The following is a 56,783-nucleotide window of genomic DNA, read 5'->3' on the forward strand; positions in this document are numbered from 1 at the left end:
GCTCGGGGCTGACGTTGGGGAGGTCACGGGTGATCTCCTCCTTGCCGAGCTTCGTGTCGCGGGCGTCGACCTCGTACTCCTCGATGTGGATCGAGGAGAGGGTGTCGTCCTTCACCAGGTCCTGGCTGAGGATGATGGCGTCCTCGAAGTTGTAGCCCTCCCACGTCATGAACGCGACGAGGAGGTTCTTGCCGAGGGCCAGCTCGCCGTTCTCGGTGGCGGGGCCATCGGCGATGACCTCTCCGACCTCGACGCGCTCACCGGCGCTGACGACGACCTTCTGGTTGTACGACGTGCCCTGGTTCGAGCGGTCGAACTTGCGCAGGTGGTACTCCTGCGTGCCGCCCTCGTCGAGCATGACGACGACGCGGTCTGCGGAGACCTCGGAGACGACACCGGCCTTCTCGGCGGTGATCACGTCACCGGCGTCGATGGCGGTGTAGCCCTCCATACCGGTTCCGACGAGCGGCGAGTCGCTGCGCAGCAGCGGCACGGCCTGACGCTGCATGTTGGCGCCCATGAGCGCGCGCTGCGCGTCGTCGTGCTCGAGGAACGGCACGAGCGAGGTCGCGACCGACACCATCTGGCGCGGCGAGACGTCGATGTAGCCGATCTCCTCCGGCAGGAAGAGGTCGACCTCGCCGCTGCCGCCCTTGGGGCGTGCGAGCACGTGGCTCTCACGGAAGCGACCCTTCGCATCGAGCGGCGCGTTGGCCTGCGCGATGTTGAAGTCGACCTCCTCGGATGCCGTGAGGTAGTCGATCTGCTCGGTCACGACACCATCGACGACCTTGCGGTACGGGGTCTCGATGAAACCGAACGAGTTGATGCGCGCGAACGTCGCGAGAGCACCGATCAGACCGATGTTCGGGCCTTCAGGGGTCTCGATCGGGCACATGCGGCCGTAGTGCGACGGGTGGACGTCACGGACCTCGACGCCGGCGCGGTCGCGGCTCAGACCACCGGGGCCGAGAGCCGAGAGACGGCGCTTGTTGGTCAGACCCGCGAGCGGGTTGTTCTGGTCCATGAACTGCGAGAGCTGAGACGTTCCGAAGAACTCCTTGATCGCGGCGACGACGGGGCGCACGTTGATCAGGGTCTGCGGCGTGATCGCCTCGATGTCCTGCGTGGTCATGCGCTCGCGGACGACGCGCTCCATGCGGGACAGACCGGTGCGGACCTGGTTCTGGATCAGCTCGCCGACCGCGCGGATGCGACGGTTGCCGAAGTTGTCGATGTCGTCGGTCGCGATGCGGATCTCGGCCTGCTTGCCCGAGCGGATGCCGTCGAACGACTCGACACCGGCGTGGATGCGGACCAGGTACTTGATCGTCGCGACGATGTCTTCGACCGTGAGCACCGAGTCGGTGAGCGGGGCGTCGAGACCGAGCTTGTGGTTGATCTTGTACCGGCCGACCTTCGCCAGGTCGTAGCGCTTCGGGTTGAAGTAGAAGTTGTCCAGGAGCGCGCGAGCGGCCTCAGCGGCCACCTGCTCGCCCGGACGCAGCTTGCGGTAGATGTCGCGCAGCGCGTCTTCCTTGGTGACGATGGTGTCCTTCGCCAGGGTCTCCTCGATCGAGGGGAAGCCGGCGAACTCGGCGAGGATCTCCTCGCTCGACATGCCCAGGGCCTTGAGGAAGACGGTGACCGACTGCTTGCGCTTGCGGTCGATGCGGACGCCGACCTGGTCGCGCTTGTCGATCTCGAACTCGAGCCATGCACCGCGGCTCGGGATCACGCGCGCCGACACGATGTCCTTGTCGGACGTCTTGTCGGGGGTCTTGTCGAAGTAGACACCGGGCGAGCGGACGAGCTGCGACACGACGACGCGCTCGGAGCCGTTGATGATGAACGTGCCCTTGTCGGTCTGCAGCGGGAAGTCGCCCATGAAGACCGTCTGGGTCTTGATCTCACCGGTGAGGTGGTTCATGAACTCGGCCTCGACGTACAGCGGGGCGGCGTAGGTCTTGCCGCGCTCCTTGCACTCCTCGATCGAGTACTTCTCGGGCTCGAGGTACGGGTTCGTGAACGAGAGCTGCATCGTCTCGCCGAGGTCCTCGATCGGGGAGATCTCCTCGAAGATCTCGCCGAGTCCGGAGACCTCGTTGACGTCGGTGCGACCGGCCTGCTTGGCCTCTTCGACACGCGCCTTCCAGGCGTCGTTGCCGACGAGCCAACCGAAGGACTCGGTCTGCAGGGCGAGAAGGTCGGGGACCGTCAGCGTGTCGGAGATCTTGGCGAACGAGAGGCGGGATGCTCCGCGTCCGTTCTTGGTGGTGGTGGATGTGGATGCGTTGCGAGCAGCAGCCAAGGGAATAACCTCCGTGAGCCCCGCAGGGCTTCTCGATTCCTTTGTCGTCAGGTGGAGTTGCGCGCTCAGAAGCTCAACGGATGCCGACCACCATATGAGGGCACGGAGAAGCGAGCGCAACTACCAACTATAGACGCGATTGTGCGACATGGCAAGCTCAATCCTTGACCAATTCCGGATGCTGCGGTAAAAGCATCCGGAACCGGTCGAGGACGGCCGCCGTCAGGACGCGATGTTCAGCTCGTTACCCGGGATCGAGGCGAGCAGGCGCCGCGTGTACGGGTCCCGAGGGTTCGTGAAGATCTCCTCCGAGGAGGCGGCCTCCACAAGCACCCCGTCCTTCATCACGCACACGTAATCGCTGATCAGGCGCACCACCGCGAGGTCGTGCGAGATGAACAGGTAGCTCAGGCCGTACTCGCGCTGCAGGTCGCCGAGCAGCGTGAGGATCTGGTCCTGCACCAGCACGTCGAGAGCCGACACGGGCTCGTCGCACACGATCAGGTCGGGCGACAGGGCGAGCGCCCTGGCGATCGCAACGCGCTGGCGCTGGCCGCCGGACAGCTCCGACGGGTAGCGCGTGAGCATCGACTGCGGCAGCGCCACGTCGTCGAGCAGCTGCCGCACGCGCTTGCGGCGATCCGCTCCGCTCCCCCGCCGGTAGAAGTCCAGCGGCTCGGAGATGAGTCGCTCGATCGTGAACATCGGATTCAGGCTCGAGTACGGATCCTGGAAGATCGGCTGCACGCGTTGACGGAAGTCCTTCGTCTCGGCCTTGCTGAGCGACGACACGTCCTTGCCCTCGAAGCGGATGAGACCGCTCGTCGGCTCGATGATCTTCAGCAGCATCCGCGCGGTCGTGGTCTTGCCCGACCCGGACTCCCCCACGATCGCCACCGTCTCGCCGCGCGGGATGGCGAGCGACACGTCGTTCACCGCGACGAAGTCGTCCTTCTGCCCGCGCACCGGGTACACCTTGGTGAGGTTCTCGATCTCGACGATGTTGTCGGACGCGCCGCGTGTCGTCTCGTCACGGCGCTCCTCGCTCGACGACGGATCGAGCTCCGACGGCTCCTCGACCTGGAACGCCTCCGGGCGCAGCCGTGCGGCGGCGACGGACGGCGCCGCCTTCACGAGCGACTGCGTGTACGGATGCTGCGGAGCCTCGAGGATCTGCCTGGCCGGCCCCTGCTCCACCACGCGACCGCGGTGCATCACGACGACGCGCTCCGCGCGCTCCGCCGCCAGGCCGAGGTCGTGCGTGATGAGCAGCACGGCGGTGCCGAGCTCGCGGGTCATCGCACCGATCTGGTCGAGGATCGTCTGCTGCACCGTGACGTCGAGCGCACTGGTGGGCTCGTCGGCGATGAGCAGACGCGGCTTGCAGGCCAGGCCGATCGCGATGAGCGCCCGCTGGCGCATGCCGCCCGAGAACTCGTGCGGGTACTGCTTGGCCCGGCGCTCGGGGTCGGGCAGGCCGGCGGCGCTCAGCGCCTCGACCACCTTCTCCTGCACGTTCTGCCGGGTGGCGAGGCCGTGTGCGAGCAGAGTCTCGGCGACCTGCGTACCGATCTTCGCCACCGGGTTGAGGTTCGACATCGGGTCTTGCGGGACCATGCCGATGTCGCGACCCCTGATCGTGCGCAGCTCGTTCTCGGAGGCATGCGCGATCTCACGCCCGTCGAGGCGGATGCTGCCGGCGGACACGCGACCTCCGCCCGCGAGCAGGCCGATGATCGCCATGGCGGTCGTCGACTTACCCGACCCTGACTCGCCGACGATCGCGACGGTCTCGCCCGGTGCGATCTCCAGGTCCACCCCCTCGACGGCGTGCACGACGCCGTCCATGGTGGCGAAGTCGACGGCGAGGCCCTCGACCGACAGCAGCGGAGCGCTCGGCATCCGATTCTCCTTGTTCTGTTCCATGACGCCCTCGTCGTTCATCGCGCCCTCGTCCTCGGGTCCATCGCCTCACGCAGCGCTTCACCGAACAGGGTGAAGCCGAGCGCGGTGACCGCGATGCAGATGCCGGGGAGGAACGCCAGCCACGGGGCGATCGCCAGCTCGTCCTGCGCGTAGGTGAGCATCCGGCCCCATTCGGCCGTCTCCGGGCGTCCGCCGCCGAGTCCGAGGAACGACAGCGCTGCGGCGTCGATCACGGCGGTGGCAAGCGTCAGGGTCCCCTGCACGATCACCGGGCCGATCGCGTTGGGCAGCACGTGCGACATCGTGATGCGACCCCGGCCGAGGCCGAGGGTCTGCGCCGACAGCACGTAGTCGCTCGAGCGCTGCTGCAGCATCGAGGCACGCAGCAGGCGGGCGAAGATCGGCACCTGAGAGGCTCCGATCGCGATCATCACCGCGAACGGCGTCTGTCCGAGGATCGCCGCGATCGACACCGCGAGCAGCAGGTTGGGCACCGACAGGATGATGTCGACGACGCGCATGATGACCGTGTCGACCCAACCGCCGAACGTGCCGGCGATGAGGCCGAGCAGCATGCCGCCGACGAGACCGAGTGCTGTCGAGACCACGCCGACGAGCAGCGAGGCCTGAGCACCCCAGATGAGCTTCGACAGCACGTCGCCGCCGAACCGGTCGAGCCCGAGCGGGAACTCCGGCAGCTCGCCCGGTCCGGGGATGTACGTCGGAGTGATGTTCTTCGCGCCGGGCAGCGCCGTCTCGGGGTACGGTGCCAGCAGCGGGGCGAGAGCCGCGACGAGGACGAACGCGAGCACGATGGCCGCGCCGATCCACGCCGTCGGGTTGCGACGGAGCCGACGGAAGACGTCGCGCCAGAAGCCGCCGGGGCCTTCCTTGAGCCCGGCCTGCGCGACCGCGACGGTGTCGACGACCTCGCCGCCGGCGGCCGACGGGCCCTGGGCGGGCGGGAGCGAGATGCTCATGACGCCGCCTCCTCTCCGTGGGTGTTCGGGTGGGACACGTCGATCATCACTGCACCCGCACTCTCGGATCGATCAGGCTGTACGACACGTCGACCGCGAGGTTGATCAGCGCGTACGCGATGGCGATGAAGATGATGAACCCCTGCAGCACCGGGAAGTCTCTCGTGAAGATCGCCCTCGCCAGGAACGAGCCGATGCCCGGGAAGGCGAAGACGGTCTCTGTGAGCACGGCCCCCGAGATGAGCAGGCCCGTCTGCAGGCCGATGGTCGTGACCACCGGCAGCATCGCGTTGCGGAGGATGAACCGGTTGCGCAGGGTCGTCGACCCCACGCCCTTCGCCCGTCCGGTGCGCACGAAGTCGGCGTTCTGCACCTCGAGCACGCTGGCCCTCGTGATGCGGACGATGATCGCGAGCGGGATGGTACCCAGCGCGAGCGCGGGGAGGATCAGATGCAGGATGGCGTCCCACGATGCGTCGAACTCGCCGGTGATGATGCCGTCCCACACGTAGAACCCGGTGACGTGAGTCGCGTCGATGCGGGGATCCTGCCGGCCGTCGGACGGCAGCCAGCCCAGCTGCACCGCGAACACGTACTTGAGGATGAACGCGAGGAAGAACACCGGGATGGTGATGCCGACGAGGCTCAGCACGACCGAGGCGTGGTCGGTGAACTTACCGTGCCGGCGGGCGGCCCAGTACCCGAGCGGGATGCCGACGCCCACCGCGAAGATGAGAGCCGTGACACTCAGCTCGATCGTCGCGGGGAACCGCCGGAAGAACTCCTCCATCACGGGCCGGTTCGTCTGGATCGACGTCCCGAAGTCCCCCTGCAAGAGGCGGGAGACCCAGACGAAGTACTGCTCGAGGATCGGTCTGTCGAATCCGTAGAGCTTGTTGACCCGCTCGATGGCCTCGGGGGTCGCCTTCTCGCCGAGAAGCGCGACGGCCGGGCCGCCGGGCAAGGCCCTCACCCAGGCGAACAGCAAGATGCTGAGGCCGATCAGGGTGGGGATGAGGAACAGCAGTCGCCTGCCGATGGTGCGCAGCAAAGAGGTCTCCTAACCGATGGTCGTCGAGCGAGCGGAGCGAGACGAAACGCAGGTTCCGCGAGGGTCCCTGCGTTTCGTCTCGTCGCGTAGACCCGCACTGAGCGAGCGGAGCGAGACGCAGCGTCCTCGCTCGACGACCTGTTGGCGGCGTCAGCCTGTTACTTCGTGAGGACGATGTCCGTGAAGACCTCGTCGTTCACCGGGCTGGCCGGGTAGCTCTTGACACGCGGGTCGAACGCGAGCGTCGGAGCCGGGTGCGCGAGCGGCACACCGGGGATGAACTGCGCCACCATCTCGTTGATGTCCTCGTACAGCGCGGTCTGCTCGTCGAGGTTGGCGACGCCACGCGCCTCGGTGAGCTTCTGGAACAGCTCGGGGTTGTCGAAGCCCCACTCCGAGCTCTGCTGACCGAAGAACACGCCGACGAAGTTGTCGGTGTCGTTGTAGTCGCCGGTCCAGCCGAGCAGGTGGATGCCGTGGTCCGACGTGCCGGTGGTGCGGTCGAGGTACTCGACCCACTCCTCCGAGACGGGCGTGGTCTGCACGCCGACCTCGGAGAGCTGCGACGACAGCACCGTGAAGATCTGCTCGGGGTCCGGCATGTACGGACGCGAGACGTTGACCGGGTAGTTGAAGTCGAGCGACAGCGGGTTCGCCTCGGTGTAGCCTGCCTCCGCGAGCAGCTGCTTCGCCTTCTCGGGGTCGTAGTCGTAGGTCGTGACGTCGGGGTTGTAGCCGTTGACCGTGTCGGGCACGAACTCGATCGCCTTCTCGGTGCCCTCGGGCAGCACCTGGCTGATCAGGGCGTCCTTGTCGATCGCGTACGACAGTGCCTCGCGGACCTTCGGGTCCTGCAGCGCGGGAATCGCCTGGTTGAACGCCAGGTAGAGGATGGTGAACGGCGGGCGCGAGACCATCGTGAAGCCGTCGTCCTCGAGCGCCTTGGTGTCGGCGGGGCCGACCAGGTCGTAGCCGTCGATCGAGCCGGACTCGAGCGCCTGACGGCGAGCCGTCGGGTCGTCGATGGTGCGGAAGATGATCTCGTCGACCTGACCCGCCTCGCCCCAGTAGTCGCCGTAGGCCTTGAGCGTGACCTGCTCGCCCGGAGCCCACTCCTCGAACTGGAAGGGGCCGGTGCCGACCGGGTGGCCCATGGCGTACTCGGACAGCACGGGCGCCTCAGCGGTGCCGCTCACGTCGTCGGCGCCGAACTCCGACATCGCGGAGGGGCTCTGCATGCCGAACGCGGGGAGCGAGAGCGAGGCGACGAAGCCGGCGAACGGCTTGTTGAGGTCGATCGTGACCGAGTAGTCGCCGTCGGGCGTGCACGACTTGTACACGGCGTTGGCCGGGTCGGACGCGTAGCCCTTGAAGAGCTTGTTGTAGTAGTAGCCCAGCGCCTCGGAGGCGGCGAGACCGGTCCAGTTGTACCAGCGGTCGAAGTTCGCGCACACGGCCTCGGCGTTGAACGGCGTGCCGTCGTGGAAGGTCACACCCTCCTTGAGGGTGAACGTGTGGCTCATGCCGTCTTCCGACGACTCCCACTTCTCGGCCAGGAGCGGAGCCGGGTCGGCTGTGCCGGGCTCGGTGCCGACGAGTCCCTCGAAGATCTGGCGCGAGACGCGGAAGGTCTCACCGTCCTGCGCGAACGCGGGGTCGAGGCTGGCCGGGTCGGACGACGCCGCGAAGACGAACGTGCCGTCGACGTCGCCGGATGCTCCGCCGTCGCCGTCGCCGCGCTGGCTGGCGACGCATCCTGAGAGGACCAGCGCCGCGAGAACGGCTCCGGAGACGGCGATGAGACCTCGCCGGCGTGTGATCGAGTGGTGCATGTGAAGAATGACCTTCCCTGTGGGGCGCTGCATTGCGCGATCGGGGAGTGTTCGCCCCGGCTCACGGTGATTCCTTCGAAGCTACCCAGCGGATCCACGGATGCCAATCACCGATTTATCTCAATCGGGTATCGACTGACCGCGAATGAGGACTCAGCGACCGGATGCGCGGCGTCGAGGCGCGGCGGCCTCGTGCGTGAGCTGCAGGGGGATGACGACCGGCTCGCCTCGATGCTGCACGACCCGCACGAACAGGATGTCGACGAGCGCGAGCTGTGCGATGCGGCTCGACATCGCCGCCATGCGGAACGGCGACTCCTGCGCGTAGGTCAGCAGCACGACGTCGGCGGCGATGGCGAGAGACGAATCCGAGACGCTCGTGATCGCGACGGTGAGAGCCCCCGCATCCCTGGCGACCTCGACGCCCCGCACGACCTCCTGCGTCTCGCCCCCGTGCGAGATCGCGACGACGACGTCGTCCGCAGTGCGGATCGAGGCCGCGGTGAGCGACAGGTGGGGGTCGGACGAGTGCGCGGCCGAGCACCCGATGCGGGAGAGCTTCTGCTGCAGGTCCTGGGCGGTGAGCGACGACGACGCCTGGCCGAGGATCTCGATGTGCCGGGCGCCCACGATGGCCAGGGCCGCACGGTCGAGGGCCGTCGCGTCGAGGCCGCGCGCGGTCTTCTCGATCGCGTCGATCTCCTGGGCGGCGAGCTTGGCGGCGATCGCGGCCGGTTCGTCGTCTCGGTCGATCGCGGTCGTGTCGAGGCCGAATCGCGCCTGCTGGGCCTGAGCGAGCGTCACGGTGCGGGCGACCGCCACGCGCAGCTCGCGGTAGCCGCTGAACCCGAGCGACTGCGCGAACCGCGCGACGGTCGACAGCGAGGTGCTGCACAGCCGGGCGAGGTCGTTGATGGTGAGGTCGACGACGAGCGTGGGGTCGCCGAGTATCGTCTCCGCGACGCGCGCCTCTGCAGCACTCAGTCGGGGAACGGATCGGCGCACCAGCGCGAGAACGTCAGCGTCCACGGTGCCATCCTGCCTCAGACGGGGCGTTCTGCACCCTCCGATGACGAAATGAGGGGAACGGATGATGCGCTCAGACGCGCCCGCGCGACCTCGGCGCCGACCCTGCTGGCCGCTCCGACCTCGACGACGGGCAGCGGCAAGGCCTCCTCGGGCACCAGCCCGACGTTCACGACGACCGCCTCGGGGTCGCGCCGCGCGACGCGCTCCACGAGGTCGCGCTGGGCGGGATCGGCGTCGGGTCGATCGATCAGCAGCACGGTGAGACCGTCGGCGGAGACAGCCGCGTCGAGCGCGGCATCCTGCTCCTCGACAGACGTCCGCGCCACGTCGAGACGCACCCGGTGGCCGTCACCCGCCAGTGCGGCCGCGACGTAGCCTGCGGCGCTGTCGACCGCGAGCGAGGAGCGGCGCCGGGCGTCGACGACGGACAGGGCCTGCGCCGCGCCCTCGGCGCCGGTGACAGCCCTGCCGACGATCTCGGCGGCGTCGAAGGCCGCCGAGGGCCGCGTCGCGGCATCCCTCTCCTGCAGGGTCTGTGCGAGACGAGCCACTCGACGGGCGGCCTCCTCGACGCGCTCACGAGACAGCGACCCGTCACGCAGTGCGGCGACGATGCCGTCGCGAGCCGCGTGGAAGTCGCGCTCGTCCTGGTCGGAGGCCGCAGCGTCTCCGGGGTTGGTGGGGTTGCCGATGCAGAGCAGGTCGGCGCCGGCCGCGAGGGCACGCGCCGCTCCCCCGCCGAGACCCACGGTCTCGCGGATGGCGGCCATGTCGAGGGCATCGGTGATGATGACCCCGTCGAAGCCCCAGTCGCGCAGCATCCCGAGCACGCGCGGATTGAGCGTGGCCGGTTCGTCGCCCCATGCGGGCACGACGATGTGCGCGGTCATGATGCTGTCGACACCGGCCTCGATCGCGGCGCGGAACGGTGCGAGGTGCACGCGCTCGAACTCCTCGATGTCGAGGGAGATCTCGGGCAGCGAATGGTGCGAGTCGAGGTGCGTGTCGCCGTGCCCGGGGAAGTGCTTGACGCACGCGGCCGCACCGCCGGACTGGATGCCGTCGACCTCGGCCACGACGTGGCGGGAGACGAGCGCCTCGTCGCTGCCGAACGACCGCACGCCGATCACGGGGTTGCGCGGGTCGGTGTTGACGTCGGCAACGGGTCCGAGCACGACGTTGCCGCCGATCGCGGCGACCCGCCTGGCGAGCTCCGCACCGGTCGCCCTCGTCGCCTCGATGTCGTCGACGCGGCCGAGCTGGGCGGCTCCGGGCAGGGTCGATCCCGTCGCCGACTCGAGACGCGTGACGCTGCCGCCCTCCTCGTCGATGCCGATCAGCGCGACAGGGTTCGCCGCGAGGATCGCATCGCTCAGCTCGGAGAGTCCGTCGCCCACGTTCTGACCGAAGTACACCACTCCGGCGAGGCCGTCACGGAGCTCGGCGAGCAGCCACTCCGGCGCCTCGGTTCCGAAGAATCCCGGCCAGAGCACGCCGTTCGCGAGGCGCTCGAGTTCGTCGGTCATCCCTTCACCGCTCCCGCGACCATGCCTGCCGACAGGCGCCGCTGCACGATGACGAAGAAGATCATGACCGGGACCGTGATGATGGTCGAGGCGGCCATGATGCTGCCCCAGTCGTTGGCGTACAGACCGAAGAACGACTTGAGTCCGATCGACACCGTGTACTGATCGGTCTGAGCGCCGAGGATCGTCATCGCGAAGATGAACTCGTTCCACGCCGTGATGAAGCTGAAGATGCTGGTCGCGACGAGACCCGGCATCACGAGCGGCAGCAGGATCGAGCGGAACATGCGCCACCAGCTCGCGCCGTCGATGTACGCGGCCTCCTCGAGCTCGACGGGCACCGCGGCGACGAAGCCGCGCAGCATCCAGATGCCGAACGCGAGCGAGAGCGCCACGTACACGACCATGAGGCCGAGGATGCTGTTGAGCAGGCCGAGGCTCTTGACCTGCAGGAAGAGGGGGATCACGAGCGCCTCGAGCGGCACCATCTGCACCACGAGGATCATCATGAGGATCGTCGTGCGGAACTTGAACTTGAACCGCGCGACCGCGACGGCGGCGAGCAGACACACGAGCGCGCTCACGAGCACGGTCACGAGCGCCACGATCGCCGAGTTGCGGAGGTACGTGCCGAAGCCGCCCTCGGTCAGGACGAAGGCGAAGTTGTCGAAGCTGAACTCCTGCGGCAGGAGCGACTGACCTCCCGACGACGCCTTCTTGTCGAAGGCGCTGGAGACCATCCAGTAGACAGGGAACAGCGTGAAGATCAGGACGGCGGCGACGCCGATCCCGACGCCGATGCGCGAGCGGAGCCTGGGGCGCGGGTTCACAGCTCGTCCTCCTTCATGAGGGATCGGATGTAGACGATCGTGATGCCGATCAGCACGAGCGTGAGCAGCACGGCGAGCGCCGCGCCGAAGCCGTAGCGGTTCTGCCCGAAGGACTCCACGTACGACCAGACGCCGAGGTTGAGGACCTGCCTGTTGCCTCCGCCTCCGCCGGGCATGAGGTAGACCTGCGCGAAGACCTTGAAGTCCCAGATCGTCGACAGGATGATGACGACCGAGAAGACGGGCTTGAGGGTCGGGAAGATGATCTTCCAGAAGCGCGTCCAGGCGTTCGCCCCGTCGAGGGCGGCGGCCTCGAGCATCTCTTTGGAGACGCCGAGGAGGCCTGCGAGAACGGTGATCGCGACGAACGGGAAGCCGTGGTGCACGACGTTGAGGAGCACGATGCCGTAGAAGGACCACTGGTTCGTGAACCAGTTCACCGCTCCGTCGATCAGGCCGAGGTTCTGCAGCACCGTGTTGAAGATGCCGCGGTCGGCATCGAAGATGAAGGTCCACACATACGTGCCCGTGACCGCGGGCATCGCCCACGCGACCATGATGCAGCTGGAGACGATGGTGCGCCACACCGGGCCGAGGCGCGCGAGCAGCAGGGCCACGAGCGTGCCCACGGCGACCGTGACGAACACGGCGACGGCTGCGAAGCCGACGGTGTTCGGCAGCACCACCGTCCACAGGGTCGGATTGGTGAGCGCCTCGACGTAGTTCCCGAGGCCGATCCAGTTGCTCTCCCCCGTGTTGATCTCACGCAGACCGTAGTCCTGCAGCGAGTAGATGACCACCTGGACGAGCGGCCAGAGCATGAGCACCGCGAGGATGATCAGCCCGGGAGCGAGAAGGAGCCAGGGGCGAGCCGTGATCAGCGAGAGGCCTCGCTTCTTCGGCCGGCCGCCGGCCACGGGGGCGGAGCTGGACTCCGCCTCCGTGACCGGCAGTGGCGCGTGCACCATCGACATGGGGTGATATTGCCTAACTGTCTTACTGGTTGAGCAGCTCGGTCATCTCAGCAGCGGCATCCTTCGTCGCCGTTGCGACGTCCTTCTGCCCGCTGAGGATGGCCTGGATCATGGCGTTGGTCGTCTTCTTGGCCTGGACGGCGCCGAAGTTCGGGGTGACCGGCACGGAAGCGCCGCCCTCGACCATCTGCTCCGCGAACGGAGCGACGAGCGGGTCGGTCGAGGCGAGGGCCTCTTCCATCGCCGACTGCACGCCGGGGAAGTAGCCGGTCTCGTCCGCCCACTTCTCGGCGAACTCGCCGGTGGTCATGAGCTTGACGAACTGCCACGCGAGGTCGGCGTTCTTCGTCGTGTTGAACACCGACAGGTGCGAGCCGCCGAGCACGGACGGGGCGATGCCGCCGTCCTCACCGGGGATCACGGCCGCGCCGATCTTGCCGTCGAGGTCGGGGTTGGCCTCGATGAGGGCCTTGGGCGTCCACGAGCCGGAGAGCATCATCGCGACGTTGCCCTGCGTGAAGGCGTCGCGGAGGTCGGTCTCCTTCCAGGTGGTCGCACCGGCGGAGGAGAAGCCGTGCTCGGTCGCGAGTCCGGTGTAGAACTCGATACCCGCCTGCGACTCCTCGCTGTCCAGCTCGCTGGTCCACTCGCCGCCGTCCTGCGTGGCGACCTCGCCGCCGGCGCCCCAGACCCAGGGGTAGACCTGGAACTCGGCGTCACCGGGAACCGGGAACGGCAGCATGTCGGGCTTGGCGGCCTTGATGGCCTCACCGGCGGCGACGATGTCGTCCCACGTCTTCGGAGCCTCGAGACCGAGCTCCTCGAACACGTCGGTGCGGTAGACGAGCGAACGGACGCCGGCGTACCAGGGCATGCCGTACAGCTCGTCGTCGTAGGTGCCGGCGACCGCGAGGCCCTCGACGAGGTCGTCGCGCAGGCCCTTCTCGGCGTCGACGTACTCGTCGAGCGGCTCGAGTGCGCCGGCGTCGGCGAACTCGGCGGTCCAGGTGGTGCCGGTCTCGGCGATGTCGGGGGTGGTGCCGCCGGCGATCGAGGTCACGAACCGGTCGTGGGCGTCCGCCCACTGGATCTCCTCGATCTTGACGGTCGCGCCGGTCTCGTCCTCGAAGGCCTTCGAGACCTCGTCATAGAAGGCGCTGGAGTCGGGGTTGGTGCCCTTCATGATCCAGACGGTGAGCTCCTGGCCTTCGCCGTCGACCGCTCCGCCGTTGTCGTCACCGGCTCCGCCGGCGCAGGCCGCCAGGCCCAGGGTGGCCACGGCGCCGAGCGCCACGACCGGAAGGATGCGCTTGTGCATCAGGGATCTCCTCTTTGAACGTCCTGGCGGCATCGGGTGCTGCCTACCACGTAGGAAAAAGTATTCACGACTAACTAATTCCCTGCAAGTTCCTCCCGGAAACGTCATGCACCCGTAACATCGGGCTTCGTCAGGCTCGCCGGGTAGGCTCTGCCGCATGTCAGGCGCCCTCGACGACACGAGACGATCGACCGTCGCACGCCACGCGACCCTGCCGACGCCCACGGCGCTCTCATCCTTCCTGAAGTTCCTGGGCATCTCGCTCAGCGTGCTTCTGGTATCGGCGATCGCAGTGGGCGGATTCGTCGCGGCCGACCTCCTCAACCGCACCGGCGACGGCGCTGTCGCACTCGAGGACGGCGGCGACGCCGCTCCCCCGGCGCTCGGCGCTTACCCGGACGACCAAGCGTTCAGCATCCTCGTCGTGGGGACCGACGAGTGCGGCGAGATCACCACCCAGCTCCTCGGAGAGCGGTGCGAGGAGGCAGACGACGGCATCCGCAACGACGTCAACCTGCTGGTGCACGTGTCGGCCGCGCCCCGCAACGTCACCGTGGTGTCGTTCCCCCGCGACCTGATGGTGCGCGTCCCCGAGTGCACGCGGGATGACGGGTCGACCGCCTCGTCGATGTCGAAGGCGCCGATGAACTCCCTGTTCGACCACGCAGGCGTCTCGTGCATCGCGAAGACCATCACCGACCTCAGCGGCATCCCGATCGAGTTCGCCGCGAAGATCAGCTTCGACGGCGTGATCGAGATCACCGACGCGATCGGCGGCGTCGAGGTGTGCGTCGCCGGCGAGGGGATCCGCGACCCCCAGGCCGGCATCGACCTCCCCGTAGGCACCCATACGGTCTCGGGTGCCGACGCGCTCGCTTTCATCCGCACCCGCCACGGCGTCGGCGACGAGAGCGACCTCGCCCGCATCTCCAATCAGCAGCAGTACATGTCGCGACTCGCGAAGAAGATCCTCAGCGCCGAGACGCTCACCGATCCCTCGACCGTGCTGCGGCTCGCGAACACGGTCGCCGACAACATCGTCCCGAGCCAGTCGCTGTACAACCCGCTGACGCTCAGCCAGCTCGCTCTCGCGCTCAAGGACGTGCGGTTCTCGGACTTCGTGTTCGTGCAGTACCCCAACCTCGACGACCCCGACAACCCGGGCATCAAGGTGGTGCCCGATGAGCGGGCGGCAGAGCCCCTCTGGGCGGCGCTCGCGGCGGGCGAGCCGGTCTCGCTGTCGGGCGACGTGGCGACGAACTCAGGGGTGGAACTGACCGAGCCCGCTCCCACCGAGGAAGCTCCGGCCACACCCGCGCCGACGGAGGCTCCGCGTGCGACACTGCCTCCCGAGATCTCCGGGCAGAGCGTCGACCAGGAGACGTGCTCGGTGGGCAAGCAGTCCCGCTGATCGACTCGAGTGAACGCGTAGTCTCGGAGCATGGGCAGGACGAGAGCGCGCGACACCGAGCATCCGCAGGTCCGGCTCGACCACGGCGGCATCGCCCGCATCGTCCCCTCCGACTTCACGAGCGGCTTCGAGCTCATCGTCGACGACACCCCGCAGTCGCACGTCGACCTCGACGACCCCACCCACCTGCACTTCGAGTACATCGTGCGGATGGGCGCGGTGATCGATCAACTGCCCGAAGGACCGCTCACCGCGGTGCACCTCGGCGCCGGCGCGCTCACCATCCCCCGCTACGTGGCGGCGACGCGGCCCGGCTCGCGACAGCAGGTCATCGAGCTGGAGGCGCCGCTCGCCGCTCTCGTGAAGGAGCATCTTCCCCTCCCCCGCGATGCGGCGATCCGGGTGCGCATCGGCGATGCCAGGGAAGGTGTCGGCCGCCTGCCCGCCGCGCTGCAGGGATCGTGCGACCTCGTCGTCTCCGACGTGTACTCCGGCGCGCAGACCCCCGCCCACCTCACCAGCGTCGAGTTCTACCGCGAGCTGCGCACCCTGCTCGCCCCGACGGGGGTGCTGCTCGTGAACGTCGCCGACGGCCCGGGTCTCGCGTTCGCGCGCCGTCAGGTCGCCACGATCGCCGAGGTGCTGCCCGAGATCGGCATCCTCGCCGACACCCAGGTGCTGAAGGGCCGCCGTTTCGGCAATCTCGTCATCGCGGCATCCGCCTCTCCCCTGCCGACGGAATGGCTCCCGCGGATGCTGGCCGCCGGCCCCCACCCGGCGAAGATCGCACAGGGTGCGGAGGTGGCGTCGTTCATCCAGGGCGCGCGCGTCGTGACGGACGCGGATGCCGTGGCCTCGCCGCGTCCGGACGCCTCGCTCTTCCTGCGCTGAGCATCGACCGCTCGATCGGATGCGGCGACTCGGGGCGCGCCGCCCCGGCTGCGACGCCGACGGAGGGCACACTGGTCGGGGGATGCTGCGAGAGGAGAGCAATGAGTTTCATCCGTGGATACGACCACGAGAGTCTTCGCGAACTGGTCGATCTCGATGAATGCGCGGCACGCCTGGAGGAGATCTCGGATCAGCGCAGCCTTCCCGCCCTGCTGGAGCGAGTGTGGCTGCTGAAGGTGCTGAATCGCCTCGACGACGCTCTCGCGGTCGCCGACGAGACCGTGCGTCAGGCACGCATGGCCGGCACTCGCAAGGACGTGCTGCGCGCCCGCGTGCTGCACGCGACCGTGCTGCAGCACCGCCGAGCGCACGCCGCCGCCGAGCAGGAGCTGGCGACCTGCGCGACCGAGGCGGAGGGGCAGCGGTGGCTGTCGATCGCGGCGTTCGCGTACCACCACCACGGGCGCAACGCCTACGAGGCCGGCGACTACGAGACGGCGCGCGAGAGCTTCAAGCAGTCGCTCTTCCTGCGTCGCGAGGCCGGAGCCGATGACCGCGAGCTCGAGACCGTGCTGCTCGCGATCGAGGCGGCCGAGCGCCGTCGCTCGTCGGAGCTGCTCGCGGGCTGACCCCGGTCGGCCTTCGGTGGAAGGATGCCGTGCGGCGGCGTCCGCGTGCGGATGCCCCCGAGATGTCGGCGGCATGGCTTAGCCTGAGCGCATGGCGGAACTTGACCGGGTGCGCGTCTGGGGCGAAGCACTCATCTCGATGCATCTCGACGACAGCTGGTCGTTCGGGTTCGACCATGCGAAGCGTCGCGCGGGCCAGTGCGACTACTCGAAGAAGCGCATCACGGTGTCGCGGTACCTGGCTGCCCGGTTCGACGACGACGAGATCCACCAGGTGCTGCTGCACGAGGTCGCCCATGCTCTCGCGGGTCACGCCGCCGCGCACGGCCCGGTGTGGAAGCGCGTGGCGCGCGATCTCGGTTACGTCGGCGGCACCACGCACCACGGCGAGACCGCCGTCGAACTCGCGCCCTGGGTGGGGCGGTGTCCCGCCGGACACGTGACCTACCGCCACCGGCGGCCATCGCGCGCGACGTCGTGCGCCCGCTGCTCGCGCACGTTCGACGCGCGTCACCTCTTCTCATGGACGCGCCGTGAGATCACGGCCGACACACGGCTCGCGGCGCAGATGTCGCGCTGACCGCGCGCGGGTCGCCGTGCTCAGTCGCGACGAGGATCGCGATCGTGCTCCACGGTTCCCTCGTCCGGCGCCGCAGGCTCGGATGCACCGGTGTCGTCGAGCGCCGCGGCACCCGCGTGCCCGCTCACGCCGTCGAGCGCTCCACCGTCACCGGCAGGAGCCGAAGCCGCCCGCGCACTTGAGCGACGGCGGAGGAGTGCTGCGACGGCACGCCACCCGACCAGCAGCACCCCGAGGACCAGTGTCGCGACGATGATGAACGCGACCTGCGCCGTGTCGCCCGAGACGACGCGCAGGAGCATTCCGCCCACGACGGTCACGACCCACACCACAGCGCCCCACGCCAACGACCATGGCCGCCGAGGGCGACCGGGCAGCAGCGCAGCCACGAGGTGCCCGAGCAGCAGCGCCACGAGGAACGGCCAGGCCGTGACGAGGAAGCCCGCGGCGTCCTCCTGATGAGACGCTCGCCCGATCACGGCGAAGACGAGCACGAACACGGCGTCGAGGATGAAGGCGGGGACGAACCTCATGCCCCGACCCTACGACCAGGTCGGCCGATCGGTCGCCAGACTCACGCGAAGGCGACGAACACCCCGTCGCGCAGCACCGGAACCGCGTCGATCGCGTCGAGTTCGGCGGCGTCCGCGGCAGTGGTCGGTGTCAGGCCCGCCGCCGTCATGCGGTCGGTGGCGGGCACGCCGGCGGCGATTTCGCGCGCCGACCCGCTCGCGCTGAGCATGTGACGCAGCGCGCGGCGGAGAGCGCGGAACCCCTCGGCCGCGACCGCGGCATCCGGAGCGGTGTGGTCGATGCCCACATCGGTGAGGGCGGCGATGACCGCACCTGCGCCGAGGTGGTCCTCCACGGCGAAGCGGAGTCCCCCCGTGCTGTCGAGCTCGCCCGCCGCGATCACGGCGACCGACGTGCGGGCCTGGCGCCGCTCCTGCTCGACGGCGATCGCCCGCGCGACGGCACCCGCGTTGCGCACGCTGCCGAGGAGGACCGTCGCCCCCTCCGCCACAGCGGCCACAGCAGCGCCGTTGCGCGACCACTCCCCCGCGTCGGCGAGCGACACGGTCGCGCCGGAGGCGACGGCATCCGCCACCGTCGACGAGAAGCGCAGCACGTCGACCACCACGACGACGTCGGCCGGGGCCAACCGTCCGAGACCCTCGACGCCCCAGTCGAGGCGCACCTGATACGTGGACTGGTCGAAGGGAGTCGGCATCCGTCCAGCCTAGAGCGCGAGGTCACCCCCGCCCTCCGTGAGAGGGCGAGGGTGACGGAAGATGACGCTCAGTCGGCGGCGAGCGCCTCGACCGGGGCGACCCGGGTCGCGAGCCTCGTCGGTGCGGCAGCCGCGACGAGGGTCAGCACCGCCGTGGCGACGACGATGATGACGACCGGGAGCCACGGCACGTGCGGCGCGACCAGCCCTGCGGGGGCGAAGTCGGGGTAGGTCGGCACCGAGCCCAGCAGCGACTGGGCGGCGATCCAGCCGTAGACCACGCCGAGCACCAGGCCGGTGAGGGTCGCCGCGACCGTGATGTGCGTCGCCTCGAGCAGCACCATACGGCGCACCTGGCGGTTCGAGAGTCCGATCGACCGCAGCAGTCCCAGCTCGCGGCGGCGCTGTACGACACCGATCGTCAGCAGGTTCACGAGACCGACCGCAGCGATCACCGCCGACACCGCGACGAGCACCATCATGACGCCGGCGAACGCGTCATAGGGCGCGAAGAACTCGGGCGGCACCTCTCCGCCCGACTGGCCGATCATCATCTGCTTGACCGACTCCAGGGCGACGGCGAACAGCGTGACGAGCGTGACACCCATGACCACGCCGATCGTCATTCGTGACGACCGCTCGGGGTAGCGCAGCGCATTCTCGGCGGCGAGCCGCGCGGTGGCGCTCGAGCCGAACATCCGACCGACCAGTCGCAGCACGGGCGGCATGAACAGCACGGAGCCGGTCGCGAGCCCCGTGAACGACAGGACTCCGCCGAAGAACGCCACGACGACGCCCACCGGGTGCAGCAGACCGAGGCCGACGCCTGCGGCGAGCAGAACGGCCCCCGTGACGAGCAGGATCCAGGCGCCGATGTGGCGGCTGGGGCGCGAGACCTCGTCATGTGTGCGCTCGACGGATCCGCCGATCGCCTGCAGCGGAGTGACGGTCAGCACGCGGCGCGATCCGGCCCAGGCCGCGAGCCAGGTCGTGAGCGCGACGCCGATGACCGGAAGCGCGACGAAGGGCTGCACGAGGGTGAAGGTCTCGGGCGAGGCGCCGATCAGCTGTGATCCGATCTGCACGCCCACGGCAGCGAGCGCGATGCCTGCCACGAGTCCGAGCAGCGCGCCGATCACGCCGACGATGAGCCCCTGTCTTCCCACCTCCGCGCGCTGCGAGCGCGCCGAGGCGCCGATCAGGCGCATGAGGGCGATCTGCCGCGTACGCCCCGCGATGATCGTCGAGAACGTGTTGGCGGTGACGATGGCCGCGACGTACATCGCCACCCCCGTCAGCAGGACGGAGAGGATGCCGACGACGAGGGCGAGACTCTCGCTGTCGCCGATGAACGGGTCCGCCTGCAGTACCGCGCCGAGATACGCGGTCGTCTCGACGAGCACGACGCCGAAACCTGCCGACAGCGCGGCGACGAGGACGCTCGCACCCATGCCGCGATCGCGGAGCCAGGCGAGGCGCGGTGCGGTGGCAGCCGTCTCGGGGACGATGGTGTGCGTGAGCGGCTCGGCCACGGCGGTCATGCCGTCACCTCGGCGGCGAGCATGTAGGCCGAGATCTCCTCGGCGCTCTGCCGGGGGTGGTCGGCGACGATGCGGCCGTCCCCGAGGAACAGCACGCGATCGGCGTAGCTCGCCGCGATCGCGTCGTGGGTGACCATCGCGATGGACTGACCGTGCTCGCGGCTGGCGGCGGCGAGCAGCTGCAGCACCTCGCGCCCCGTCTGCGAGTCGAGGTTCCCGGTGGGTTCGTCGGCGAACACGAGGTCGGGCGCGGTGGCGAGGGCCCGGGCGATGGCCACGCGCTGCTGCTGCCCGCCCGACAGCTGATGCGGTCGGTGGTTCAGCCGGGGTCCGAGTCCGAGCGTCTCGACGAGGCCGTCGATGCGCGCCTTCTCGATCGCGCTCGGGCGGCGGCCGTCGAGCTCGAACGGCAGCAGGACGTTCCCCATCGCCGTGAGAGTCGGGACGAGGTTGAACGCCTGGAAGATGAAGCCGACGCGACGGCGGCGCAGGACGGTGAGGTCGACGTCTCCGAGGCCCGTGATGTCGGTGTCGCCGATCCAGACGCGTCCGTCGGTCGGGGTGTCGAGCCCGGCCATGATGTGCATGAGCGTCGACTTGCCGGATCCGGACGGACCCATGATCGCGGTGAACTGACCGCGGCGGATTCCGACGCTGACGTCGTCGAGGGCGTGGACCGTGCCCTCTCCCGAGCCGTACGTCTTCGTGAGGTGCTGGACGCGGGCGGCGAGGCCCAGGTCGGTGGTCGTGATCTCCATGCCATCGACGCTATTTCCGGCGCCGTTCTCGGCGCGTCGCCCTGACGGCGCATCCTCGTACATCGCGAGGATGATCCGCCCGCTCGCCGACCCACCCCCTTCTGTGCGAGCCACCCCCTTCCGGGCACGCCCGAAGGGGGTGGCTCGCGCGAAAAGGGGTGGCTCGCGCTGAGTGGAGAGTGAGAGGGTCAGGCCAGGCCGTGCTCGAACGCGAACACGACGAGCTGCACCCGGTCGCGAAGCGCGAGCTTGGTGAGGATGCGGCTGATGTGCGTCTTCACCGTCGCCTCACTGAGGTACTCACGTGCCGCGATCTCGGAGTTCGACAGGCCGCGTGCGGCGAGGGCGAAGATCTCCTGCTCCCGGTCGGTCAGCGCGGCGAACTGCGGCGGGACCGGCTTGGGCGCTTCGGCGAAGTGCTGGAACAGCTCGCGAGTCGCGGATGCCGCGATCACGCTCGACCCGGAGTGCACGGTGCGGATCGCGGCGAGCAGGAACTCGGGGTCGGCGTCCTTCAGCAGGAAGCCACTCGCCCCCTGCCGGATGGCGCGCGCCGCGGCTTCGTCGAGGTCGAACGTCGTGAGCATGACGATGCGCGGCGGATCGGGCTGGTTGAGGATCTCTGCGGTCGCGGCGAGGCCGTCCATGACCGGCATCCTGATGTCCATCAACACGACGTCCGGACGCACCGAGCGGACGAGCTCGACGGCCTCCTGCCCGTTGCCCGCCTCCCCGACCACGTCGAGGTCGGGCTGCGAGGCGATGAGCATCCGGATGCCGGCGCGGAACAGCGCCTGGTCATCGACGAGTACGACCCTGATCATGCAACTTCTCCGATCGGGAGCGTCGCGCGCACGACGAACTGCGCGCCCTCCCGCTCCGCCTGAAGGCTACCGCCCACGAGCTGTGCCCGCTCGCGCATGCCGATGACGCCGTGTCCGCCGCTCGACTGCGACGACGCGGACCCGACCGCGTTGCGGACCTGGATCTCGACCCGGTCGGGCAGCCAGGCGAGGTGCACGTCGACGGCGCCGTCGCCGTGGCGGATGCTGTTCGTCAGCGCCTCCTGCAGGATGCGGTAGACAGCGAGCTGGATGGCCCCCGGCGGCTCTCCCGGCGGCGTCGGGTCGACCGTGATGCGGGGCTCGATGCCTGCCTGGCGCACCTGCGCGAACAGGGTCTCGAGGTCGGCGAGCGTGGGCTGCGGACCGTCGCCCTGCCGATGGCGCAGCTGCGTGAGCAGCAGACGCACGTCGCTGAGCGCTCCGCGCGCGGTCTGCGCGATGGTGCCGAGCGCCTCCGTCGCCATCTCCGGCTTCACCGCCGCGGCGTAGCGCGCTCCGTCGGCCTGGGCGATGACGACGGCGAGCGAGTGCGCGACGATGTCGTGCATGTCGCGCGCGATGCGCACGCGCTCCTGCTCCTCGGCGGCGAGGGATTCGGCCTGCAGCTGGGCCGTGCGGGTGCGGCGAGCGCGCAGCACCACGCGCCACAGCAGACCGCAGACCCAGGCGAACCCGAGAGCGAGGATCGAGAGAGCCAGCAGCAGCGTGCCCGCCGTCAGCTGGTCCCATCCGCTGCCTGTGCCGAACGATGCCCCGCTCACGAAGACCAGGAAGACTGCCGCGACGAGACCGCCGAACAGCGCGGAGCCGAAACCCCACCACAGGACGGTGCGGGAACCCCACGCCGAGGTCGCGTACAGCACGAGAAGGATCGCCAGATCGATCGGAAGGGGACCGAAACCCGCGAGCATCTGGAGCACGGCGCCCACCCAGGCCGCGATCAACGCGAGCGCGGGAGAGAGTCGGCCGATCGCCACGCCGCCGAACATGAGCAGACCCGCACCGATCACGGCGGCGGCCGCGGCTCCCTGCACGGCGAGGCTGCCGGTCGACGGTCCGTAGAAGGCCAGCGACAGCGGCGTGAGCAGAAGGAAGAGCACCGCCGCGCCCACGATGTCGAGGGTGAGCGCGGTGCGCGAGAGCGGGCGGATCACTCCCCTACGCTACGCGGCACGGCGCGCTCCCGGCATCCGCCTGCAGATGTATCCGCGGGCGCGCCGCCGCTCCGCCGTCTCAGGCGCGCGCGATGATCTCTCCGTGCGGAACGAGGTACCACCCGTCGCCGTCCGCGGCCCAGCGCCTCCACGCCTCGCTGATGTCGTCGAGGTCTTCCGCGGTGGCCATGCCCGAGTCGACGAGCTGCCGCGCGAGGGCGGACTCGCGGATGCGGTCGGCCCACATCCCACCCCACCACGCTCGCTGCTCCGGAGTCGCGTAGCACCAGGTGGATGCCGTCGCCTCGACCTCCTCGAAGCCCGCCGCGCGCGCCCAGGAGAGCAGCCGGCGACCGGCATCCGGCTCCCCGCCGTTCGCCCGCGCTGCGCGGCGATACAGGTCGAGCCACCGGTCGAGCTCCGGGATGGCCGGAAACCACAGGAAGCCCGCGTAGTCGGCATCGCGTACCGCCACGACGCCACCGGGCGCGGTCACGCGGCGCATCTCGCGCAGCGCCTGCACGGGATCGGCGACGTGCTGCAGCACCTGGTGCGCGTGCACGACGTCGAAGCTGTCATCGGCGAAGCTCAGGCCGTGCACGTCCTCGACGGAGAAGTCGAGGTTCGTCAGGCCCCGTTCGGTGGCCAGGTCCCGCGAGAGCGACAGCGCGGCCTCGTCGATCTCGGTCGCGGTCACGTGCGCGACCACCGACGCGAAGTCGACCGTGATGCTCCCAGGCCCCGCGCCCACGTCGAGCAGCCGGGTGCCGTCGTGCAGATGCGGTCGAAGGTACGCCGCCGAGTTCGCGATGTCACGGACGTTGTGCGAGCGGAGGACGGACTCGTGATGCCCGTGGGTGTAGGTGGCCATGCCTCAGTCTGTCAGGACGCCGGGTCGCCGACCGACGAGATGCCACCCCCGAGAGCGCGCCGCACCGCATCGACGGCAGCCCGCGTCCGTCAGTGCAGCTCGGCGACCACCCGGCGGATCGCTTCGCGATCGGGCTTGCCCGAGGCGAGCAGCTGCAACTCGTCGACGAGGATCAGCCGCGCAGGACGCGCATGCTTGCCGAGCTGCTCCGCGACGGCATCCCTGGCGTGCGCGAGCTGCTCGGCCTCACTGCGGCGCAGGGCCTCGCCTCGTGCCGCGACGATGACCGAGGCCTCTCCCCACCGCTCGTCATCGACTCCGACGACGACCGCACCGCTCAGCCCAGGCACACTGCGGACGATCCGCTCGACGCGATCGAGGGAGACGTTGATCCCGCCCGACACGATCACGTTGTCTGCGCGGCCGTGCACCCGCACCACCCCGTCCTCCACGAGGCCGAGGTCGCCGGTGCGATACCAGCGGATGCCGTGCTCGTCGCGCACGAAGTTCCTGGCCGTCAGCGCGCCGTCGCCGATGTATCCGTCGGCGAGCATGGGACCGGCGATGCGCAGCTCGCCGTCGACCGCGCGCACGAGGGCGCCGTCGAGCGGGACGCCGTCGTAGACGCATCCGCCGCTCGTCTCGGTCGATCCGTATGTGCGCACGAGCCGGACGCCGAGGTCGGCCGCCCGATCGCGTAACGGTTCCGGAAGCGCCTGGCCTCCCACGAGGATCGCGCGATAGGCGCGGAGCGCCGCGAGCACGGGGACGTCGGCCGCCGCATCGAGCAGGGTGGAGAGCTGCGCCGGCACGAGAGACGTGAAGAGCTCGGGGATGCCGTCGCCCGGCGTGGGCCGCAGCAGAGACATCGTCGCCTCGGCGAAGGCCTCGGGCGAGAAACGTCCGTCGAGCGCGACCGGCTCCGTCCCAGCGAGGATGGACCGGACCACGACCTGCAGGCCGGCGACGTAGCCGCCCGGAAGCGCAAGCAGCCAGCGCCCGGACCCGATGCGCTGCGCCGTGGCCTCGGCGCTCGCCCGCAGCGCCTCCCCGCTCAGGGCGACCCGCTTCGGGATGCCGCTCGACCCCGACGTCGCGATGACGACGGCGGTGCCCGCCGGCACCCAGTCCGGTGCGTCGGCGAGCATGCCGAAGCCGAGAGCCGGTCCGCCGTCGAGCGCACGGGCCAGGGCGTCCCGCAGCTGCGCCGGATCGTCGGCATCCATCGGGATCAGCGCGACCATGACCGTGCCCTCAGCGCCTCAGTAGTGCCAGGGGAACGACGACCAGTCGGCATCGCGCTTCTCGAGGAACGAGTCCCGGCCCTCGACGGCCTCATCGGTGCCGTAGGCGAGACGCGTGGCCTCACCGGCGAAGACCTGCTGCCCGACGAGCCCGTCGTCGACCGCGTTGAACGCGAACTTGAGCATCCGGATCGCGGTGGGCGACTTCGTCAGCACGGTGCGGGCCATCGCCAGCGCCTCGCGCTCGAGGTCGTCGTGCGGCACGACGCGGTTCACGGCTCCCGCCTCGTACGCCCGCTGCGCCGAGTACTCCTCGGCGAGGAAGAACACCTCCCGCGCGAACTTCTGCCCGGTCTGCCTGGCCATGTAGGCGGAGCCGTACCCGGCGTCGAAGCTGCCGACGTCGGCATCCGTCTGCTTGAAGCGCGCCTGCTCGGCGGAGGCGATCGTGAGGTCGCAGACGACGTGGAGGGAGTGGCCTCCGCCGGCCGCCCACCCGGGGACGACGGCGATGACGACCTTCGGCATGAAGCGGATCAGCCGCTGCACCTCGAGGATGTGCAGGCGTCCGGCGCGCGCGGGGTCGGCCACCTCGGTCGCGGAATCGGAGTACTTGTAGCCGTCCCGTCCGCGGATGCGCTGGTCGCCGCCGGAGCAGAACGCCCAGCCGCCGTCCTTCGGGCTCGGACCGTTGCCGGTGAGCAGCACGGCGCCGATCCGCGGATCCTGACGGGCGATGTCGAGGGCGCGATACAGCTCGTCGACCGTGTGCGGACGGAACGCGTTGCGCACCTCGGGGCGGTTGAAGGCGATGCGGGCGACGCCGCCGTCGTGCGTGACGTGGGCGGTGATGTCGGTGTAGTCCTCGGCGCCGGGCGCGAGCACCCATTCGTCGGGGTCGAACAGGTCGGAGACGAATGCGCTGGTCACGGCATCCAGCCTATTCCCGCACGTTCCGTCGACGAGGTGTTCCGGTCGCAGTTCGTGCCGCGCCTCCCCTCGAAGGACGACACGAAGTGCGACCGGGACACGGGCCCGCCGCTCACGAGCGGCGAGCGCGCAGCGCCTTGATCCAGCCGTCGACGATGTCCCAGAGGCCGCTGCCGACGATCACCACGCCGAGGATGACCGAGAGGATGCGGAGTACTCCGCCCTGCTCCGCCGCCCCCGCGTCGGCCTGCGCCATCTCCGCCGCGTGCTCCACGGCGAGATACTGCAGGAACCCCGGATTGACCAGGTCTCCCGAGAGCAGCAGATACATCGCCGGGACGACGAAGGCCACCGCGAGGATCGTGTTGACGATCGCGGCGCCGACCGTCCACCGACGCTGCCGCCGGATGACGATGGCCAGGGCCGCCTCGGCGAGCATGAGGACCAGAAGCACCGTCATGCCGACCGGCCACAGAGAGGGGTTGAGGATCGGCACCGGCACTCCGTCGTCGCGGACGAATCCGCGCAGCGCATCCCACAGGATCGCCCCGGCCGCGAGCGCCAGGAAGACGAGCGAGCCGATGACCTCGCTGCGCCCCGCGCCCTCGTCTGTGGGCTCCGGCAGCTGGTCGACGGTCCACGTCGCTCCGGCGTCGGTCGCCGTGCGCTCCAGCACCGCGAAGACGAGCGTGGTCCAGAAGCCGACGTGCACGATCGACATGATGATCGCGACCACCACGGCGCCGATCGTCTCCCCGATGGTCGCGAACTCGAGGATCTTCGCGAGCGCGACGCCGATGGCCGCGAACGTCGGCACGATCCAGAGCTGGATCTTCAGCAGTCGCCACCACGTCAGGTAGTACTTGGGTCCGATGAGGTGGAGCGGACGATCGGCGTACCCGGCCGCGAGGATGCCCGGGTCACCGAGATCGGTGAGCACAGCGCGCTCTGCGGCGCGAAGATCCTCGCCCTGCTCACGTCGGGCTTCGACGGCATCGGCGATGGATGCTTCGAGCTCGGCCCGCACATCGTCCTGCGCCTCGGGGCGCAGGCTGCGGACGGTCGCGCTGATGTAGCGCTCGGTGAGGGTGGCGGTGCTGGTGCTGGGCATGTCAGTTCTCCTCTGCGGTGAGAGAGGCGATGGCCGCGGTGAGTGCGCGCCATTCGTCGGTGAGTGTGTCGGCGAGCCGGGTTCCGGCTTCGGAGGTGCGGTAGAACTTGCGCGGCCGAGCCTCGTCGGTGTTCCACTCGCTCGTGAGGTACCCCTGCTTCTCGAGACGGCGCAGCAGCGGGTAGAGCGTGTTCGCATCGGTGGCGAACCCGCGGGCGTCGAGCTGCTCGAGCAGGCCGTAGCCGTATCCCGCTGTACGAAGCAGCTGCAGGCAGGCCAGCACCACCGTGCCGCGCCGCAGCTCCTGCAGGTGGGTGTCGAGCGTCTCGTTCATGCGGATGACATTAGTGTGTGTTACACATCATTGTCAATGACACATAGATGGGTGGCGCGCGCTCCCGATTCGGCGACTCGATAGCGTGGAGCCATGCCCTTCACCCTGCGCCGCGTGAATCCGCTCGACACCACGGCAGTGGACGCATGGTGGGGTGCTTATGCCGCTGCGGAACGTGCCGACCGCGGTGCCGACGCAGTCGTCTGGACTCTCGAGGAGTCACGCGCCGAGCTCCAGCAGAAGTCCGCCACGGTCGACCGACGCGCGTACCTCGTCTGCGACGGCGAGTCGCTCGTCGGGTCCGCCAGCCTCGCGCTCCCCCTCAAGGACAACACGCACCTGGCACGCCTCCAGGTCAGCGTTCCCCTCGCGCATCGCCGTCGGGGAGTCGGATCCCGCGCACTCGGATTGCTCGAAGACGAAGCCGTCGCAGCCGGACGGACCACCGCCCATGCCGCTGCGGCGTGGCCTCACTCCCTCGGCATCGACGGCGCGGGATCACCGGGCCGCGAGTTCGCTCGCCGCCACGGCTACACGCTCGCGCTCGGCGACGTCATGAGCCGCCTCGATCTGCCCACCGACCGCTCCGCGCTTCGCCCCCTGGAGGATGCCGTCGCGGCAGCCACCCCGGCCTACGGGATTCGGAGTTGGACGGGGCGCGTCCCCGAGGACCTCATCGACCGCTGGGCGATCCTCGACGCATCCCTCGACACCGAGGCGCCCGTCGGCGACAAGCACATCGAGGAACAGGCGCCGGACTCCGCGAGCATCCGTGAGAGCGATGACCTGATCGAGCGTCAACGGCGTCTCTCGTTCGGCACGATCGCGCTCGCGCCCGATGGTTCCGCCGCCGCGTACTCCCAGCTCGTGGTCTCGACCGATGACGGAAACGCCTACCAGTGGGGCACGCTCGTGCGGACTCCGCACCGGGGCCGCCGACTGGGCCTCGCCGTGAAGCTCGCGAACCTGCGGATGCTGGAGACCCAGGCGCCCGAGGTGACGGCGGTCTACACCTTCAACGCGGAGTCGAACACGCACATGCTCGCGGTCAACACCGCGCTCGGGTTCCATCCCGCAGAGCGCCTCGGCGAACTGCAGAAGGTGCTGGGCTGAGCGCCCGACCCACGAAAGCCGATACCTCGCATGAGCGCTGCCGCAGAGCAGAATGGGCACATGATCCCGCCGCTCGCAGACCTGCTCGACTCCGCCCGGGTCGTCGCCCTCCCGATGCACACCCGCTTCCGAGGAGTCGACACCCGGGAGGCGCTGCTCTTCGAGGGCCCGGAGGGATGGGCGGAGTTCTCGCCGTTCGTCGAATACGACGACGCGGAGGCGGCCACCTGGCTGAGCGCCGGCATCGACTTCGCGTGGCGGCCGCAGCCCGCACCAGTGCGCGACAGCATCCGCGTGAATGCGACCGTGCCCGCCATCGAGGCGGCTCGCGTGTCGGAAGTGCTCGGCCGCTTCACGGGATGCCGCACGGCGAAGGTCAAGGTCGCCGAGCCCGGTCAGTCGCTCGCCGACGACGCCGCCCGGGTCCGTGCCGTGCGCGAGGCCATGGGGCCCGAGGGCCGCATCCGCGTCGACGCGAACGGACTGTGGAACGTCGACGAGGCCGAGCACGCCGTGCACGCCCTGGCCGAGTACGACCTCGAGTACGTCGAACAGCCGTGCGCGACCGTTCCGGAACTCGCCGAGCTCCGCGCGCGCGTGAAGTACATGGGAATCCCTGTCGCCGCCGACGAGAGCGTGCGCAAGTCATCCGACCCGCTGGCCGTGGCGCGCGCCGAAGCCGCCGACCTGCTGGTCGTCAAAGCGCAGCCGCTCGGCGGCATCACCCACGCCCTGCAGATCGTCACTGCGGCAGGGCTCCCCGTGGTCGTGTCGAGCGCTCTCGACACCGCGATCGGCCTGTCACAGGGAGCAGCGCTCGCCGCCGCCCTTCCGACGCTGGACTACGACTGCGGGCTCGGCACGGCATCCCTCTTCCTCGACGACGTCGCCGACCGTCGCCCGGTCGACGGCGCGATCCCGGCGGGACGCGTCGCCCCCGATGCTGCGGCGCTCGGCCGCCTCGCGGCCCCCGCCGACCGCCGCGACTGGTGGCTCGACCGCCTGCGCCGCTGCCACGAGCTGCTCGCCGCCGACTGAGTCCGCGAGGGCCGCGCGGTCACTCCGCGAGCAGGAGCTGCACGAGCCGGCCGAGCTCCTCGCTGCCGGAGCGACGCAGCTGCTCGGCGTCGTGACCGGCCATCGCGCCGCGCACGGTCATGCCCTCCCAGATGATCATGAGCATGCGTGCGGCGGCGTCGGCGGGGACCCGCAGCTCGAGCGAACTCGCGTCGACGATGTCCGACACGATCGTCGCGATGCTCGCCACCATCTCGCGCTCCTGGGCGAGGTAGGCCGCGCCGAACTGCGCGTCGCGCAGGGCGCGGATGCGGATCTCGCTCATGAGCATGACGTTCAGGCGGTCGTCGCTCCCGGCGTCCATGATCTGCTGCACGAGGTCGACGGGGTCGCAGTCCTCGACGAGGCCCCCGTCGGCGGCGATCTCGTCGACGCGGGCGCGCACCGCCTCGACCCGCTGCTCGGCGACCCGGCCGGCGAGCATGAGGAACAGCTCGTCCTTCGATTCGAAGTTGGAGTAGAAGGCGCCGCGCGTGAAGCCCGCACGCTCGCACACCGTCTCGACGGATGCGCCTTCGAGCCCGACCTCGGCGAACACCTGCGCGGCGGCGTCGAGCAGACGGGCGCGGGTGTTCTCCCTGCTCCGAGTGGCGGTCGTCGTCATCGAATCCTCCTGACCCCTCATTCTCACACCTCGTCCACAGACTTCGGCGTCCGGATCACTTTACGATACAACTATGTATTGGATACAGCTGTGTATCCAACCCGCATCCTCGGAGGAGCACCGTGTCCACACTCCTGTCCTCGCTCGGACGTTGGTCGTACCGGCATCCCTGGCGCGTCCTCGTGTCGTGGCTGCTCGCGCTGGGGCTCGCCGGTGCCGGCGCCCTCGTGCTCGGCGCCGGGACCGACAACACCTTCTCGATCCCCGGGACCGAGTCGCAGGCGGGCCTCGAGCAGCTGAACCGCTCGTTCCCCCAGGTGAGCGGCACGAGCGCGCAGATCATCGTCGTCGCGGCAGACGGCGACTCGATCGTCGACGATCCGTACCGATCCGACATCGAGGATGCCGTCAAGAAGCTCGCCGACCTCGACGACTCCGTGCTCTCCGCGACCTCGCCCTTCGACGAGAACGTCAGCGGCATGGTCAACGACGACGAGACCGCCGGCATCATCCGCCTGCAGTTCGAGGGGCAGTCCAGCGACGTCGACGACCAGACGAAGGACGATCTCCGCGCCGTCGTCGCCGACCTCTCCGACGAGCTCCCCTCCGGCTCGCAGACCGCGCTCGGCGGCGAGCTGTTCGCGACGTCGATCCCCGGAGTCACGCTCACCGAGGCGGTCGGCCTGCTGATCGCGCTGCTCGTGCTCATCGTGACGTTCCGCTCGTTCGTCGTCGCGGGCCTGCCCCTCCTCACGGCTGTGCTCGGCGTGGGCATCTCGATGGCCGGCATCTTCGCCGCCACAGCCTTCGCCACCGTGTCCTCGACGACCCCGCTGCTCGCGCTCATGCTCGGACTCGCCGTCGGCATCGACTACGCGCTGTTCATCATGGCGAGACACCAGGACCAGGTGAGAGCCGGCACCGACCCCGAGGAGTCGGCCTCGCGCGCCGTGGGCACCGCCGGCTCGGCCGTGGTGTTCGCGGGTGTCACCGTGCTGATCGCCCTGATCGGGCTCGGCTTCGCCGGCATCCCCTTCCTCACCACGATGGGCATCGCCGCGTCCGTCGCCGTCGCCATCGCCGTGGCCATCGCCGTGACGCTCACACCCGCTCTGCTCGGATTCATGAAGGGGCGCGTCGTCGGACGACCGCGAAGGCAGCCGAAGGCGAAGAAGGGCCGGGCTCCGGCTCCCCGCCGCGGCTTCAGCGATCGGTGGGTCGCCGGAGTCACGAAGCGACCGGTCCTGGTGTCGCTCGCCGTCGTGCTCGGACTGGGCATCGTCGCCGTCCCCGCGCTCAGCCTGAACCTGGCCCTCCCCAACGCGGGCGTCCTCCCGAAGGACTCCGAGGCGCGCCAGAGCTACGACCTGGTCGCCGACGAGTTCGGGGCCGGATTCAACGGGCCGCTGATCCTCACCGGCACGATCGTCACGAGCACCGATCCGCTCACCCTCATGCAGGACCTCGGCGACGAGGTCGCGACCATCGACGGCGTGAAGGAGGTCGCTCTCGCCACCCCGAACGAGACCGCCGACACCGGCATCGTGCAGATCGTTCCGGAGACGGCTCCGGACGACCCCGCGACAGCCGACCTCGTGCGAGAGCTCCGTGCGCACCACGACGAGTGGCTCGACGAGTACGGCATCGATCTCAAGGTCACCGGCTTCACGGCTGTCGGCATCGACATCTCGGACCAGCTGGGTCACGCCCTGCTGCCGTTCGGCATCTTCGTGATCGGTCTCTCACTCATCCTCCTCACGATCGTCTTCCGCTCGCTGTGGGTGCCGGTGACGGCCGCCGCCGGATACCTGCTGTCGATCGTCGCCGGGTTCGGCGTCGTCGGAGCCGTGTTCGAATGGGGCTGGTTCGCCGACGCCCTGCACGTCGCGAAGGTCGGCCCGATCATCAGCTTCATGCCGATCATCCTCATGGGCGTGCTGTTCGGCCTCGCGATGGACTACCAGGTGTTCCTCGTCTCGCGCATGCGCGAGGACTACGTGCACGACCCGGACGCCAAGAGCCCCGACCGCGCCACCCGACGCGCAGCCGCCCTCCGCGCGGTCCGCAGCGGCTTCACCGGCTCGGCCAAGGTCGTCACCGCCGCAGGTCTCATCATGTTCGCGGTGTTCGTCGCGTTCGTGCCGGAAGGAGACTCCTCGCTCAAGCCGATCGCGCTGGGCCTCGCGGCCGGCATCGCGATCGACGCCTTCCTCGTGCGGATGACGCTGATCCCCGCGCTCATGGCGATCCTCGGCGAGCGCGCCTGGCAGATCCCGGCCTGGCTCGAACGCATCCTGCCGAGCGTCGATATCGAGGGCGAGGCGGTCGAGCGCGAGCGTCACCTGGCCGACTGGCCCGGCGACGGCTCGGTCGTGGCCGCCGACGACCTCACGATCTCGGATGCCGGCATCCGCGCCCTGCATCTGCGGGTACCGCCTCGCGGGTCGGCCGTCGTGACCGGATCGTCGACCGGCGCGCTGCGCGTGCTCGCGCTCGCCCTCGCGGGACGCATCACCCCCGACGGCGGTCGCCTCCGCGTCGCCGGCCACCTGCTGCCGGGACGAGCCGCGTGGGTGCGGGCGCACGTCGGTGCGGTGATCGTCTCGGATGCCGGCGACACGGCATCCGAGCTCTCCGAGGCCCTGCGCGGGCGCCCCTCGCTCGTCGTGATCGACGGCGTCGACCGGCTCTCCCCGTCCGAGCGCGATCAGCTCGCCGCGCGTCTGCGCGACACCGATCAGGCGCTCGCCGTCGTGCTCACGGCACTCGCCGCCGAGCCGGCGCTCGCCGTGCTCAAGGCGGCCGAACGCACCGCGCCCTCTCTCATCGACCTCGACGCCCCTGCTGAGCGTCGAGGCCCCCTCTCAGACACGTCCACCGACCGGGGCGTACACGAGGAGCAGGGGCGTCGGCACGAGCCGGCATCCGAACCCACCACCACGACCGAGGTGCACGCATGACCCGCTCGCTCACACCCCGCCGCTCGCTCACCTGGCTGACGATCCTCGGCATCCTGCTGCTGCCCGCAGCGATCGGAGGCATCCTCGTCGCCGCGCTGCAGAACCCGACCGAGCGTCTCGACTCGATGACCGCCGCGATCGTGAACCTCGACGAGCCCGTCGAGATCGACGGACAGGTCACCCCGCTGGGTCGACAGCTCGCGTCAGGACTCGTCGAAGGGTCCGACGACCTCGATTCGAACCTCACCTGGGTGATATCGAACGAGGAGGATGCCGCAGACGGCCTGGCCGACGGCACCTATCAGGCCGTGATCACGATCCCAGAGGACTTCTCCGCCGCCGCGACTTCGGCGGGCCAGACGATCTCCGACGGCGGCGGCTCGGCCGAGCAGGCCACGATCCGGGTCACCACACCCGACGACGGCCTCGTCGCCGACGATCTCATCACCAGTCAGATCGCGAACGTCGCCGCGTCGAGCATGGGCACCATGCTGTCGGAGGCGACGACCGACAACATCCTCGTCGGCTTCACCACGATCGGCGACCAGATCGGCGAGGCCGCAGACGGCGCCGACCAGCTCGCGACAGGAGCACGGGATGCCGCCACCGGCGCCGCGGCGATCCCCGATGGCGCGACCCAGCTCGCATCCGGTGCCTCGCAGCTCGGGTCGGGCGCGACGACCCTCGCCTCCGGACTCGACACGCTCACGACGAAGACGCGCGAGGCGGCGGCGGGCGCCTCGACCATCGGACAGGGCCTCACGGCCGGCGCGCAGCAGCTGCAGGCTCAGGCAAGCGGTGCAGCGCTCGTCGCGGAGGGATCGTCTCAGCTGGCGGCCGGTCTGCAGCAGCTCGCCGCCGGGTGCACGGCTTCGGGCGGGTCGGCGGAGTTCTGCGCACAACTGGCCGGCGCAGCCGCCGGCGCGACCGAGACCGACAAGGGAGTGCAGCAGCTTGCGGCGCTGCCCGGAACCATCGCCCCGCAGATGAGTCAGGCCGGCGCTGGAGCCTCACAGCTCGCGAGCGGCCTCACGCAGCTCGCCAACGAGGGCCTCGTGCAGTCGGCCACCGGTGCGCGAACCCTCGCCACGGGAGCGGATCAGCTGTCGACCGGCGCGACCGATCTCGCCACGGGCGCCACGGAGCTCACGACGGGCCTCGACAGTCTCGCCACCGGCACCGGCGACCTCGCCGGAGGGCTGCGGACGGCATCCGACTCCCTCCCCTCGTTCAGCGACGCCGAGTCGACGTCTCTCGCGTCTGTGATCGCCGACCCGGTGGCCGCCGAAGGTGCGGGCGACACCATCTTCGGGCCGACGGCGATCCCGCTGCTGACCGCCGTCGTGCTGTGGTTCGGAGCGCTGGCCTCGTTCCTCGTGCTGCGCCCGCACACTGCCCGCGCCCTCACATCGCGTCGCTCATCGGCGGGACTCGCGCTCCGCGCCTTCACACCGGCGGCGGCGATCGGTGCCGGTCAGGGTGTGCTCGTCTCGCTGATCGTGCAGATCGTGGCCGGATACGACGCCGCGACGTGGTGGGCGTTCGCCGGGATGGCCGTGCTCACAGGGATCGCCTTCGCCGCGGTGAATCAGGCGCTCGTCGCCGTCTTCGGCGGCGTCGGCCGGTGGGTCGCGGCGCTCGTGGGCGTGCTCGCGATCGCCACGGGGATCGTGTCGACCGTGCCCGAGTGGCTCGCGGCGATCGGGGACGCTCTGCCCACGGCATCCGCCTTCTCCGGCTTGATCTCCGCGAACGGAGCAGCCGCAGCCGCGCTCGTCGTCTGGGGCGTGCTCGCCCTCGTCGCGACGACGCTCGCGGTCGCGCTCCGACGCACGACGTCGGTGAAGGCGGCTCTCGCGACCGTCTGATCGCGGGAGAACCCAGACCCGCTGCCCCTTGCTCGGCGGGTCGCGACGCGACACGCCGCGAGGGCCGCATCCGCTCTCCGTTTCCCGGCCGCGTCCGTATGTGACGGGGCGGATGGCTGCGCATCCGTACGATCGGAGCATGCGCCGGCCGTTCATGGACACCCCCGACCAGCTCGCCTCGCTCGACGGGCAGCAGTACCTCGTGCTGCGGCCGACCGGTGCGGTGGCCGAGCTGTACGAGCGGGAGCAGGATGCCGCGCTGCAGCGCGCCGACGTCCGGCACCCGTACACGGGGCACGTGACCCTGCGCGGGCTCTACGAACCGGAGCGACGGGAGGCGCTTGCGGCACTCGTTCGCGATTGGGCAGCCACGCAGTCGCCGATCGAGGTGACCGTCGAAGCCGTCGACGTCTTCCCCGCGCCCTGGCAGATCCTGATCCTGCGGCTCGCGCGCAGCGCCGCACTCGTCGCCGCGTACGCGAGCCTGACCGACGCGCTACAGGCGACGGACTTCCGACGGCTCGGCGAACTCGCCCTCGAGGACTGGACGTTCCACCTGTCAGTCGTCTACGGCAAGACGCTCTCCCCGGACGAATGGGACGCCGTCGCGACAGCATCCGTGCGGGATCTGGCCGACCGTCCCTCCGAGACCATCGACGAGATCGAACTCGTCTCCTACGTCGGCGGGATCGAGCACGCCGAGGTCATCCGACTCGGGGGCTGAGTCACGGGGCGTCGTACGCCGGGCGGGTCAGCTCAGGCCGGAGTAGGCGTGCAGGCCCTTGAAGAACACGTTGACGATCGTGAAGTTGAAGATCACGGCCGAGAAGCCGACGATCGACAGCCACGCCGAGGGGTTGCCCCGCCAACCGCGGGTCGCGCGCGCGTGGATGTAGCCGGCGTAGAGCACCCAGATCACGAAGGTCCAGGTCTCCTTGACGTCGAAGCCCCAGAAGCGGCTCCACGCGTAGTACGCCCAGATCGAGCCGGCGATGAGGGTGAAGGTCCAGAGGATGAAGCCGATGATCGTGAACCGGTACGCCATGCTCTCGAGGCGCTCCGAGCCGGGGAACGTGCGCAGGAATCCGGGACCGGTCTTCTCGGCACCCTCCGAGATCAGGCGCTCGCGACGCGACTGCATCAGCTGGATCACCGAGAGCGCGAACGACAGCGCGAAGAACGCCGTGCCGAGCGAGGCCACGAACACGTGGATGACGAGCCACACGCTCTTCAACGGGTCCATGAGGGGCGAGACCTCGACGTAGAAGTTCGTCGCGGCGAGCCCCAGCAGGATCACGACCAGACCGGTCATGAACGTGCCGAGGAAGCGCAGGTCGACGCGGGTCAGCACGACGAGGAAGACCGCGACGATCAGCAGGGTGCCCATCATCGCGAACTCGTACAGGTTCGCCCACGGCACGCGCCCGGCGGCGAAGCCGCGCGTGAGGGTGGCGGCGAGGTGGAAGACGAACGCGAGCACCGTGAGCGATGTACCGATGCGGGCCATGACGAACCGCTTCGGAGCGGAGCCGGACCCGGATGCCGCGGCGCCGCCCTTCGCAACCGCACCGCCCCGCGTCGCGGCGGAGGCGCCCACGAGCTCGAACTCCCGCACGCTCGCCGCATCGGCGGAGAGCTGCGAGCGGCGCGCGAGGTCGAAGGCGTAAGCCACGAAGGCCGCCGCGTAGATCGCGATCGCCGTCCACAGCAGGACGGGAGAGATCACTTCGAGATCGAGCATGGTGTCAGTCTACTTTCGGGGTGTCGGAAGCGGGCCGGTCGGGTTCGGTCGTCGAGGGAGCGGAGCTGTCGGAGACGTCACCAGGACCGCCCGTTGAGCGAGCGGAGCGAGACGAAACGCGCCGATCGTCGTGGGACCCCTCGGCGTCGTCGTCAGCATCCGCCTCCGCCTCCGGAATCGCCGTCGTGACGCCCGCCGCGTCGAGAAGCCGTGCGTGTCCCGCGACGAGGTCGTCGACCGCGGCCGCCAGCGTCGGGTCCTCGCCGCGAGCGAGTCCGGCGTACTCCAGCGAGACTCCCCCGTCGACCGGCGTCGCCTTGACCCACACCCGGCGGCGCGGCACGAACAGCGCGAGCATGAGGCCGCCGAGCGCGAGCAGCGCGAACCCGAGCACCCAGGGTCCTGAGGCGTCGCGGTGGATCTGCAGTGACGCGAAGCGCTTGACCGATTGCGACGCGTCCGTCGCTCCTGCCGGCGACTCGTCGTCGAACGTGACCGTGCCGAGTCCGTTCGGCAGGTCGGCGGTCTCGCCGGGGGCGAGCTCGATCGATTCGAGATCGGTTCCCCGACCGGTGACCTTCGTCATCCCCTCGGTGTCGAGCACGTACACCGAGCGCGGCACGCCGTCGTCGATGCCGAGGTCGCCCGAGTACACGTCGAGCGTGAGCGTCGGGTTGGTCAGGTCCGGATAGGCCGAGAAGAAGGCCCCGGTGTCGAGCACCGCCGTGGTCGGGTAGAAGAATCCGACGAGACCGATCTGCTCGGCGAGCCCGTCGGGGATCTTGATCACGCCGAGCGAGGTCATGTTGTTGTCCTGCGGCAAGAAGGGCGTGCTGTTCGTGAAGACGACGTCGCCGTCCGCGTTGCGCACGGTGATGGTCGGCGCGTAGCCGTTGCCGAGCAGGAAGACGTTGTCGTCGGCCACGGCGAGCGGCTCGTTGACCTTCACGGCGCCCGTGCGCTCGTCGCCGTTCTCCAGCACCGTCATGTTGGCCGAGAAGTCGCCGGCCTGTCCGGAGCCTGCTTCTCCGAACGGCTGGTAGGTCACATCGAACGAGTCCAGGCGCATCGAGTAGGGCGCCAGGGCTCCGTCGCTCACGAAGCGCCCGCGGTTCATCGAGTCGTAGTCGAGGAGGGTGTTCGCGAAGGTCTCCCCCTCGACCAGCACGCGCTGGCCCGTGTAGGCGAAACCACCGCCGACGCCGATCGTGATGAGCACACCGACCAGGGCGAGGTGGAACAGCAGGTTCCCCGTCTCGCGCCAGTAGCCGCGCTCCGCCGACACCGACGACGACCGCTTGTCGTCGTAGCGCTCGACGCGATAGCCGAGGGCCTTGAGCTGCTTCTGGGCGACATCGATGGTCGCGGACGCGTCGGCCGCGGCATCCGTCGAGGTGCGCTCGACCGCGCGGAAGTCGGCGAGCCGCTTCAGACGCGCCGGGGTACGAGGCGGCCGGGCGCGCAGCGCCTTCGCGTGGTGCTTGATGCGCGGGATCACGCAGCCCACCAGCGAGGTGAACAGCAGCAGGTAGATCGCCGAGAACCACGGCGAGAGGTACACGTCGAACATCTTCAGCCCATCGAGGATGGGGAAGAGATCGGGGTTGTCGCGCTGCCACTGCGTGACGCCGTTCGGGTCGGCCATGCGCTGCGGGAAGATCGATCCGGGGATCGCGGCGATCGCCAGCACGAGCAGCAGGATGAGCGCCGTGCGCATCGAGGTGAGCTGACGCCAGCCCCAGCGCAGCCAGCCCACGAACCCCAGGCGGGGCTGCGTGATCGACTCCTCGCCGTCGATGTGGTCGGACGGGCGGAGCGGATCGCTGGATCTGCTGGCCTTGGTGCTCACGGGATCCTTCCGATCCGTCGTCTTCTCGTCTGGCGTCTTCTGATCAGAGCGGGAGGAGGACACTGCTCATCACCGCCTGGAGTCGGGACATGATGTCGGTCCACAGTCCGGTCACCATCAGCACGCCGAGCAGGATCAGCAGCACGCCGCCGATGATGTTCACGACGCGGATGTGGCGGCGCAGGAAGCCGATGGTCTTCGTCGCCCACCCGAACCCGAGGGCGACGAGCAGGAACGGGATGCCGAGACCCAGCGAGTACGCGAGGCCGAGGAAGCCGGCCCGCACCGGGTCGCCGGCGTTGAAGGAGAGGGCGAAGATCGCCGTCAGCGTAGGGCCGAGGCACGGCGCCCACCCGATGCCCAGCGCGATGCCGAGCAGCGGTGCGCCGATCACGCCGTACTTCGAGTCGACATGGAAGCGGAGCTCGCGCTGCGCGAAGCCGAAGAGGCCGAGGAACACGAGACCCATGAGGATGACGACGGCGCCGAGGATGCGGGTGACGAGATCGCCCCAGCGGATCAGGAAGACGTTCGCCACCCCGCCGAGCGAGGTGAGCGCGACGAAGACGACGCTGAAGCCCAGGATGAACAGCAGCACACCCAGGACGAGCCGACCACGACCCGGGGCGACCTGCTGCGCACCCTGCGCAGGGCGCGGCGACACGGCGCCCCCGAGGAAACCGAGGTAGCCGGGCACGAGCGGGAGCACGCACGGCGACAGGAACGAGATGAGCCCCGCGAGCATGGCCACGGGGATCGCCAACCAGAGTGCGCCCGAGTTGATGATGACTTCGGGGTTCACGGCGCACCCGCCGGGCTCACGAGTCCTCCGCCAGCGCGTCCTTGACGAGCGTGGAGAGGACGGAGGTGCCGTCGATCGGGCCGATGATCTTCGCGGCGACCCTGCCCTGCTTGTCGAGCACCAGAGTCGTCGGGGTCGCCTGGATCGGCACGGCCTCGGCGAAGGCGAGCTTGGCCTCGGCCGTGTCGACGTCGATGAGGCTCGGGTACGTCACGCCGAACTCCGTCGAGAACGCCTTGGCGGTGTCGGGCTGATCACGGGTGTTGATGCCGACGAATGCGACGCCGTCACCACCCTGCTCCTGCCAGACGGTCTCGAGATCCTTCGCCTCGAGGCGGCAGGGAGCGCAGCCCGCGTACCAGAAGTTCACGACAGTGACCTTGCCGGCGATGTCGGCCGAGTCGAACTTCTCACCGTCTTCCGTGACGCCGCCGAAGGCGACGGGCTCCCCGCGCTGGGCGACGGGGATCTCGACGATCGCGCCGTCGGCGGCCACGTACCCGGTGTTGTCTCCACTGAGGAAGGAATCGCTGACCGCGTCGGGAGCGCAGGCGCTCAAACCGATGGCGAGCACCGCGGCGAGCGCGACTCCGACCGCACGGCGAGAAGACCGGATGCGGGAGGGGCGGCCGCTGCGGATCGGACGAACCGTCGAGGCGAGTGGCACGATTCCCAGTTTACGCGCGGGTTCCTATGCGTCGGCCGGGTGGAGGCGCGCCGGAAACCTTGCCCCGTTTCGTCTCATCGCTGCGCTCCTCGCTCAACGACCGGGGGGAAGCGGCCGTTGAGCGAGCGAGACGAAACGCGGTGATCTTCCGTCAGACCGCCCCGACGTCGACCGCGCCGCCCGTCGCCGCGGGCTCGGCGTACCCGACCTCGCGCCACACGTCGCCGACCAGTTCGAACGACGTGACGCTCGAGAGCGCGCAGCGCCGGGTGCGTGGGTCGTGCCGCAGCGGCAGACCCGCGACGCGCAGGTGGGTGATCCAGATCGGTGCCTGGTGCGACACCATCACGAGGTCTCCCCCGTCGGAGGCGTTCCAGGCCTCGGCCATGAGTCCCGTCATCCGCTCGGCGATCGAGGCGTACGGCTCGCCCCAGCTCGGCAGCGACGGCTGTCGCAGATGCCACCAGTTCAACGGGTTGAGCAGAGACCGCTTCATCTGCGTGCCCTCGAACACGTTGGTCGGCTCGATCAGCCGCACGTCGATCTCGGGCACGAGGTCGAAGCGCTCCCCGAAAGGCTCAGCCGACTCCTGGGTGCGCTCGAGCGGCGAGCAGAACAGTCCGCTCACCGGACGGTCGAGTCCGGCGACGTACTCGGCGGCCGCGCTCGCCATCTTCCGCCCCGCGCGGCTCAGGTGGTAGTCGGGAAGCCGCCCGTAGAGCACGCGGCGAGGATTGTGCACCTCACCGTGACGGACGAGATGCAGTCGTGACGCCGGCACGTCAGGCCCTGCTGTAGCGCGAGTCGCCGAAGCCCAGGATCAGGTAGCCGATGTAGGGGAAGACGAAGAGAAGGAAGAACGAGAACAGCCCGCCCTTGCCGAAGCGCTCGCCGAGCTTGATCGCCACGACGATGCCGAAGATGAAGCCGACGATCGGGATCAGGTAGAGCAGCGCCAGCCACCCGGACATCCCGGCGATCTTCACGAGGAAGACGACGTTGACGATGGGGATGATCGCGAGGATGCCGGGGTATCCGGCCTTCGTGAACACCTTCCACAGGCCGATGACGACGAGGATGTAGAAGACGAGGGCGATGAGGCCCGTGGTTCCCGAGAAGATCGATGCGTACAGGTCGGAGATGCCGTTGCGGTCCATGGTGCGCCTTTCTGTCGTGGCGATCCTACTGACCGATATGCCGCGGGCCGGGGAGGCGATGGCTCCCCCCGTAGAATGGGCGGGTTCACCATCTCCCAGATCAGGAGGAATCCTCCGTGCTTCGCACTCACTCCGCCGGCTCCCTGCGAGCCGAGCACATCGGCCAGACCGTCACCCTCACCGGGTGGGTGGATCGCCGTCGTGATCACGGAGGAGTCGCGTTCATCGATCTGCGGGACGCTTCGGGCATCGCCCAGGTCGTCATCCGCGACGAGGAGACCGCGCACCCGCTGCGCAACGAGTTCGTGCTCCAGGTCACGGGCGAGGTGTCCCGTCGCCCCGACGGCAACGAGAACCCGAACCTCCCGACGGGCGAGATCGAGGTCATCTCCACCGACGTCGTCGTGCTGAACGAGTCCGCTCCTCTGCCCTTCCAGGTGTCGACGGCGCTCGCCGAGACCGAGAACGTCGGCGAGGAGGCCCGCCTCAAGTACCGCTACCTCGACCTGCGTCGCCCCGCCGCGGCATCCGCTCTGCGTCTGCGTTCCGACGTGTACAAGGCGATCCGCGACGTGCTGCACGCCGAGGACTTCACCGAGGTCGAGACCCCGACCCTCACACGCTCGACGCCCGAGGGCGCCCGCGACTTCGTCGTGCCGGCGCGCCTGCACCCGGGCAGCTGGTACGCGCTGCCGCAGTCGCCGCAGCTGTTCAAGCAGCTGCTCATGGTCGGCGGTGTCGAGAAGTACTTCCAGATCGCCCGCTGCTACCGCGACGAGGACTTCCGCGCCGACCGTCAGCCGGAGTTCACGCAGCTCGACATCGAGATGAGCTTCGTCGAGCAGGAAGACGTCATCGCGCTCATGGAGCGCCTCGTCGTCGCGATGTGGAAGACGATCGGCGTCGAGGTGCAGACCCCGCTGCCGCGCATGACCTATGCCGAGGCGATGTCGAAGTACGGCTCCGACAAGCCCGACCTGCGCTTCGGCCTCGAGCTCGTCGAGGCGACCGCGTACTTCGCCGAGACGCCCTTCCGCGTCTTCCAGGCAGAGTACGTCGGCGCGGTGCGCATGCCCGGCGGCGCGAGCCAGCCGCGCAAGCAGCTCGACGCCTGGCAGGACTGGGCCAAGCAGCGCGGCGCTCGCGGTCTCGCGTACGTGCTCTTCAACGAGGACGGCACCCTCGGCGGCCCCGCCGCCAAGAACCTGTCCGAGGCCGAGCAGGCCGGTCTCGCCGAGTTCGTCGGCGCCGAGCCCGGCGACTGCGTGTTCTTCGCCGCCGGCGCCACGAAGGAGAGCCGGGCGCTGCTCGGCGCCGCCCGCGTCGAGATCGGTCGCCGTCTCGGGTACCTGAATCCCGACGAGTTCGCGTTCACGTGGGTCGTCGACGCCCCGATGTTCGAGTCTGCGGCGGATGCCGTGGCTTCGGGCGACGTCGCTGTCGGCGCCGGCGCCTGGACCGCCGTGCACCACGCCTTCACGGGTCCGAAGCCGGAGTTCGAGGACACCTTCGACACCGACCCCGGCTCCGCCCTCGCCTACGCGTACGACATCGTGTGCAACGGCTCGGAGCTCGGCGGCGGATCCATCCGCATCCACCGCGAAGACATCCAGAAGCGGGTCTTCGAGGTCATGGGCCTCAGCGACGAGCTGGCCGAGGAGCAGTTCGGCTTCCTGCTCGACGCCTTCAAGTTCGGCGCCCCGCCGCACGGCGGGATCGCGCTCGGCATGGACCGCGTGCTGCAGCACCTGTCGAAGACCGAGTCGATCCGCGAGGTCATCGCCTTCCCGAAGTCGGGCAACGGCTTCGACCCGCTCACCGCTGCTCCCGCACCCATCACGCCGGAGCAGCGCGCGGAGGCCGGAGTCGACTTCGAGCCGGAGGATGCCGAGGCCTGACCCGGCGCGCTGCCCCCTCTTCAGTTGGCACCTGTTGCCGGAACTCCTCGCGAATTCCGGCAACGGGTGCCAACTCGTTTCGGAGTCTCCTCCACCGCGGACGCGGGTCAGCGCAGCGACGCGATCGCGGGGACGATGTTCTCGTTCCACACGTCGACACCGAGCTTCGCGATGAGCGCGACGACCACGAGCAGGAACACGACGCGGATGAACGTCGCGCCGCGGGAGATCGCCATCCGCGATCCGAGATAGCTGCCCGCGACGTTCGCGATCGCGAGGATGCCGCCGAGCAGCCAGAGCACCGCACCGTGCGGGATGAACAGCAGCAGCGCTCCCGTGTTCGTGGCGAGGTTCACGATCTTGGCCTTCGCGCTCGCCTGCAGGAAGTCGTAGCCGAGCAGCGCGACGAGTGAGATCACGAGGAACGTGCCCGTCCCCGGTCCGATGAGCCCGTCGTAGAACCCGATCACGAGCCCGGCCAGCCCCGCCATGATGTGGTGCCTGTGCCCGGAGAACCGCAGCTTCGTGGCCGCCCCCATCTGCGGACGGAACGCCGTGAACAGCGCGACCGCAAGCAGCGCGACGACGATGATGGGCTTGAACGCCGCTGGCGGCAGCACGGTGGCGACGGCCGCGCCGCCGAAGGATCCGGCGAGCGCGATCACCGCCATCGGCAACGCCGTGCGGATGTCCGGTTTCGCGCGTCGGTAGTACGTCACGCTGCTCGTCGCGGTGCCGAACACCGATGCGAGCTTGTTCGTCGCGAGAGCCTGGATCGGCGAGATCCCCGGGACCAATAGCAGCGCCGGGAGCTGCAGCAGTCCCCCGCCTCCGACGACGGCATCGATCCACCCGGCGGCGAAGGCCGCGACGACGATGAGGATCAGCGTGCCCCAGGTGAGCTGCTCCAGCCCGAGCACACTGCCGATGTCCATCCCTCCAGGATGTCAGACCGCGCGTCCGCACCAGCGACGCCAGCCGCGGCGAGTGGCCTCGTGTCCGGCATCCTGCATCTCTGCGCACAGCTGTCCTGACGGCGCACCACGCCGCACCGGATCGGCCATGAACCGGACACCGTTCGTTCACCCACCCCCGCACGATCGGCAACGTGGGAGCCGTAGTTTCCTCTCGCAACCCGAATACCGGCTCACAGCGCCGGACACCGAGAGGACACCCATGTCTCGCATCACCCGCCGCGCCCGCATCGGCGCCGGCCTCGCCCTGGTCACCACGGCCGCCCTCGCCCTGACCGCCTGCTCCGGTGCGGCCGACGCCGCGGGCTCCGGCTCTGGCGAGGGTTCCGTCGACGCCGCGACCGCCACGTCCGTCGAGGACTTCGGCACGTTCGCCGACCTCGAGGAGGCAGCGAAGGCCGAGGGACAGCTCAACGTCATCGCCCTGCCCCGCGACTGGGCGAACTACGGCGAGATCATCGACCTGTTCATGGAGAAGTACCCCGAGATCACGGTCAACGAGGCGTCGCCCGATGTCTCCAGCGCCGAGGAGATCCAGGCCGCGGAGACCAACAAGGGACTCGACACCGCTCCCGACGTGTTCGACCTCGGCCTGACCGTCGCCCTGCAGAACACCGACCACTTCGCCCCCTACAAGGTGCAGACGTGGGATGACATCCCCGACGAGCTGAAGGAGCCCACCGGTCTCTTCGTCGGTGACTACGGCGGCTACATGTCGATCGGCTACGACTCCTCGAAGTTCCCCGCGCCCGACTCGCTCGACGACCTGCTGGGCGCCGACTACAAGGGCGCCGTGGCGATCAACGGCGACCCGACGCAGGCCGGTGCGGCGTTCGCCGCCGTGGGCCTCGCGACCGTGCAGTCCGATGGCACGCTCGACGACTACCAGCCGGGCATCGACTTCTTCTCCGAACTGCAGAAGGCCGGCAACCTGCTCAAGGTCGACGTGACCACCGCGACGATCGCGAGCGGCGAGACCCCCGTCGTCTTCGACTGGGACTACCTGAACGCGACGCACGTCGCCGACAACAAGGACTGGAAGGTCGTCGTGTTCGACGGCACCGGCTACGCCGGCTACTACAACCAGGCCGTGAACGCCGACGCTCCGCACCCGGCCGCCGCCCGCCTGTGGCAGGAGTTCCTCTACAGCGACGAGGTGCAGAACCTGTGGCTCGGCGGCGGCGCCCGCCCGGCGCGCATGGACGCCATGACCGAGGCCGGCACGATCGACGCCGACCTCGCCGCGGCCCTTCCCGAGGTCCCGGCCGAGACGGTCGTCCCGACCGAGGAGCAGTCGACGAACGCCGGCACGCTGCTCGGCGAGAAGTGGGCAGCGGCGGTCCAGTGACCACTGCCATCGCAGCGGGGGCGGATGCTTCGGCATCCGCCCCCGTCCCCTCCGCTCCGCTCAGCGCGGGGTCTGCGACGTCGTCGCGGGCTCCGCGCTCGGCGCCGTCCGCGGCCTGGCTGGGACTCGTCCCGTTCGCCGCGTACGTGCTCCTGTTCCTGGCGGTGCCGACCGTGCTCGCGATCGGCTCCGGCTTCTTCACGAAAGACGGCGACTTCACCTGGACGAACGTCTCGGCACTCGCCGATCCGGTCGTCCTCACGACCTTCGCCAACTCCGCCTGGCTCTCGCTCCTCACCGCCGTGGTCGGCGCGGTCGTCGGTGCGCTCGTCTGCTACGCCCTGCTCGGCATGGATCCCGAGGGCGTCGTCCGCTCGACGGTGGATGCCGCGGCCGGCGTGCTCGCGCAGTTCGGCGGTGTCATGCTCGCGTTCGCGTTCATCGCGACGATCGGCATCCAGGGCGTGCTGAAGCTCTTCCTGCAGGACACGTTCGGGATCAACATCTACGAGAACGGCACGTGGCTGTACGAACTGCCCGGCCTGATCCTGCCGTACATCTACTTCCAGATCCCGCTCATGGTCATCACGTTCATGCCGGCCCTGGCGGCGCTGAAGCCGCAGTGGGCCGAGGCGAACCTCACCCTGGGCGGCACGCGCTCAAGCTTCTGGCTGCGCATCGGCATCCCGGTGCTCGCTCCGTCCTTTCTCGCGAGCCTGCTGCTGCTGTTCGCGAACGCCTTCTCCTCGTACGCGACCGCCGCCGCGCTCGCGAGCCAGGGGTCGCAGATCGTGCCGCTGCAGATCCGGACAGCGCTCACGAGCGAGACCGTGCTGGGCCGTGAGAACCTCGCCGGCGCCCTCGCGCTCGGCATGATCATCGTCGTCGGAGTCGTCATGGCCCTGTACTCGCTCATCCAGCGCCGGGCAGCGAGGTGGCAGTCGTGAACCGTCTCGCCCCCTCCCCCGTCACGCGCTGGGTCATCGGCATCCTCGTCGGAGCGTTCTTCGCGATCCCGCTCATCTCGACCTTCCTGTACACACTGCGTCAGACCGACGGCACGCTCGGCCTCGAACGCTGGGCCGCGCTGTTCGACCCGGAGAAGTCCGCGGCGATCCGTCCGATCTGGATGGGCCTCGGCAATTCGCTCGTGCTCGCGGTCGTGACCGTCGCGATCGTTCTGCTGCTGCTCGCGCCGACCATGATCCTGGTGAACCTGCGCTTCGGGCGCCTCAAGCCGGCGTTCGAGTTCGCGGTCCTGCTGCCGATCTCGATCCCCGCGATCGTGCTCGTGGTCGGCCTAGCGCCGATCTACCTGCAGATCGGCCGCACGGTCGGCACCGGCACGTGGACCCTGGCGTTCGCCTACGGGATCACCGTCCTGCCCTTCGCCTACCGCTCGATCCAGGCGTCGATCGACGCCGCCGACCTGCGCACGCTCGCCGAGGCTGCGCGGTCGCTCGGCGCCAGCTGGCCGACCGTCGTGCTGAAGGTCCTCGCGCCGAACCTGCGCCAGGGACTGCTCGCGGCATCGCTCATCTCGATCGCCGTCGTGCTGGGCGAGTTCACGATCGCCTCGCTGCTCAACCGCCAGGTGTTCCAGACCGCGATGGTGGTCGTGCAGAAGCAGGACCCGTATGCGCCGGCGATCTTCACCCTCCTGGCGCTGGTGTTCGTCTTCGTGCTGCTCCTCCTCATCGGCCGCGTCGCGCGCGGCAATCGAAAGGCCCTGTCATGACCCTCCCCCAGACCGCCGACAACATCCTGCTCGCCGAGGCCGGTGAGGGAACGCGCGTGCAGCTGCAGAGCATCGTCAAGAGCTACGGCAGCAATACGGTGCTGCACGGCGTCGATCTCGACATCGCTCCGGGCGAGTTCGTGTCGCTGCTCGGGCCGTCGGGATGCGGCAAGACGACGCTGCTGCGGGTGCTCGCCGGACTCGAAGGGCTCGACAGCGGAGCCGTGCTCCTCGACGGCGGCGATGTGTCGCGCGTCCCCACGAACAAGCGCGACATCGGCATGGTCTTCCAGTCGTACTCGCTGTTCCCGCACCTGCGAGTCGTCGACAACACGGCGTTCGGTCTGCGTCGCCGCGGCGTCGGAAAGGCGGAGGCCGCGAAGCGCGCGCTCGACGCCCTCGCGCTCGTGGGTCTCGGCGACTTCGCCGATCGCTACCCGCACCAGCTCTCCGGTGGCCAGCAGCAGCGCGTGGCGCTCGCCCGAGCGCTGGTGACCGAGCCGAAGGTGCTGCTGCTCGATGAGCCGCTGTCGGCGCTCGACGCCAAGGTGCGGGTGCAGCTGCGCGACGAGATCCGCCGCATCCAGCTGCGCCTCGGGATCACCACGGTCTTCGTGACCCATGACCAGGAGGAAGCCCTCGCCGTCTCCGACCGCATCGCCGTGATGAACTCCGGCCGCATCGAGCAGATCGGCACGCCGGAAGAGCTGTACACGACGCCGTCCACGGCCGGTGTCGCGGCGTTCGTCGGGCTGTCGAGCGTCGTCTCGGGCGTCGCCGAGGGCGATCACGTCGTGGTGTGGGGACAGCGGCTTCCGCTGCAGTCGCCCGCCGACGGGCCCGTCGACGTCTACCTGCGGCCCGAGAACGTGCACTTCGCGTCGGAGGCGGATGCCGCGACCGACGCCCTCGTGCAGGAGAGCACGTTCCTGGGCAGCATGCGCCGCACGCTTGTGCGCACCGAGTCGGGCGAACTCGTGCGGCTGCAGCACGCCCCCGGCATCCACCCCGCGTTCGGCGACCGCGTGCGCATCGCGGTGGCTCCCGAGCCGGTAGCGGTGCACCCGCGCGGCTGATCGACGCCCCACGCCCCCCTTTCCCTCGCCCCTTCTCCGCCCGCGCCGAAGCCCACCGTGCGCGTCGAAGCCCACCAGTGATCACGTCCGCGCTGGTGGGTTTCGGCGCGCATGGTGGGTCTGGGCGCGATGTAGGACGCGCGCGACGGCGAGACGCGCCGGAGGCGGAGCGCGCGCGGAGCAGGACGCGCGGGGGCTGGGCGCGCGACGACCGTCAGAGGACGCGGGAGAGGAAGTCCTGCGTGCGCGGATGCTGGGGGTTCGCCAGCACCTCGCGCGGGTCGCCCTCTTCGACGATGTGACCGCCGTCCATGAAGATCAGGCGCGAGCCGACCTCACGGGCGAAGCCCATCTCGTGCGTCACGACGAGCATCGTCATGCCCTCGTCGGCGAGCGAGCGCATGACCTGCAGCACTTCGCCGACCAGTTCGGGGTCGAGCGCCGACGTCGGCTCGTCGAACAGCATCATGTCGGGGTTCATACACAGCGCCCGCGCGATCGCCACGCGCTGCTGCTGCCCGCCGGACAGGTGCCCGGGGAACGCCTTCGCCTTCTCGGCCAGCCCGACCCGCCCGAGCATCTCGTGCGCGATGCGCTCCGAGTCGGCCTTGTTGCGCTTCTTCACACGGCGCTGAGCGATCGTCAGGTTGTCGAGCACGCTGAGGTGCGGGAACAGGTTGAAGCTCTGGAACACCATCCCGATGCGAGTGCGGACGCGGTCGATGTCGACATCGGGGTCGGTGATGTCGATGCCCTCGATGAGCACCTTGCCGTCGGTCGGCTCCTCGAGCAGGTTCACCGAGCGCAGCAGCGTCGACTTGCCCGAGCCGGACGGACCGATCACGCAGACGACCTCCCCGGCCGTGACCGTGAGGTCGATGCCCTTGAGCACCTCGTTGTCGCCGAAGGTCTTGACGAGTCCCTGGACGTCGATCGCCGGGGCGTGGACGTCGATCAGATCGGTGGTCATCGCTGCCTCGCCATCCGCCGCTCGAGGTACGCCGTGAAGCGCGTGAGCGGGATCGTCACGATCAGGTACAGGATCGCCGCCATGATGAGCGGCGTCGCGTTGGAGTTCTGCGTCGTCGCGTCGCGAGCGAACGTCGTGAGCTCCTTCGACCAGATGAACGCCCCAGCGATGAAGAGCAGCGACGTGTCCTTGAGCAGCAGCACGAACTCGTTCGTGAGCGGCGGGATGATGATGCGGAAGCCCTGCGGCACCACGATCCAGAACGTCGTCTTCATGGGCGACATGCCGAGGGACCGCGCCGCCTCTGTCTGCCCCTTCGGCACCGCCTGGAGGCCGGCGCGGATGGTCTCCGCCATGTACGCCGAGGCGACCAGGATCAATCCGATGAGTCCGAGCACCACAGGACCACCGAGCTCCTGCCCGCGGATACCTGTGGCGATCGGCACGATGAAGGCCACGCCGAAGATCGTCAGGATCGCCGGGAGACCGCGGAACAGCTCGATCCAGGCCGTCGCGATCCAGCGGAACGGGCCGATGCTCGACAGCTTCAACAGAGCGAGGAAGATGCCGAGCAGCAGTCCTCCGGCGAAGGCCACGACGGTGAACCAGATGGTGTTCACGAGGGCGGTGGTGATGATCCCGGGGAACATCTTCGCCGCGACCTCGGGGTTGAAGAAGAGCGGTCCGATCTTCGCCCAGTTGGTGGTGACCGCCGCCCAGACGACGATCGCGATCAGCACCGCATAGACGATGTACCGGTACAGTTTCTGCTTCGTGGTGCGCCTCAACGCCATTGTCAAGGTCCTCCCGATCCCTTGCCTACCGCCGGGTCAGTTCGCGGTGAAGTAGGTGTCGTAGATCGTCTGGTAGTCGCCGCTGTCGCGGAGCTCCTTCAGAGCGCCGTTGACGGCGTCGAGCAGCTCGGCCTTCTCGCCCTTCGCGAAGGCGAAGCCGTAGGACTCGTCGGTGTTGTACTCCTCGACGATCTCGTAGGCGCTGTCGGCCTTCTCGTGCTCGAGGTTCACCGGCTGGTCTTGAAGGATCGCATCGATCTGACCGGCCTGCATCGCGGGCCACAGCTCGCCATCGGAGGGGTACTGCACGATCTGCGCCCCGGTCGCGTTCTCATTCGCGTAGGCCTCGCCCGTGGTGCCCTGCTGGACGCCGACGTTCTTGCCGCTCAGGTCGTCGATCGACGCGATTCCCGAGTCGGTGCGCACGAGCAGCGACTGCAGCGAGTCGTAATAGGGGTCGGAGAAGTCGAGGTTCGCCTTGCGCTCGTCGGTGATGGTCATGGCGGATGCGCCCACGTCGCACGTTCCGGCCGCAAGGGTGGTTCCCGACTGCAGAGCGTCGAAGCCGACATCCTGGACGGAGAGCTTGAGGTCGAGCTTCTTCGCGATCGCGTCGAGCAGGTCGATGTCGAAGCCGGTGTACCCCGTGCCGTTGTCGCCGCCCTCGAACTCGAAGGGCGGGTAGGGGATGTCGGAGCACACCGTCAGAGTGCCCGCCTCGACGAGGCCGTACTCGTTGTCCGCAGCAGAATCGCCGGATCCGGATCCTCCTGCGCCGCCTGCGCAGCCCGCGAGGGCGAGGGTGGCGGTCGCCGCGAGAGCGATCCCGGCGATGATGTTGCGACGCTGCATGTCAGCTCCTGAGGGGACGAGGGCCGAATGCCCACGGACGGGTAGGAGAACATCTAAACACGGGCGACGCCGCCCGACGGAACCGCGAGCCCCCTCTGCGCATTACGTTTGTGTTGCAAAGGGCGCCGACGCCGCGAGCGTCAGATCTCGAAGTCGACGGCGACGCGTCCGGCCACGACGGAGCGGACGTATGCGACGACCTCCTCGTGCGCAGGGTGCACCTGATACTCCTCGAGCGCGGCGATCGAGTCGAAGTCCGCGACCAGCGTCACATCCCAGTTCGCATCCGGATATGCGACGTTCGCACCGGCCGAGATCGACCGCAGCTGCGGCACGACACCGTCGAGTGCCAGCAGGCGGCCGGCGACCTCCGCAGCCTGCTCGGCGCGCACCTCGGGGTCTTCGGCGGCGAGCTTCCAGCTCACGACGTGGCGGATGGTCATCGGGTCTCCTTCGCGGGGTTCTCGGCGTCGCGGACGACGGCGGCCTCGAGCGCCTCGCGCAGACGGTCGGCCGACACCCGCCAGTGCGCGTGGAGCTCGCCGTCGATGAGCACGACGGGGATCTTCTCCCACCACAGCTCGTACAGCGCGGGGTCGTCGGCGATCGACGCCTCGACGATCTCGATGCGTTCGGCCGCGGCATCCGGCAGCTCGGCGACGACGGCGTCGACGATCTCCGAGGCGACGTCGCAGAGATGGCAGTCGGGCTTGCCGATCAGCGTCAGCGTGGTCACGCCGACGGCACCTCGACCTCGCGGCCCTGAGCGATCCACTCGCCCGTGCCGCCCTCGACGTTGGTCGCGTCGTATCCGCGGGCTTCGAGCGCCTCGACGACGCGCGCGGACCGCCCGCCGGCCTGGCAGATGACGTCGAACGGCTCGGCCGGGAGCTCCTCCAGGCGGTTGCCGATCTCGGACATCGGGATGTTGACGGCGCCTGGCACGTGCCCTGCGGCGAACTCGTGCGCCTCACGCACATCGATGAGCGGCGTGTTCTGTCGCTCGGCGAGCTCGGTGACGGTGATCGACTTCATGACTACTCCTCGACGTCAGGCGGAACCGGAGGCAGAGACACGAAGCGCCCGTCCGGAGACAGGCGCTCAGTGTCTGGCCGCTTACTTCTTGTTGCGGCGCTGGTGGCGAGTCTTGCGAAGCAGCTTGCGGTGCTTCTTCTTCGCCATGCGCTTGCGGCGCTTCTTGATGACAGAACCCACGGAAACCTCACTACGTCAGGGGCTGGGCGTCGCATGGTCGCGGACACCCGGGTACGGGCATGGAAAAAAATGCCTCGGAGCAGTCTAGCAAATCCAACGGCCTGCTCCGTCACCGGGAGAGGCGGACCCCCGCCCGGTGTTCAGCCGACGTCGGAGATCGGACGCTGCAGCGCCTCGGCGACCGCGGACTCCGGCACACGGAAACTCCGACCGAAGCGGATGGCAGGCAACTCCCCAGCATGCACCATCCGATAAACGGTCATCTTCGACACACGCATCAACTCGGCGACCTCAGCCACCGTAAGGAACCGGACATCTGGCACCTCGGGCATCCCACGTACCCCTTTCTCGATGTGCACACTCTATGGTCTGGCTGGGACGCGTGTAAACCCGTGTGACTCGTGTGATCAATGTTCGCCGTCGACGGTGGCGAAGGCCCGGACCGGGAACGTGCCGAATCCGCGGACGGCTGGCGGCGCCGCGGTGAATCGAGCCCCGCGCGCCGGCACCGCGGCCAGCTCGGTCAGGTGCTCGACCACGTGCACGCCCGCGGCCAGCAGGATGCTGTGCGCCGGCCGCTCCCCTCCGCTCTCGGTGTCATCGATGTTGAGCGAGTCGATGCCGACGAGCACGACACCCGCCTCGACGAGATGACGCGCGCCGCCCTCGGTGAGGAAGGGCGCACCGCTGCCGTAGGCCGGCGTCCCGAAGTGACGACTCCATCCCGTGTCGAGCAGCACCGCGGCCCCCGCGAGGTCGCGATCCGCGAGCGTGGCCGCATCGATGCCGCGCCGCTCCGACGTCCACGCGTCGTGAAGGTGGAAGACCTCCGCCGGGAGGTCGACGAGAGTACTCAGGTCCAGCGCTGCGAGGTCACCGCCGTCAACGTAGCGGTGGAAGGGCGCGTCGATATACGTCCCCGTATTGCCGATCATCGTGATGATGTCCATCGCGAACTCGGTGCCCGCCGCGTACTTCCCGCGCGAATCCTCGCGGGTGAGGTGGGGCGTGATGACCGGTGCCGGGAGTCCCGGGTAGGTCACGAGCCCCTCCTCGATGGGGTGACTGAGGTCGATCACCCGCCGACCTGCCGCCGCCGGAGCCTCCACGCCCCGCGAGCCGCGATGCGACTCCTCGACGATCTGCAGGTCCCGTAGCTCGACGTCCTGGACGAGCGCGAGTCCGAGGTGGCGCACGAGCAGCGTCGCGATCTCCGCTTCACCGAGGTGGGCCGAAGGCAGGTCGAGACGGAAGCCTTCGCCTGCCAGTCCCCCTCCGTTCGCGAACGAGAGTGAGAAGTCGAAGTGGGCCCGGTACTCGGCAGGTCGCGTCATCTCCACATCATGGCAAAGGGCCGTGACACTGCGGTGCAGCACCCCGGTGATCCCAGGGGTGCGGCGCCCGGGTGATCCCAGGAGAGACATAGCGGCCGTCCCGCATCCGTTCAGGCGCGCCTGACACGCTGAGACGACGGCTCGGACAGGCACCTTTCCGGCCCACGCGGGTATGGGGCCCGCGGTTCCGCCCCCGACGACAAGCCCCCCGTGTCGTCGGGGGCGGAATGCGTCCGACGGATCAGTTCCCGAAGCGCTTCAGAGCCGACGTGACGACGTGCTTCGCGGATGCCGCGGCACGGCCGACGACCTCGGCGGCGTGCGCAGCTCCGTCCGGCAGCGGCTGGCCCGGGTAGTCGATGTCCGGCGCGTCATCGCCGTAGGCGTCGACGAGGAACGGCACCAGCCAGTCGTCGACGGCTTCGAGCGGCTCGACCGCGAGGCTGTAGAAGCGACGCTGACCGTCCTCCCGCACGCTCACGAGCTCCGCCTCGCGGAGGACCTTCAGGTGCTTCGACACGGTCGGCTGGCTGATGCCGAGGTCGGCGACGATGTGGCTCACGCTCGTGCCGGCATCCCCTTCCGAGGTGCGCCGCAGGAGGAGCTGGAGGATGTCGCGCCTCGTGCCGTCTGCGATCACGTCGAAGATGTCGGTCATGTGATCAGGGTAGTCGTCCCCGGCACGGAGTACCATGACGAAGGCTCGGCGAACGCCGCCGTGCCGCCGCCGCTGGGGTGGGGAGTCGGACGAAGGGGGACGCGATGTCGGGCATCGTGTCTGCGTCGTCTCCCGGCCATCGCCTCAAGACCGCGGCATCCTGGGGCAAGCACATCATCACGTCCTCGCCATCGCGCTTCGCGATCGTGATCTTCGCCCTCCTGATCCTCGTCTTCACGGTCCTGCTGTCGCTGCCGATCTCGTCGGCGTCACGAACCGTCACACCGCTCGCGGACGCGCTGTTCACGGCGGTGTCGACGATCTGCGTCACCGGACTGGCCACGGTCGACATGGCCAACCACTGGTCCCCGTTCGGGCACGTGCTGATCTTCATCGGCGTCAACATCGGCGCCCTCGGCGTGCTGACTCTGGCCTCGCTCATGGGCATGCTCATCTCGAAGCGGCTCGGGCTTCGAGCCAAGCTCCTCGCGGCCGGCGACACCAACCCCCTGCGCGCGCACGGCGGTGTGGTCAACGAGAGCCAGACCGTTCGTCTCGGCGAGGTCGGCCAGCTGCTCACCACCGTCGCGGTCTCGGCCCTCATCATCGAGGGCACGCTCGCCGTGCTCCTCTACCCCGCGCTGGTGATGGCGGGGGTCGACCCGATCGCCGCCCTGTGGGAGGCTCCGTACTTCTCGGCCATGGCCTTCACGAACACGGGCTTCGCCCCGAACGACGGCGGGGTCGCCGTGTTCGCCGACGACTACCTCGTGCTCTCGCTGCTCATGGTGGGCGTGTTCCTCGGGAGCATCGGGTTCCCGGTGATCTACACGCTCGCGAAACACGTCTGGCACGTGCAGAAGTGGTCGCTGCACACAAAGCTCACGCTGGTCACGACCGTGCTGCTCTTCGTGCTCGGAGCCGCGGTGTTCCTCGTGCTCGAATACAACAACCCGAAGACCTTCGGGTCGATGGATGCCGCGGACACGACGTTCCAGGCGTTCTTCCTGTCGGCGATGACCCGCTCCGGCGGGTTCAGCGTGATCGAGATCGACGACATGAACGGCTCGTCGCTGCTGGCCGCGAGCATGCTCATGTTCGTCGGCGGCGGCTCGGCATCCACCGCCGGCGGCATCAAGGTGACGACCCTGGCGGTGCTCGCCATCGCGGTGTGGTCGGAGGCGAAGGGCCGTCAGTCGGTCGAGGCGTTCGGCCGCCGCATCCCCAGCGACGTGCAGCGCGTCGCGCTCAGCGTCGTCGCGTGGGGCGCCACCATCGTGGCGCTGTCGACGATCGTGATCGCACAGATCACGAAGGCCGACATCAGTCACGTGCTGTTCGACGTGATCTCCGCCTTCGCGACGGTGGGCCTCTCGTCTGGACTCACGGCCGAGCTGCCGGACGCCGGCGCCTACGTGCTCGCCGCCACCATCTTCATGGGGCGCGTTGGTACAGTGACTCTCGCCGCGGCCGTCGCCGCGACATCGCGAACGCAGTACTACTCACTGCCCGTGGAAAGGCCGATCGTTGGTTGATGTCCTCCGGGGCGACGCTCCCGTCCTCGTCATCGGTCTCGGCCGGTTCGGCGCTGCGTGCGCCGGCGAGCTCGACCGCCTCGATCGCGAGGTGCTCGCGATCGACGGCAACCTCGAGCTCGTGCAGAAGTGGTCCGACCGGGTCACCCACACGGTGCAGGCCGACGCGAAGAACATCGACGCCCTGCGCCAGATCGGCGCGCAGGACTTCCAGGTCGCCGTCGTCGCGGTCGGCTCGTCGATCGAGGCATCCGTCCTCATCACCGCCAACCTCGTCGACCTCAAGGTGCCGCAGATCTGGGCGAAGGCGGTCTCGCAGTCGCACGGTAAGATCCTGGCCCGCGTCGGCGCCAACCACGTGATCTACCCTGAGCGCGAGGCCGGCGAGCGCGTGGCGCACCTGGTCAGCGGGCGGATGCTCGACTTCATCCGCTTCGACGACGATTTCGTGCTGGCGAAGATGTACCCGCCCAAGTTCATCCGCGGCATCGGCCTCAACGAGTCCGGCGTGCGCAGCAAGTACAGGGTGACGGTCGTCGGGGTGAAGAGTCCTGGCAAGCCGTTCCGCTACGCCGAGGCGAACACGATCGTCACGAACCACGACCTCATCATCGTCTCAGGCACCAACAGCGACATCGAGCGCTTCGCGGCACTCGATCGCTGATTTCCGCGCCTTCGAACTCAGGCGCCTGCGGCGAGCTCCTTCGCCCTCGCGAGAGCCGCCGCCGCGGCATCCGCGAACGTGCGATCGAGGTGCGCATCCTGCAGCACGGCGACCGCCCGCTCCGTCGTGCCCTTCGGGCTGGTGACGCGTCGCCGCAGCTCTGCGGGCTCCTCCCCCGAGACGTCGAGCAGCGCGGTCGCGCCGATGAAGGTCTGCTCGGCCATGAGTCGAGCGTCGGCCCGGTCGAACCCCATGACCTCGGCCGCCTTCGTGAGCTCCTCGATGAGGAGGAACACGTAGGCCGGGCCAGAGCCCGAGATGGTCGAGAGCGCATCGATCTGCGACTCCGGCACCTCGATCACCGCTCCGACCGTCTCGAACAGGCGGCGGACGAGGGCGAGGTCGGCGGCGGAGGCGGCACCCCCTGCTGCGAGACCGGTGACGGCCCTGCCCACGGTTGCCGGGGTGTTCGGCATCGACCGGACGATGCGGGCGTCGGCGCCGAGGATGTCCGCGAACGTCGCGAGGGTGACGCCCGCCGCGAGGCTCACGACGATGGTGTCGTCGCCCAGCGACGGGACG

At 69.2% G+C, this 56,783-nt stretch carries 56 protein-coding genes (2 of these 56 only partly in view); 16 read left to right on the plus strand and 40 right to left on the minus strand.

Translation table 11 applies throughout. The features are described from left to right. The 10 genes from RAC81_RS04845 to RAC81_RS04890 form a co-directional block, all read right to left on the minus strand. Positions 1-2,311, minus strand: the 5' portion of a protein-coding gene (locus RAC81_RS04845) for a DNA-directed RNA polymerase subunit beta (protein WP_096714354.1). The gene continues 1,190 nt to the left of window position 1, outside the view; 2,311 of the gene's 3,501 nt are visible here — the first part of the coding sequence; it begins with the start codon at positions 2,309-2,311; its stop codon lies beyond the left edge, outside the window. A gap of 222 nt (positions 2,312-2,533) precedes the next feature. After that, complete coding sequence (locus RAC81_RS04850) at positions 2,534-4,237, minus strand: ABC transporter ATP-binding protein (RefSeq protein WP_375081266.1); 1,704 nt, start codon at positions 4,235-4,237, stop codon at positions 2,534-2,536. A 14-nt stretch (positions 4,238-4,251) separates the two neighbouring features. Beyond that, positions 4,252-5,217: an ABC transporter permease gene (locus RAC81_RS04855; protein WP_375081267.1), complete on the minus strand. Its 966-nt coding sequence runs from the start codon at positions 5,215-5,217 to the stop codon at positions 4,252-4,254. A 46-nt stretch (positions 5,218-5,263) separates the two neighbouring features. Further along, positions 5,264-6,268 (minus strand): ABC transporter permease, encoded by a 1,005-nt coding sequence (locus RAC81_RS04860; protein ID WP_375081268.1) that lies wholly within the window; start codon positions 6,266-6,268, stop codon positions 5,264-5,266. Between the two features lie 158 nt (positions 6,269-6,426). Then, on the minus strand, positions 6,427-8,100 hold the full coding sequence (locus tag RAC81_RS04865; RefSeq protein ID WP_375081269.1) for an ABC transporter substrate-binding protein: 1,674 nt from the start codon (positions 8,098-8,100) through the stop codon (positions 6,427-6,429). A gap of 153 nt (positions 8,101-8,253) precedes the next feature. Further along, positions 8,254-9,129: a MurR/RpiR family transcriptional regulator gene (locus RAC81_RS04870; protein ID WP_375081270.1), complete on the minus strand. Its 876-nt coding sequence runs from the start codon at positions 9,127-9,129 to the stop codon at positions 8,254-8,256. Between the two features lie 14 nt (positions 9,130-9,143). Further along, positions 9,144-10,655, minus strand: coding sequence for a glycoside hydrolase family 3 protein (locus RAC81_RS04875; protein WP_375081271.1), 1,512 nt, complete (start codon positions 10,653-10,655; stop codon positions 9,144-9,146). Beyond that, positions 10,652-11,485: a carbohydrate ABC transporter permease gene (locus tag RAC81_RS04880; RefSeq protein ID WP_251589089.1), complete on the minus strand. Its 834-nt coding sequence runs from the start codon at positions 11,483-11,485 to the stop codon at positions 10,652-10,654. The genes RAC81_RS04875 and RAC81_RS04880 overlap by 4 nt, the downstream gene beginning before the upstream one ends. Beyond that, positions 11,482-12,459 (minus strand): carbohydrate ABC transporter permease, encoded by a 978-nt coding sequence (locus tag RAC81_RS04885; protein ID WP_375081272.1) that lies wholly within the window; start codon positions 12,457-12,459, stop codon positions 11,482-11,484. The genes RAC81_RS04880 and RAC81_RS04885 overlap by 4 nt, the downstream gene beginning before the upstream one ends. 22 nt (positions 12,460-12,481) lie before the next feature. Next, entirely contained in the window at positions 12,482-13,777 is a 1,296-nt protein-coding gene (locus RAC81_RS04890; RefSeq protein ID WP_375081273.1) for a sugar ABC transporter substrate-binding protein, read from the minus strand. Positions 13,778-13,934: 157 nt separating this feature from the next. Between RAC81_RS04890 and RAC81_RS04895 the strand changes: the two genes are divergently transcribed. The 4 genes from RAC81_RS04895 (at position 13,935) to RAC81_RS04910 (ending at position 17,288) form a co-directional block, all read left to right on the plus strand. Beyond that, positions 13,935-15,188 carry an LCP family protein gene (locus RAC81_RS04895; protein ID WP_375081274.1) on the plus strand — a complete coding sequence of 418 codons (1,254 nt, stop codon included), beginning with the start codon at positions 13,935-13,937 and terminating at the stop codon, positions 15,186-15,188. A 30-nt stretch (positions 15,189-15,218) separates the two neighbouring features. Next, entirely contained in the window at positions 15,219-16,079 is an 861-nt protein-coding gene (locus RAC81_RS04900) for a spermidine synthase (RefSeq protein ID WP_375081275.1), read from the plus strand. Between the two features lie 101 nt (positions 16,080-16,180). Beyond that, positions 16,181-16,708: a hypothetical protein gene (locus RAC81_RS04905; protein ID WP_375081276.1), complete on the plus strand. Its 528-nt coding sequence runs from the start codon at positions 16,181-16,183 to the stop codon at positions 16,706-16,708. Between the two features lie 91 nt (positions 16,709-16,799). Then, a complete protein-coding gene (locus tag RAC81_RS04910; RefSeq protein ID WP_096713416.1) occupies positions 16,800-17,288 on the plus strand; it encodes a SprT-like domain-containing protein in 489 nt (162 codons plus the stop codon). Between the two features lie 20 nt (positions 17,289-17,308). Here the strand turns inward: RAC81_RS04910 and RAC81_RS04915 are convergent, their stop codons facing one another. The 11 genes from RAC81_RS04915 to RAC81_RS04965 form a co-directional block, all read right to left on the minus strand. Further along, positions 17,309-17,821 carry a DUF3054 domain-containing protein gene (locus RAC81_RS04915; protein ID WP_375081277.1) on the minus strand — a complete coding sequence of 171 codons (513 nt, stop codon included), beginning with the start codon at positions 17,819-17,821 and terminating at the stop codon, positions 17,309-17,311. 41 nt (positions 17,822-17,862) lie between these two features. Beyond that, on the minus strand, positions 17,863-18,519 hold the full coding sequence (locus RAC81_RS04920; RefSeq protein ID WP_375081278.1) for a 2-phosphosulfolactate phosphatase: 657 nt from the start codon (positions 18,517-18,519) through the stop codon (positions 17,863-17,865). A 68-nt stretch (positions 18,520-18,587) separates the two neighbouring features. Next, positions 18,588-20,060, minus strand: a complete 1,473-nt coding sequence (locus RAC81_RS04925; RefSeq protein ID WP_375081279.1) for an FtsX-like permease family protein — start codon at positions 20,058-20,060, stop codon at positions 18,588-18,590. Continuing rightward, positions 20,057-20,818 carry an ABC transporter ATP-binding protein gene (locus tag RAC81_RS04930; protein WP_375081280.1) on the minus strand — a complete coding sequence of 254 codons (762 nt, stop codon included), beginning with the start codon at positions 20,816-20,818 and terminating at the stop codon, positions 20,057-20,059. Before RAC81_RS04930 ends, RAC81_RS04925 begins: the two co-directional genes overlap by 4 nt. Positions 20,819-21,006: 188 nt before the next feature. Then, complete coding sequence (locus tag RAC81_RS04935; RefSeq protein ID WP_375081281.1) at positions 21,007-21,642, minus strand: response regulator; 636 nt, start codon at positions 21,640-21,642, stop codon at positions 21,007-21,009. Next, a complete protein-coding gene (locus RAC81_RS04940) occupies positions 21,639-22,817 on the minus strand; it encodes a sensor histidine kinase (RefSeq protein WP_375081282.1) in 1,179 nt (392 codons plus the stop codon). The genes RAC81_RS04935 and RAC81_RS04940 overlap by 4 nt, the downstream gene beginning before the upstream one ends. A 79-nt stretch (positions 22,818-22,896) precedes the next feature. After that, positions 22,897-23,688 (minus strand): class I SAM-dependent methyltransferase, encoded by a 792-nt coding sequence (locus RAC81_RS04945; protein ID WP_375081283.1) that lies wholly within the window; start codon positions 23,686-23,688, stop codon positions 22,897-22,899. Between the two features lie 89 nt (positions 23,689-23,777). Then, positions 23,778-24,932: an AMP-binding protein gene (locus RAC81_RS04950; protein WP_375081284.1), complete on the minus strand. Its 1,155-nt coding sequence runs from the start codon at positions 24,930-24,932 to the stop codon at positions 23,778-23,780. Positions 24,933-24,950: 18 nt separating this feature from the next. Then, the gene (locus RAC81_RS04955) at positions 24,951-25,862 is read right to left on the minus strand and encodes a 1,4-dihydroxy-2-naphthoyl-CoA synthase (RefSeq protein WP_375081285.1); all 912 of its coding nucleotides are present in this window, start codon (positions 25,860-25,862) and stop codon (positions 24,951-24,953) included. A gap of 112 nt (positions 25,863-25,974) precedes the next feature. Further along, positions 25,975-26,973, minus strand: coding sequence for a permease prefix domain 1-containing protein (locus RAC81_RS04960; protein ID WP_375081286.1), 999 nt, complete (start codon positions 26,971-26,973; stop codon positions 25,975-25,977). Between the two features lies 1 nt (position 26,974). Further along, the gene (locus tag RAC81_RS04965; RefSeq protein ID WP_375081287.1) at positions 26,975-27,307 is read right to left on the minus strand and encodes a PadR family transcriptional regulator; all 333 of its coding nucleotides are present in this window, start codon (positions 27,305-27,307) and stop codon (positions 26,975-26,977) included. Positions 27,308-27,400: 93 nt separating this feature from the next. Here RAC81_RS04965 and RAC81_RS04970 point away from each other — a divergent pair, with 93 nt between their 5' ends. Further along, positions 27,401-28,420: a GNAT family N-acetyltransferase gene (locus RAC81_RS04970; RefSeq protein WP_375081288.1), complete on the plus strand. Its 1,020-nt coding sequence runs from the start codon at positions 27,401-27,403 to the stop codon at positions 28,418-28,420. A 60-nt stretch (positions 28,421-28,480) separates the two neighbouring features. Beyond that, the gene (locus RAC81_RS04975; protein ID WP_375081289.1) at positions 28,481-29,458 is read left to right on the plus strand and encodes an o-succinylbenzoate synthase; all 978 of its coding nucleotides are present in this window, start codon (positions 28,481-28,483) and stop codon (positions 29,456-29,458) included. Between the two features lie 19 nt (positions 29,459-29,477). On the opposite strand, the gene RAC81_RS04980 is transcribed toward RAC81_RS04975, so the two are convergent. After that, positions 29,478-30,101, minus strand: a complete 624-nt coding sequence (locus tag RAC81_RS04980) for a TetR/AcrR family transcriptional regulator (protein WP_375081290.1) — start codon at positions 30,099-30,101, stop codon at positions 29,478-29,480. A 122-nt stretch (positions 30,102-30,223) separates the two neighbouring features. Between RAC81_RS04980 and RAC81_RS04985 the strand changes: the two genes are divergently transcribed. The 3 genes from RAC81_RS04985 (at position 30,224) to RAC81_RS04995 (ending at position 35,653) form a co-directional block, all read left to right on the plus strand. Then, positions 30,224-33,061 (plus strand): MMPL family transporter, encoded by a 2,838-nt coding sequence (locus RAC81_RS04985; protein ID WP_375081291.1) that lies wholly within the window; start codon positions 30,224-30,226, stop codon positions 33,059-33,061. Further along, positions 33,058-34,929, plus strand: coding sequence for a YhgE/Pip domain-containing protein (locus RAC81_RS04990; RefSeq protein WP_375081292.1), 1,872 nt, complete (start codon positions 33,058-33,060; stop codon positions 34,927-34,929). The genes RAC81_RS04985 and RAC81_RS04990 overlap by 4 nt, the downstream gene beginning before the upstream one ends. A 139-nt stretch (positions 34,930-35,068) precedes the next feature. After that, positions 35,069-35,653, plus strand: a complete 585-nt coding sequence (locus RAC81_RS04995) for a 2'-5' RNA ligase family protein (protein WP_375081293.1) — start codon at positions 35,069-35,071, stop codon at positions 35,651-35,653. Positions 35,654-35,680: 27 nt separating this feature from the next. Here RAC81_RS04995 and ccsB read toward each other — a convergent pair whose 3' ends face one another. The 6 genes from ccsB to RAC81_RS05025 form a co-directional block, all read right to left on the minus strand. Then, a complete protein-coding gene (gene ccsB, locus RAC81_RS05000; protein WP_375081294.1) occupies positions 35,681-36,670 on the minus strand; it encodes a c-type cytochrome biogenesis protein CcsB in 990 nt (329 codons plus the stop codon). 4 nt (positions 36,671-36,674) lie between these two features. Next, positions 36,675-38,519, minus strand: a complete 1,845-nt coding sequence (locus RAC81_RS05005) for a cytochrome c biogenesis protein ResB (RefSeq protein WP_375081295.1) — start codon at positions 38,517-38,519, stop codon at positions 36,675-36,677. Positions 38,520-38,562: 43 nt separating this feature from the next. After that, a complete protein-coding gene (locus RAC81_RS05010; RefSeq protein ID WP_375081296.1) occupies positions 38,563-39,321 on the minus strand; it encodes a cytochrome c biogenesis CcdA family protein in 759 nt (252 codons plus the stop codon). Positions 39,322-39,337: 16 nt separating this feature from the next. After that, positions 39,338-39,988 (minus strand): TlpA family protein disulfide reductase, encoded by a 651-nt coding sequence (locus RAC81_RS05015; protein WP_375081297.1) that lies wholly within the window; start codon positions 39,986-39,988, stop codon positions 39,338-39,340. Between the two features lie 151 nt (positions 39,989-40,139). Further along, the gene (locus RAC81_RS05020; protein WP_375081298.1) at positions 40,140-40,769 is read right to left on the minus strand and encodes a histidine phosphatase family protein; all 630 of its coding nucleotides are present in this window, start codon (positions 40,767-40,769) and stop codon (positions 40,140-40,142) included. 1 nt (position 40,770) lies between these two features. Next, positions 40,771-41,145 (minus strand): DUF5684 domain-containing protein, encoded by a 375-nt coding sequence (locus RAC81_RS05025; protein ID WP_375081299.1) that lies wholly within the window; start codon positions 41,143-41,145, stop codon positions 40,771-40,773. 116 nt (positions 41,146-41,261) lie between these two features. Here RAC81_RS05025 and aspS point away from each other — a divergent pair, with 116 nt between their 5' ends. Further along, on the plus strand, positions 41,262-43,043 hold the full coding sequence (gene aspS, locus RAC81_RS05030; protein ID WP_375081300.1) for an aspartate--tRNA ligase: 1,782 nt from the start codon (positions 41,262-41,264) through the stop codon (positions 43,041-43,043). 107 nt (positions 43,044-43,150) lie between these two features. Here the strand turns inward: aspS and RAC81_RS05035 are convergent, their stop codons facing one another. After that, complete coding sequence (locus tag RAC81_RS05035; protein WP_375081301.1) at positions 43,151-43,978, minus strand: sulfite exporter TauE/SafE family protein; 828 nt, start codon at positions 43,976-43,978, stop codon at positions 43,151-43,153. 241 nt (positions 43,979-44,219) lie between these two features. On the opposite strand from RAC81_RS05035, the gene RAC81_RS05040 reads away from it, so the two are divergent. From RAC81_RS05040 to RAC81_RS05055, 4 genes are read left to right on the plus strand one after another with little or no spacing between them, the layout of a single operon-like run. Next, positions 44,220-45,365 carry an ABC transporter substrate-binding protein gene (locus RAC81_RS05040; RefSeq protein ID WP_375081302.1) on the plus strand — a complete coding sequence of 382 codons (1,146 nt, stop codon included), beginning with the start codon at positions 44,220-44,222 and terminating at the stop codon, positions 45,363-45,365. Then, a complete protein-coding gene (locus RAC81_RS05045) occupies positions 45,362-46,312 on the plus strand; it encodes an ABC transporter permease (RefSeq protein ID WP_375081303.1) in 951 nt (316 codons plus the stop codon). The genes RAC81_RS05040 and RAC81_RS05045 overlap by 4 nt, the downstream gene beginning before the upstream one ends. After that, a complete protein-coding gene (locus RAC81_RS05050) occupies positions 46,309-47,103 on the plus strand; it encodes an ABC transporter permease (protein WP_375081304.1) in 795 nt (264 codons plus the stop codon). The genes RAC81_RS05045 and RAC81_RS05050 overlap by 4 nt, the downstream gene beginning before the upstream one ends. Continuing rightward, complete coding sequence (locus tag RAC81_RS05055; RefSeq protein WP_375081305.1) at positions 47,100-48,179, plus strand: ABC transporter ATP-binding protein; 1,080 nt, start codon at positions 47,100-47,102, stop codon at positions 48,177-48,179. Before RAC81_RS05050 ends, RAC81_RS05055 begins: the two co-directional genes overlap by 4 nt. A 214-nt stretch (positions 48,180-48,393) precedes the next feature. On the opposite strand, the gene RAC81_RS05060 is transcribed toward RAC81_RS05055, so the two are convergent. From RAC81_RS05060 to RAC81_RS05105, 10 genes are all read right to left on the minus strand, one after another. After that, entirely contained in the window at positions 48,394-49,149 is a 756-nt protein-coding gene (locus RAC81_RS05060) for an amino acid ABC transporter ATP-binding protein (protein ID WP_096713393.1), read from the minus strand. Continuing rightward, the gene (locus RAC81_RS05065) at positions 49,146-49,943 is read right to left on the minus strand and encodes an amino acid ABC transporter permease (RefSeq protein ID WP_375081306.1); all 798 of its coding nucleotides are present in this window, start codon (positions 49,941-49,943) and stop codon (positions 49,146-49,148) included. Before RAC81_RS05065 ends, RAC81_RS05060 begins: the two co-directional genes overlap by 4 nt. 36 nt (positions 49,944-49,979) lie before the next feature. Further along, entirely contained in the window at positions 49,980-50,795 is an 816-nt protein-coding gene (locus RAC81_RS05070) for a basic amino acid ABC transporter substrate-binding protein (RefSeq protein ID WP_375081307.1), read from the minus strand. Between the two features lie 140 nt (positions 50,796-50,935). Next, positions 50,936-51,238 carry a Dabb family protein gene (locus RAC81_RS05075; protein ID WP_375081308.1) on the minus strand — a complete coding sequence of 101 codons (303 nt, stop codon included), beginning with the start codon at positions 51,236-51,238 and terminating at the stop codon, positions 50,936-50,938. Continuing rightward, complete coding sequence (locus RAC81_RS05080; protein WP_375081309.1) at positions 51,235-51,531, minus strand: glutaredoxin family protein; 297 nt, start codon at positions 51,529-51,531, stop codon at positions 51,235-51,237. The genes RAC81_RS05075 and RAC81_RS05080 overlap by 4 nt, the downstream gene beginning before the upstream one ends. Further along, the gene (locus tag RAC81_RS05085; protein WP_375081310.1) at positions 51,528-51,830 is read right to left on the minus strand and encodes a rhodanese-like domain-containing protein; all 303 of its coding nucleotides are present in this window, start codon (positions 51,828-51,830) and stop codon (positions 51,528-51,530) included. Before RAC81_RS05085 ends, RAC81_RS05080 begins: the two co-directional genes overlap by 4 nt. A gap of 81 nt (positions 51,831-51,911) precedes the next feature. After that, on the minus strand, positions 51,912-52,010 hold the full coding sequence (locus RAC81_RS05090) for a 30S ribosomal protein bS22 (RefSeq protein WP_003792170.1): 99 nt from the start codon (positions 52,008-52,010) through the stop codon (positions 51,912-51,914). 140 nt (positions 52,011-52,150) lie between these two features. Continuing rightward, positions 52,151-52,342: a helix-turn-helix domain-containing protein gene (locus tag RAC81_RS05095; protein ID WP_375081311.1), complete on the minus strand. Its 192-nt coding sequence runs from the start codon at positions 52,340-52,342 to the stop codon at positions 52,151-52,153. A gap of 75 nt (positions 52,343-52,417) precedes the next feature. Continuing rightward, the gene (locus RAC81_RS05100; RefSeq protein WP_375081312.1) at positions 52,418-53,344 is read right to left on the minus strand and encodes a cyclase family protein; all 927 of its coding nucleotides are present in this window, start codon (positions 53,342-53,344) and stop codon (positions 52,418-52,420) included. Positions 53,345-53,585: 241 nt separating this feature from the next. Beyond that, positions 53,586-54,002, minus strand: coding sequence for a helix-turn-helix transcriptional regulator (locus RAC81_RS05105; RefSeq protein ID WP_096713443.1), 417 nt, complete (start codon positions 54,000-54,002; stop codon positions 53,586-53,588). Positions 54,003-54,106: 104 nt separating this feature from the next. Between RAC81_RS05105 and RAC81_RS05110 the strand changes: the two genes are divergently transcribed. After that, the gene (locus RAC81_RS05110) at positions 54,107-55,537 is read left to right on the plus strand and encodes a TrkH family potassium uptake protein (RefSeq protein WP_375081313.1); all 1,431 of its coding nucleotides are present in this window, start codon (positions 54,107-54,109) and stop codon (positions 55,535-55,537) included. Then, positions 55,530-56,201, plus strand: a complete 672-nt coding sequence (locus tag RAC81_RS05115; RefSeq protein ID WP_375081314.1) for a potassium channel family protein — start codon at positions 55,530-55,532, stop codon at positions 56,199-56,201. The genes RAC81_RS05110 and RAC81_RS05115 overlap by 8 nt, the downstream gene beginning before the upstream one ends. A 17-nt stretch (positions 56,202-56,218) precedes the next feature. Here the strand turns inward: RAC81_RS05115 and proC are convergent, their stop codons facing one another. Next, positions 56,219-56,783, minus strand: partial view of a pyrroline-5-carboxylate reductase gene (gene proC, locus RAC81_RS05120; protein WP_375081315.1) — the 3' portion only. It continues 275 nt past the right edge of the window; 565 of the gene's 840 nt are visible here — the last part of the coding sequence; its start codon lies beyond the right edge, outside the window — the gene reads right to left on this strand; it ends in the stop codon at positions 56,219-56,221.

It is taken from the genome of Microbacterium sp. CR_7 (genome assembly GCF_041954755.1).
GTDB lineage: Bacteria > Actinomycetota > Actinomycetes > Actinomycetales > Microbacteriaceae > Microbacterium.

Coding starts and splice junctions, on each gene's coding strand:
- RAC81_RS04850 (WP_375081266.1), bottom strand. CDS start 4,237: ATGGAACAGAACAAGGAGAATCGGATGCCGAGCGCTCCGCTGCTGTCG.
- RAC81_RS04855 (WP_375081267.1), bottom strand. CDS start 5,217: ATGAGCATCTCGCTCCCGCCCGCCCAGGGCCCGTCGGCCGCCGGCGGC.
- RAC81_RS04865 (WP_375081269.1), bottom strand. CDS start 8,100: ATGCACCACTCGATCACACGCCGGCGAGGTCTCATCGCCGTCTCCGGA.
- RAC81_RS04875 (WP_375081271.1), bottom strand. CDS start 10,655: ATGACCGACGAACTCGAGCGCCTCGCGAACGGCGTGCTCTGGCCGGGA.
- RAC81_RS04885 (WP_375081272.1), bottom strand. CDS start 12,459: ATGTCGATGGTGCACGCGCCACTGCCGGTCACGGAGGCGGAGTCCAGC.
- RAC81_RS04890 (WP_375081273.1), bottom strand. CDS start 13,777: ATGCACAAGCGCATCCTTCCGGTCGTGGCGCTCGGCGCCGTGGCCACC.
- RAC81_RS04895 (WP_375081274.1), top strand. CDS start 13,935: ATGTCAGGCGCCCTCGACGACACGAGACGATCGACCGTCGCACGCCAC.
- RAC81_RS04900 (WP_375081275.1), top strand. CDS start 15,219: ATGGGCAGGACGAGAGCGCGCGACACCGAGCATCCGCAGGTCCGGCTC.
- RAC81_RS04905 (WP_375081276.1), top strand. CDS start 16,181: ATGAGTTTCATCCGTGGATACGACCACGAGAGTCTTCGCGAACTGGTC.
- RAC81_RS04910 (WP_096713416.1), top strand. CDS start 16,800: ATGGCGGAACTTGACCGGGTGCGCGTCTGGGGCGAAGCACTCATCTCG.
- RAC81_RS04915 (WP_375081277.1), bottom strand. CDS start 17,821: ATGAGGTTCGTCCCCGCCTTCATCCTCGACGCCGTGTTCGTGCTCGTC.
- RAC81_RS04920 (WP_375081278.1), bottom strand. CDS start 18,519: ATGCCGACTCCCTTCGACCAGTCCACGTATCAGGTGCGCCTCGACTGG.
- RAC81_RS04925 (WP_375081279.1), bottom strand. CDS start 20,060: ATGACCGCCGTGGCCGAGCCGCTCACGCACACCATCGTCCCCGAGACG.
- RAC81_RS04930 (WP_375081280.1), bottom strand. CDS start 20,818: ATGGAGATCACGACCACCGACCTGGGCCTCGCCGCCCGCGTCCAGCAC.
- RAC81_RS04935 (WP_375081281.1), bottom strand. CDS start 21,642: ATGATCAGGGTCGTACTCGTCGATGACCAGGCGCTGTTCCGCGCCGGC.
- RAC81_RS04945 (WP_375081283.1), bottom strand. CDS start 23,688: ATGGCCACCTACACCCACGGGCATCACGAGTCCGTCCTCCGCTCGCAC.
- RAC81_RS04950 (WP_375081284.1), bottom strand. CDS start 24,932: ATGGTCGCGCTGATCCCGATGGATGCCGACGATCCGGCGCAGCTGCGG.
- RAC81_RS04960 (WP_375081286.1), bottom strand. CDS start 26,973: ATGCCCAGCACCAGCACCGCCACCCTCACCGAGCGCTACATCAGCGCG.
- RAC81_RS04965 (WP_375081287.1), bottom strand. CDS start 27,307: ATGAACGAGACGCTCGACACCCACCTGCAGGAGCTGCGGCGCGGCACG.
- RAC81_RS04970 (WP_375081288.1), top strand. CDS start 27,401: ATGCCCTTCACCCTGCGCCGCGTGAATCCGCTCGACACCACGGCAGTG.
- RAC81_RS04975 (WP_375081289.1), top strand. CDS start 28,481: ATGATCCCGCCGCTCGCAGACCTGCTCGACTCCGCCCGGGTCGTCGCC.
- RAC81_RS04980 (WP_375081290.1), bottom strand. CDS start 30,101: ATGACGACGACCGCCACTCGGAGCAGGGAGAACACCCGCGCCCGTCTG.
- RAC81_RS04990 (WP_375081292.1), top strand. CDS start 33,058: ATGACCCGCTCGCTCACACCCCGCCGCTCGCTCACCTGGCTGACGATC.
- RAC81_RS04995 (WP_375081293.1), top strand. CDS start 35,069: ATGCGCCGGCCGTTCATGGACACCCCCGACCAGCTCGCCTCGCTCGAC.
- ccsB (WP_375081294.1), bottom strand. CDS start 36,670: ATGCTCGATCTCGAAGTGATCTCTCCCGTCCTGCTGTGGACGGCGATC.
- RAC81_RS05025 (WP_375081299.1), bottom strand. CDS start 41,145: ATGGACCGCAACGGCATCTCCGACCTGTACGCATCGATCTTCTCGGGA.
- RAC81_RS05035 (WP_375081301.1), bottom strand. CDS start 43,978: ATGGACATCGGCAGTGTGCTCGGGCTGGAGCAGCTCACCTGGGGCACG.
- RAC81_RS05040 (WP_375081302.1), top strand. CDS start 44,220: ATGTCTCGCATCACCCGCCGCGCCCGCATCGGCGCCGGCCTCGCCCTG.
- RAC81_RS05055 (WP_375081305.1), top strand. CDS start 47,100: ATGACCCTCCCCCAGACCGCCGACAACATCCTGCTCGCCGAGGCCGGT.
- RAC81_RS05060 (WP_096713393.1), bottom strand. CDS start 49,149: ATGACCACCGATCTGATCGACGTCCACGCCCCGGCGATCGACGTCCAG.
- RAC81_RS05065 (WP_375081306.1), bottom strand. CDS start 49,943: ATGGCGTTGAGGCGCACCACGAAGCAGAAACTGTACCGGTACATCGTC.
- RAC81_RS05070 (WP_375081307.1), bottom strand. CDS start 50,795: ATGCAGCGTCGCAACATCATCGCCGGGATCGCTCTCGCGGCGACCGCC.
- RAC81_RS05075 (WP_375081308.1), bottom strand. CDS start 51,238: ATGACCATCCGCCACGTCGTGAGCTGGAAGCTCGCCGCCGAAGACCCC.
- RAC81_RS05085 (WP_375081310.1), bottom strand. CDS start 51,830: ATGAAGTCGATCACCGTCACCGAGCTCGCCGAGCGACAGAACACGCCG.
- RAC81_RS05095 (WP_375081311.1), bottom strand. CDS start 52,342: ATGCCCGAGGTGCCAGATGTCCGGTTCCTTACGGTGGCTGAGGTCGCC.
- RAC81_RS05100 (WP_375081312.1), bottom strand. CDS start 53,344: ATGACGCGACCTGCCGAGTACCGGGCCCACTTCGACTTCTCACTCTCG.
- RAC81_RS05105 (WP_096713443.1), bottom strand. CDS start 54,002: ATGACCGACATCTTCGACGTGATCGCAGACGGCACGAGGCGCGACATC.
- RAC81_RS05110 (WP_375081313.1), top strand. CDS start 54,107: ATGTCGGGCATCGTGTCTGCGTCGTCTCCCGGCCATCGCCTCAAGACC.